The sequence below is a fragment of the Streptomyces sp. NPDC020875 genome, assembly GCF_040641415.1.
In the GTDB taxonomy this organism is placed as follows: Bacteria; Actinomycetota; Actinomycetes; order Streptomycetales; family Streptomycetaceae; genus Streptomyces.
Genome location: NZ_JBFADP010000047.1, coordinates 1 through 57,671, shown reverse-complemented (window position 1 = coordinate 57,671; position 57,671 = coordinate 1). Strand labels below are relative to the sequence as shown.

The following is a 57,671-nucleotide window of genomic DNA, read 5'->3' as shown; positions in this document are numbered from 1 at the left end:
TGAGCATCGCGATCCGGAAGATCTCGCCGAAGCCCAGGGTCACGATGGCGAGGTAGTCGCCGCGCAGCCGCAGGGTCGGGGCGCCGATGATCACGCCGAAGATCAGTGAGACCACACCACCGGTGATGACGGCGGCCCAGAACGGGAAGTGGATGTCGAAGGCGGAGGCCGTGGAACCGGACACCAGGGCCGCGGTGTAGGCGCCGACGCCGAGGAAGGCGACATATCCGAGGTCGAGCAGACCGGCCAGACCGACGACGATGTTCAGACCCAGCGCCACCGTCGCGAAGATCAGGATGTTGACCGCGATCAGGGTGTAGGTGTCGGCGTTCTGGGTGAAGGGGAACGCCGCCGCCGCGGCGAACGCCGAGAGTACGGTGATCTGCCGGTAGCGGGAGGTCAGGGCCGAGAGGCGGGCGGTCAGCCCGGACTTGCCCAGCGCCGCCGCGCCGAAGCCGACGACGGCGAGGTAGCCGACGAACAGCTCCGCGTACTCGGTGTCGATGCCGTACGTGATCACGTACAGACCGAAGCCGAAGACGGCGACGATGATCAGGATCTCCGCCCAGGACGGCAGCTGCTTCGGGCGCGGCGCCTGGCGGGTGTCGTCGGGGAGCGCGAAGGCCGCCAGCGGTACGGCGGCGGCGACCAGCGCCACGAAGCCGCCGGGCTCCAGATGGATCAGCCCTCCGAGCTTCGAGGCGATCGCGACGACGGTGTAGCCGGTGACGCCGAACGCGCCGAGGGCGAGCATCCGCAGGGCCTTCGTGGAGCCCGCGGGCACCAGCCAGCCGAGCCCCTTGACGCCGAGGGACGCGAGGGCGAACAGCACCACCAGCAGGCCGGCGACCAGGCTGAGCACCTGGAGACCGCCGGGGTAGCCGTAGACCGTGAGATCACCGGGGAACTCGTCGGTGTAGGTCCAGGCCAGGAAGGTGCTGACGACGGTGGCGAGACCACCCGCGGCCGTCACCACCCGGAGCAGCCGGGTCCGGGATTCGGTGTCCACGGGCGTTGCGGAGCCGGTGGTGGGAGTGGTTTCCGTGGTCATCGCTCTCACGCCCGATCCGCGACGCGCTCGCCGAGCAGGCCCTGGGGCCGGACGAGGAGCACAAGGATGAGAAGGACGAAGGCCCAGACATTGGCCCAGGCGCCGCCGCCGAGCTGCTGCATGCCGGGGATCTCGGCGACGTACGCGATCGACATCGCCTCGGCCACACCGAGGACGACTCCGCCGACCATGGCGCCGTAGATATTGCCGATACCGCCGAGGACGGCCGCGGTGAAGGCTTTCAGACCGAGGATGAAGCCCATCTCGAACTGGATCTGGCCCTTGTCGAGGCCGTAGGCGACCGCCGCGATCGCCGCGAAGGCGGCGCCGATGGCGAAGGCCATCACGATGATGCGGTCGGTGTTGATGCCCATCAGCTTGGCCGTGTCCGGGTCCTGCGCGGTGGCCTGCATGGCCCGTCCGCTACGGCTCTTGGAGACGAAGAGGCCCAGTGCGAGCATGCAGAGCGGGGCCAGGATCAGCACGAAGGCGTCCGCCCGCTGGAGATGGAGATTGCCGAAGATCTCGAAGGACTTGCCGGAGAACTCGGGGAAGCTCCGGGCCTTCTTGGCGTCCGGGTACCAGGCCCAGACGATCTGCTGGAGGGCGATGGAGAGGCCGATCGCGGTGATCAGCGGGGCCAGCCTGGGGGCACCTCGGAGGGGCCGGTAGGCGAATCGCTCCGCCGCGGTCGCGACGGCGACCGCCGTGAGGGCTCCACCTATGATCATGAGGGGTATCGCCAGGATCAGCGAGCTCCCGTCGGGGAGGATCAAGTAGGTGGTGAGGGCGCCGAAGCCCCCGATCATGAAGATCTCGCCGTGGGCGAAGTTGATGAGCTGGACGATGCCGTAAACCATGGTGTACCCGATGGCGATGAGGCCGTAGAGGGCACCGAGGGCAAGGCCGTTCGCCAGCTGTTGCGGCAGTTCGTTCACCGCAGAGCCTCCGATGAGCGTGTCGGATATGACTCCGCGCGAGGGTGCTGTGGCACCCTCGCGCGGCTGGGATCAGATGCTGCGGGGCCTGGCGGTCCGGCTCAGTCCTCGAAGGTGGCGTTCTTGATGGACTTCCACGCGCCCTTCTCGACGGTGTAGACCGTGAGCTGCTTGTTCGTGGTGTCGCCGAACTCGTCGAAGGAGACCTTGCCGGTCACACCGTCGAAGGACACCTTGGCCATGGCCTCGGTGACCTTGGCCCGGGCGTCGCTCGGGACCTTGCCGCCGTTCGCGTCGACGACCGCCTTCACGGCCTGGATGATGGCCCAGGCGGCGTCGTAGGAGTAGCCGCCGTACGCCGCGTACGGGTCCTTGTAGCCGCCCGCCTTGTAGTTCTCGATGAACTTCTTGGCGGTCGGCAGCATCTCGATCGGGTAGCCGACGGACGTGGCCAGGTCACCGTCGTTGGACTGCCCGGACGCCTTGATGAAGGCGGGGTCGTAGAGCGCGTCGCCACCCATGGTGGGGATATTGGCGCCGGCCTTCTTGATCTGGTCGGAGAGCAGACCGCCCTCCGGGTACTGGCCGCCGAAGAAGACCGAGTCGGCGCCGGACGCCTTGATCTTGTCGGCGGTGGGGGAGAAGTCGGTCTCCTTGACGGTGACCTTGTCGGTGTCGACCACGGTGCCGCCGAGCTTCTTGAACTCGTCCGCGAAGATGGCCGCCAGACCGGCGCCGTAGGTCTGCTTGTCGTCGACGACGAAGACTTTCTTCTTCTTGGCCTCGTTGAAGAGGTACTGCGCCGCGAACTTGCCCTGGATCACATCCGTGGTGGCGGTACGGAAGTACGTGTCGAAGGGCCGCTTCTTCTCGCCCGAGCCCCACTTGTCGCCCTGGGAGAGCGCCGGGTTGGTGTTGGCCGGCGAGACCTGCGTCAGCTTCGCCTTGCCGAAGTCGCCCTGCATCGACTGGGCGACGCCCGAGTTCAGCGGGCCGACGACGCCCAGGACGTCCTTGTTGGCGACCAGCTTGATGGCGTTCTGCTGGCCCGGGCCCGGCAGCGCCTGGTCGTCGTACGCCTCGACCTTGAACTCGATGCCGGGAACGGTGTTCTCCTTGTTCGCGGTCTTGGCCGCGAGGTCCACCGAGTTCTTGATGCCCTGGCCGAGCGCGGAGAGCGAGCCGGTCAGCGGCGCGTCGATGCCGATGACCACGGTGGTCTTGGCGCTGCTGCCCTTGTCGTCGTTCTTCTTGTCGTCGTCGCGCGATCCGCAGGCGGTGAGGGTAAGCGCTCCCGTGGTGACCACGGCGGTAAGTATGAGCAAGGAACGGTTTCGCACGATAAGTCCTTTCCCTGGCACGGCCCTCCCCCTAGAGGTGCCGTTCGTCGCCGGGCCGTTCCGGAATGCGCGGTGCTGATATGCGCCCGGCGGCGCGGTGACTGGCGGTGACTCTAAGCGGAGGTGGTTGGACAGGGCACTAGGGAAGTCAGGATGTGACGCTCTTGTTATCGAGGTCGCATATCGGTACACCCGAATGAGGGCACTTCGGGGCGTCCTTCTCCGACTTCCGGCTGCTCACATGGTGAGAACGCCCTGTTCCGCTCAGGCCCTTGAGGGGATCTTGCTCCTGTCGGACCCCCTATCACGATCTTGGGGTGCTGCCGACCGTCGAGTACGGGAAAACGGGGCGGAGGGACTGCTTCCGCACCCTGTTCATCATTACGGAGAGTAATTTCCGCACCGGGGCGCGATATCTTATATGGCATATGCATTCATCTCTGCGTCACATGATTCCCGGAACGCGCGGGCGGGTGACGGGTGTTCGTCCCGGAGCCGGGTGCGAGAGATGAATGCCGCCCGGGCGGCGGCGGATTGATCCGCGTAGACGCATCACGACTGGTGAGGTGTCCACGCCACCGAAACCGGCCGCCCCGCCCGCGGGCCGCGAGGGGGCGCTTCGAACGCCCTTACACCTCTGCCGGGTTGCCCGCCCCGGAAGATCCCCGGTGACCTGCACATGACGCCTCTATTGCGCCCACCGAAACCGCCCCTCCGCCCTCACCCCGCGAAGATCACACAGAGTGCGTACCCCACCACCGCCATCGCCCCCGCTCACAGAGCGCAGCCCCCGGCGAACCAAAGGAGGCACTACCCCGCCCGGAGGTCGCCCCCTTCCCAGAGGCGGGGAGCTTTTAGGGGCGCGGGGAACTGCGCGACCAGCCACGGGCGGTCCGCAGGCCGCCGACAACATCAGGTCGCCGGGCGAGACCCGGGTTGTGGGCCTCACCCGGAGGGCCAAGGCGCTGGGGGTCCCCATCGCCGAAGGCATAGGGGGAGGAACGGCGCGACAAGCCACATGCGGCCCGCAGGCCGCCGACAACATCAGGCCCCCGGGCGATGGGGCGGCGCCCCGGAGCGCCGGAGCAGACGGGGCGCCCCCGGGTCACCCCTCGATGTCCCGCAGCAGACAGGTGAGCCGCGCCGAGCAGACCCGCTTCTCCCGCTCGTCCGTGATCACGATCTCGTACGTCGCCGTGGACCGCCCCAGGTGCACCGGCGTCGCGACCCCCGTCACCAGTCCGGACCGTGCGCCCCGGTGATGGGTGCAGTTGAGGTCCACGCCCACCGCCATCTTGGCGCTGCGCCCGTGCAGCATGGCGCCCACCGACCCCAGGGTCTCGGCCAGGACCGCGGACGCCCCGCCGTGCAGCAGCCCGTACGGCTGGGTGTTGCCCTCGACGGGCATGGTGCCGACGACTCGCTCGGCGGACGCCTCCAGGATGCGTACGCCCATTCGGTCGCCCAGGTTTCCGGCGGAGAAGAGCGCGGGCAGGTCGACCCCCAGTGCCGCGTACTCGTCGACGATGTCCTGCGGGAACTTCACGGTGTGCTGCTCGCCCATGGGCGCGGCTCCGATCTCGGTCGTTCCGGTGCGTCGTTGCGTGCTTGCTGCACCGTCATATCAGATGGCTGAGCGCGTGCTTAGGTCGCCGGTGGGTGCCGTTGCGCACACCCGCGATCACCCCGGCCCCGTAGACCCCCGCCCGCACACGTCTGCCGCGCACCCGGTACGCGCCCTGCTGCGCGCTCCGCCCGGCCGTACCGCCTCAGTCGCGCTCCGGGCCGCACCGCTCCAGCCGGATCACCACCGATTTGCTCGCGGGGGTGTTGCTGGTGTCCGCCGTGGAGTCCAGCGGCACCAGCACATTGGTCTCCGGGTAGTACGCGGCGGCGCACCCCCGCGCGGTCGGATAGTGCACGACCCGGAACCCGGGCGCCCGCCGCTCCACACCGTCCTTCCACTCGCCGACCAGATCCGCGTACGACCCGTCGGGCAGTCCCAGTTCCCCGGCGTCCGCCGGGTGCACCAGTACGACGCGGCGCCCGCCCCGTACTCCCCGGTAACGGTCGTCGAGGCCGTAGATCGTGGTGTTGTACTGGTCGTGGGACCGCAGGGTCTGCAACAGCAGCCGCCCCGGCGGCACCCGGGGGTACTCCACCGGCGCCGCCGTGAAGTTCGCCCGGCCCGTCGCGGTGGGGAACCGCCGTTCGTCCCTGGGCGCGTGCGGCAGGGTGAAGCCGCCCGGGCGGGCCGCCTTCGCGTTGAAGTCCTCGAAGCCGGGGACCACACGGGCGATCCGGTCGCGGATCGCCCCGTAGTCCCGTTCGAACTCCTCCCACGGCGTACGCGACCCGGGGCCGAGGACGGCTCGGGCCAGCCGGGCCACGATCGCCGGTTCGGAGAGCAGTACGGGGCTCGCGGGCGGCAGATTGCCGCGCGACGCGTGCACCATCCCCATCGAGTCCTCGACGGTCACGAACTGCCGTCCGCCCGCCTGGACGTCGCGGTCCGTACGCCCGAGGGTCGGCAGGATCAGGGCCCGCCGCCCGGTCACCGTGTGGGAGCGGTTGAGTTTGGTGGAGACGTGGACCGTCAGCCGGGCCCGGCGCACGGCGTCCTCGGTCACCGCGGTGTCCGGCGAGGCGGCCACGAAATTGCCGCCCATCGCGAAGAAGACCTTCGCGTCGCCGTCGCGCAGGGCCCGGATCGACCGGACCACGTCATAGCCGTGTTCGCGCGGCGGCGTGAAGCCGAACTCCTTCTCCAGGGCGTCCAGGAACGCGGGCGCGGGCCGCTCGAAGATCCCCATGGTCCGGTCGCCCTGCACATTGGAGTGGCCCCGGACGGGGCAGACCCCGGCCCCCGGGCGGCCCACGGCCCCGCGCAGCAGCAGCAGATTGACCACTTCGCGGATGGTGGCCACGGCGTGCTTGTGCTGGGTGAGGCCCATCGCCCAGCACACCACGGTCCGCTCCGACGCCAGCAGCATCGCCGCGGCGCGTTCGATGTCGGCCCGCTCCAGGCCGGTCGCCGTGAGGGTCTCCGCCCAGTCGGCGGCCCGGGCCGCCGCCGCGAACTCCTCGAACCCGTGGGTGTGCGTACGGACGAACTCCTCGTCGACCCCGCCGTCGGCTTCGAGGACCAGCCGGTTCCACATCCGGAACAGCGCCTGGTCGCCGCCGATCCGGATCCGCAGGAAGAGATCCGCCAGCTCGGTGCCGCGCAGCAGACCGCGTGCCGTCTGCGGATTCCTGAACCGTTCGAGACCGGCCTCCGGCAGCGGGTTGACGGAGATGATCCGCGCCCCGGCCTTCTTGGCCTTCTCCAGCGCGCTCAGCATCCGGGGGTGGTTGGTCCCGGGGTTCTGCCCGGCGACCACGATCAGATCGGCCCGGTGCAGATCCTCCAGGGACACACTGCCCTTGCCGACGCCGAGGGTCTCGGTCAGCGCGGAGCCCGACGACTCGTGGCACATGTTGGAGCAGTCGGGCAGATTGTTCGTGCCGAACTCCCGGACGAACAGCTGGAAGAGGAACGCGGCCTCGTTACTGGTCCGCCCCGAGGTGTAGAACACCGCCTCGTCGGGCGATTCGAGGGCCCGCAGCTCCTCGGCGACGATCGAGAACGCCCGCTCCCAGCTCACCGGCTCGTACCGGTCGCCGCCCTCCGGCAGATAGACCGGCTCGGTGATCCGGCCCTGCTGCCCCAGCCAGTAACCGCTGCGCTCCGCCAGCTCCGACACCGGATGCCCGGCGAAGAACTCCGGGGTGACCCGGCGCAGCGTCGCCTCCTCGGCGACCGCCTTCGCCCCGTTCTCGCAGAACTCCGCGAGATGCCGCTTCTCGGCGTCCTCGGGCCAGGCGCACCCCGGACAGTCGAAGCCGTCCTTCTGGTTGACCTTGAGCAGCGTCCGGACCGAACGGGCCACGCCCATCTGCTCCCGCGCGGTCCTCAGGGTGTGCGCGACCCCGGGGAGTCCCGCGGCCGAGTGCCCGGGCGGGCCGATCTCGGGGGCGTCCTGCACCGGGTCGCCCACGGGCGGTTTCGTGGCCATCGTGCTCCCCTTTCGCCGGACCGGGCGGCCTCGGACGGCCGGGTCCGCGCCGGGTCGGCCGCGCGCGGCGGGCTGACACGGACCATCCTGTCACGCCCCACCGACAACCCCCGGGTCACCGGCCCCGCCCGGCTGTGACCCGCCCGGCCGTGGCCGGTCGCGGAACGTGACGGCGGTCCGTAAGCGGGCCCGTACGAGGCCCGCCGGGTACGGGCCCGCGGCACCGCCCCCCGTACGAGCGAACCCGTCGTGGACGTCATTGTCAGTGGGGCGTGGCAGGATCGTCCCGTGGCTGAGACAGCATCGAAGAAGACCTCTGACGACACCCGCGGCGGCCGTGCGGAGCGACCGCGTCTGCTCCTCATGGACGGGCACTCCCTGGCGTACCGGGCGTTCTTCGCGCTGCCCGCGGAGAACTTCACCACCGCGAGCGGCCAGACGACCAATGCCATCTACGGCTTCGCGTCGATGCTGGCGAACACCCTGCGTGACGAGGCGCCCACGCACTTCGCGGTGGCGTTCGACGTGTCCCGCAAGACCTGGCGGTCGAACGACTATCCGGAGTACAAGGCCAACCGCTCCGCCACCCCCGACGAGTTCAAGGGGCAGGTGGAGCTGATCGGCGAGCTGCTGGACACGATGAACGCGGTCCGCTTCGCCGTCGACGGCTTCGAGGCCGACGACATCATCGCCACCCTCGCGACCCGCGCCGAGGAGGCCGGTTTCGAGGTCCTCATCGTCACCGGCGACCGGGACTCCTTCCAGCTCGTGTCCGAGCACACCACGGTGTTGTACCCGACCAAGGGCGTCTCCGAGCTGACCCGTTTCACCCCCGAGAAGGTCCAGGAGAAGTACGGACTGACCCCCGGGCAGTATCCGGACTTCGCGGCCCTGCGCGGCGACCCGTCCGACAATCTTCCCGGCATCCCCGGCGTCGGCGAGAAGACCGCGACCAAGTGGATCAACCAGTTCGGTTCCTTCGCCGAGCTGGTGGAGCGCGCCGACGAAGTCAAGGGCAAGGTCGGCCAGTCCCTCCGGGACCATCTCGACGCCGTCAAGCTCAACCGCCATCTGACCGAGCTGGTCCGGGACGTCGAGCTGGAGCGCACCGTCGCCGAGCTGGAGCGCGCGCCGTACGACCGGGCGGCCCTCCAGGGCTTCCTGGAAGTTCTGGAGATCCGTAATCCCAGCCTGCGGGATCGTCTGCTGGCCGTCGACCCCGGAGCGGCCGAGGAGGCCGCCCCGGCCCCCGCGGCCGGTGTCGAGCTGGACGGCGCCGTCCTCGGCGCGGGCGAGGTCGCGCCCTGGCTCGCCGCCCACGGCGATCAGCCGCTGGGGATGGCCGCCGTCACCGTATGGAAGCTCGGTGCCGGTGAGATCAGCGAGATCGCGCTCGCCGCCGCCGACGGCAAGGCCGCCTGGTTCGACCCCGCCCGGCTCGACGAGGCCGACGAGCGGGCCTTCGCCGACTGGGCCGCCGACCCGGCCCGCCCCAAGGTGCTGCACGGCGCCAAGGAAGCCCTGCGGGTCTTCCCCGAGCGGGGCTGGCGGCTCGACGGCATCGCCACGGACACCGCCCTCGCCGCCTATCTGGTCAAGCCCGGCCGCCGGTCCTTCGCCCTGGACGCCCTCGCCGTCGAGTACCTGGGCCGTGAGCTGGCCCCGCCCGCCGCCGACGGCCAGCTCGCCTTCGGCGCCGACGAGCACGCCGAGGCCGATGCCCTGATGGCGCAGGCCCGGGCCGTCCTCGACCTCGGGGACGCCCTCGCCACCCGGCTCACGGAGGTCGGCGCCACCGACCTGCTCCACGACATGGAGCTGCCGACGTCACTGCTGCTGGCCCGGATGGAACGCCATGGCATCGCCGCCGACCGGGCCCATCTCGAGGCCATGGAGCAGCTCTTCGCCGGAGCCGTCCAGCAGGCGGTCAAGGAGGCCCACGCCGCCGTCGGGCACGAGTTCAACCTGGGTTCGCCCAAGCAGCTCCAGGAGGTCTTCTTCGGGGAGCTGAACCTCCCCAAGACCAAGAAGACCAAGACGGGGTACACCACCGACGCGGACGCCCTGGCCTGGCTCGCCGGACAGACCGACCACGAACTCCCGGTGATCATGCTCCGGCACCGGGAGCAGGCCAGGCTGCGCTCCACCGTCGAGGGCCTGATCAAGACCATCGCCACCGACGGCCGGATCCACACCACCTTCAGCCAGACCGTCGCGGCCACCGGACGGCTCTCCTCCACCGACCCCAATCTGCAGAACGTGCCGGTGCGCACCGACGAGGGCCGGGCCATCCGCCGCGGCTTCGTCGTCGGCGAGGGCTTCGAGTCCCTGATGACCGCCGACTACAGCCAGATCGAACTGCGGGTGATGGCCCATCTCTCCCAGGACGAGGGCCTCATCAGGGCGTTCACCTCGGGCGAGGATCTGCACAACACGGTGGCCTCCCAGGTCTTCGGCGTCGAGACCTCCGCCGTCGACGCCGAGATGCGCCGCAAGATCAAGGCCATGTCGTACGGACTGGCGTACGGCCTCTCCGCCTTCGGCCTCTCCCAGCAACTGAACATCGAGGCGGGCGAGGCCCGGGCCCTGATGGACACCTACTTCGAGCGGTTCGGCGGCGTCCGGGACTATCTCCACCACGTGGTCGAGGAGGCCCGGGCCACGGGCTACACCGCCACCATGTTCGGCCGCCGCCGCTATCTGCCCGACCTCACCAGCGACAACCGGCAGCGCCGCGAGGCCGCCGAGCGGATGGCGCTCAACGCCCCGATCCAGGGCACCGCCGCGGATATCGTCAAGATCGCCATGCTGCGGGTGGACGACGCCCTGCGGGACGCCGGGCTCGGCTCCCGGCTGCTGCTCCAGGTCCACGACGAAATCGTGCTGGAGATCTCGCCCGGCGAGCGGGCCGATGTGGAGGCCCTGGTCCGCCGGGAGATGTCCGGCGCCGCCGAACTGAGCGCCCCGCTGGACGTATCGGTCGGTGTCGGCACCGACTGGGAGTCCGCCGCGCACTGACCCGGCCGTGTCCCCCGGCGTACCGCCTTACGCGGCGGTACGCCGGGGGCGCCCGGGCCCCCGGGCGGGCGGCGATATCGTGCCGCCGCCCGGCGCCGCTCCGGTCCGGGCCTGCCCGGTTTCCGGCCCCGTGCAACCGGCACCACCTCGGAGTTCGTCCGTCCTCTTCGACGAACCCGGTCCAACTACCCGGCCGTCATGAGGTGGCGAAGTGGTGAAAACCGGTCAGGCGCCACTGACCCGTCGGCCCCGGTGACGTAGGGTCGGCCGGGTCGAGGCACAGGGGAGCGGGGAGACCGCCACGGGAGGGGACAGCTTCATGGGAGCGCATTTCAGCCGCCGACTGCGCAGGGGAGCGACCACCACGGCGGTGGCGGCGGCGGCCGTCGCCGCGCTCTCCGCGTCCCAGGCGCCGGGCGTCACCCAGGCGATATCGGGGGACAGCCAGTCCACTCCGGACGAGCTGTCCGACGGCGTCAACCCGCCGCCCGGCACCCCGGTCAGCGGCGACTCCCCGTACTACACCGACCTCCCGCCGCTGAAGTCCCCCGCGCCCACCGGCCCGAGCGGCACCATGAGCCCCGCCGGTCACGCCGAGTCCGGCATCCCCGCGACCGTCCTCGCGGCCTACAAGCGCGCCGAGGAGACTATCGCGGCCTCCGACCCGGGCTGCAAGGTCCCCTGGCAACTGCTCGCCGCCATCGGCAAGGTCGAGTCGGGCCAGGCGCGCGGCGGCCGGGTGGACGCCAACGGCACCACCCTCTCCCCGATCCGCGGCCCGGTCCTCAACGGCGTCGGCTTCGCCAATATCCCCGACACCGACGACGGCGCTTACGACGGCGACACGGTCTACGACCGGGCCGTCGGCCCCATGCAGTTCATTCCGTCGACCTGGGCCACCTGGGGCCAGGACGCCAACGGCGACGGGCGCAAGGACCCCAACAACATCTACGACGCGGCCCTCGCGGCCGGGCGCTACCTCTGCGCCAACGACCGCGACCTCACCCAGCCGCAGGACCTCGAACGGGCCATCCTCGGCTACAACCGCTCGCGGGAGTATCTGAACACCGTCCTGTCCTGGTTCGAGTACTACAAGCGGGGCACCCACACCGTGCCCGACGGCAAGGGCGTACCCCCGAACCCGAACGGCCCCGACAGCAACCGGACCAACGGCGGCGGCACCACCACGACCCCGCCCGTCACCACCCCGCCGAAGTCACCGGGGACGGACCGTCCGGAACCGAAGCCGCCGACCACGCCCGGCAACGGCGACCCCAAGCCGCCGAAGCCGCAGCCGAAGCCGCCCGTCGGGCCGAAGCCGCCGCCCGTCGACACCGCGCCCGTCGGCTCCATCGTGAACGCGGGCACCGGCCCGCTGACCGTCATGGCCGGCCGGGACGCCGACGAGCGGGTCACCGTACGGGTCAGGAGCGGCACGGGCCGCCCGGCCGCCGGACAGCAGGTCCGGTTCGACATCTCCGGCTTCACCGGCACCGTGTTCGCCGGGCAGAAGAAGACCGTCGTCCTGCGTACCGGCGCGGACGGCAAGGTCACCGCGCCCGTCATCGAGGCGGGCGACCGTACCGGCTCCTTCGCCGTACGCGCCGCGGTCGTCGGCCACAAGGTCTCGCCCATCACCTTCGCCGGAAAGGTCACCCAGCGCGCCGCCGACAAGGCCGTCTGGACCGACGGCAAGGACATGACGGCCGCGCCGGGCGCGAAGTTCGCCCATGCCGTGGTCGTCAAGGCCACCTACCGCGACACCGTCGCACCCGGTGTCGCGGCCCGGGTCACCGTCGAGGAGACCGACAAGGACGGCACGTGGGTTCCCGCGCGGAAGGGCCCCTACTTCCAGGGCGCCGAGGAGACCCGGCTGCGGACCCTCGACGGACTGACCACCGACACCAAGGGGATCCTCGCCCTCCCCGAACTCCACGCCGACGATCTGACCGGCACTTTCCGCCTCCGGGTGGAGCTGGCGGGCGGCCAGATCGTTTATGTCGAGCTGAAGGTCGAGGTGCCCGCCGAGCCGAACCCCGGCACCTCCGCCTCGCCCGCCGCGACCGCGAACTGACCGGCCGTACGACCGAGGACACTCGCACCGCCCCCCGCCGACACAACGGCGCGGGGGCGGTGCCGTACCCGGGTCGTATCCGGATGCCGTATCCGGGCGCCGCGTCCGGGCGCCGCGTCCGGGGAGACCGGCTTGCCCGCCGAACCTCCCCGGCCCCGCCCGCCACGGCACCCCGGCTCCGGCACGCCATCGGGGCGCCCCCCGAACTCCCTTATCGGGGCGCCCGCGCCCGGGTGTGACGGGTCGGCTGCGCCGTCGAGGGGTCCTCGGGCCACGGATGCCTGGGATATCGCCCGCGCAGCTCCGCCCGGACCGCGCGATACCCGTCCCGCCAGAACGACGCCAGATCGGCGGTGACCGCCGCCGGCCGCCCGGCCGGGGACAGCAGATGGACCAGCACCGGCACCCCCGCCACCTCCGGGGTCTCCCGCAGCCCGAACAACTCCTGCAACTTCACCGCCAGTACCGGCCGCTCCCCGCCGTACTCCACCCTGACCCGCGAACCGCTCGGCACCTCGATCCGCTCCGGGGCCAGCTCGTCCAGCCGGGCCGCCGCACCGCCCGCCCAGGGCAGCAGCCGCCGCAGCCCCGTCCCGGCGTGGATCCGCCCCAGATCCGCCGCCCGCCGGACCCGCGACAGCTCCGGCTCCAGCCACTCCCCGGCCCGCTCCAGCAGCGCCTCGTCCGTGACATCCGGCCAGGGGTCGCCCACCGTCCGGCGCAGAAACGCCAGCCGGTCCCGCAGTCCCTCGGCCTCCCGCGTCCAGTGCAGCAGCCCGAGACCCTCCCGGCGGAGCCCGTCGAGCACCGCCGCCCGCACCCGGTCCGGATCCGGCCGCGTCAACGGCCGCGACGACAGCTCCACGGCCCCCAGCCGCCGTACGGTCCGGGCGATCAGCGCACCGTCCTCCCAGCCGACCTCCTCCGCCTCGGCCAGCAGCCGGTCCGCGGCCGACAGGGCGGTCGCCTCGTCGACCGGGGCCGCCAGCCGGATCCGGGCGGACGCCGCCGACACCGGCCGGTCCGCCACCGCGACCGCCAGCCAGGGAGCACCCCGTACGGCGGAACCCGCCGCCACCTCGCCCCGGGTGCCCGACGCCATCAGGAACATTCCCTCGCCCCGGGCCCGCGCCACCCGCTCCGGATAGGCCAGCGCCGTCACCAGGCCCGTCACCGCGTCGTCCGAGAGCCCGCCGTCCTCCCCGGCGTCCGGCCCGGCCGGCTCCACCGCGCGCAGCGCCGCCGCCAGCCGCCGGGTCTCCGCACGCCAGCGGGCCGGATAGCCGTCCCCGCCCCGGCGGGCGGCCCGCCAGACCGCGGCCAGATCGTCCCCGTACTCCCGCGGCGGCTCCTCGCTCAGCAGCGCCACCACCGCCGCCGCCCGGTCCGCGCCGACCCGCCCGGCGCCGTCCAGCAGGGCCCGGGCGAGCCGGGGATGCACCCCGAGCCGGGCCATCCGCGTGCCGCGCTCCGTCGCCCGGCCCTCCCGGTCCACCGCGCCGACCGACCGCAGTACGGCCCCCGCCGCGGCCATCGCCCCGCCGGGCGGCGCGTCCAGCAGGGCGAGCCCCCGCGCCGACGGATCACCCCAGCACGCCACCCGCAGGGCGAACGAGGTCAGATCGGCGACCCGGATCTCCGGCGCCGGGAACCGCGCCCGCCTGCCGTCGTCCGCCTCCGCCCAGCAGCGGTAGACCGTCCCCGGGGCCTCCCGGCCCGCCCGGCCCGCCCGCTGGGTCGCCCCCGCAGCGGAGACCGGCACCGTCGTCAACGACCCCAGACCCCGCGCGTGATCCGTCCGGGGCTCCCGGGCCAGCCCCGAATCGACCACGATCCGTACGCCCGGCACCGTCAGGCTCGACTCCGCCACCGAGGTCGCCAGCACCACCCGGCGCCGCTCCCCGCCGCCCCGTAGCACCGCGTCCTGGACGGCCGCCGGAGCCCGCCCGTGGAGTTGCAGGACCTCCGCGTCCGCACCGGCCAGCAGGACGGCGGTCCGGGCGATCTCGCCGGTGCCCGGGAGGAAACAGAGCACATCGCCCTCGTGCCGGGCCAGCGCCGTCCGGATGGTCGCCGCGACATGCCGGAGCAGCGCCTGATCCACCCGGGTCCCGTGGGCGGGCCTGATCCCGGCCGGCGGCGGCGCGTAACGCACCGCCGAGTCGAAGCCCCGGCCCCCGCCGCAGACCACCGGCGCGGGCTCCGAGCCGTCCGCCGAGGTCAGCAGTGCGGCCCAGGCGTCCACATCGCTCGTGGCGGACGCGGCGACCAGCCCCAGCTCCGGCCGCAGGGCGGACCGGACGTCGACGAGGAAGGCGAGCGCCGTATCGGCGTCGAGATGCCGCTCATGGCACTCGTCGAGCAGGACGACATCCACGCCCGGAAGCTCCGGATCGCGCTGCAGCCGCTGGAGCAGTACCCCCGTGGTCACCACCTCGACCCGGGTCGCGGGACCGGCCCTGCGATCGCCCCGGACCGTATAGCCGACCTGGTCGCCGACCTCTTGGCCCAGGAGCCAGGCCATCCGGCGGGCCGCGGCGCGTACCGCCATCCGCCGGGGCTCGGCCACCAGCACGCTCCGGAGCGGCCCCGCGCCGGTCAGGCCGGCCAGCGCCAGCGGGACCAGCGTCGTCTTGCCGGTGCCCGGCGGGGCGTGGAGCACCGCCGTACCGCGGGAGTCGAGCGCCGCCAGCAGATCGGGCACGCGGTCGCGGACCGGGAGCCGGTCGAGCGCTTCGGTTCGGATCATGCGCCCAGTGTCACCCGCCCCCGCGAACCGGGGCGCCGGGCCGTCCGCGCGGTCGTTTCCGTACGGGCGGCGCCCCGGTCCCGGATCAGTCCCGGACGCAGACGAAGATCGCCGTGCCGGGGATCAGATTGCCTCGCAGCGGGGACCAGCCGCCCCACTCCTGGGCGTTCCACGCGGGCCACTCCGGCTCCACCAGGTCCACGAGCCGGAAACCGCCCGCCACCACGTCCCGCACCCGGTCGCCGACGGTCCGGTGGTGCTCCACATAGACCGCGCGCCCCTCTTCGTCCTGCTCCACATAGGGAGTGCGGTCGAAGTACGACGCCGCGACGCTGAGGCCCTCCGGGCCCGGCTCGTCGGGGAACGCCCAGCGCAGCGGATGGGTGACCGAGAAGACCCAGCGCCCGCCCGGCCGCAGCACCCGGTGGATCTCGGCGAAGACCGCGACCGGGTCCGCCACGAACGGGATCGCCCCGTAGGCGGAGCACGCCAGATCGAAGGAGCCGTCACGGAAGGGCAGCGCGCCCGCGTCCGCCTGCACCAGCTCCAGCCCGCCGCCGATCCGCAGCGCGTGCTGCAACTGGCGGTGGGAGAGGTCGAGCGCCACCGGTCGCGCGCCCCGCGCCGCCAGCCAGCGGGAGCACTGCGCCGCCCCCGCCCCGATCTCCAGGACGTCGAGCCCCTTCAGCGACTCGGGCGGTCCCAGCAGCGCGGCGTCCTCCTCGTCCAGCCCCTCGGGCCCCCAGACGAAGCGGTCGTCGCCGAGGAAGGCGCCGTGGTCGCGCTGGTACTCGTCGGCGTTCCGGTCCCACCAGCCCCGGCTGGCCCGGCTGCTCTCGGTGGTCCCGGCGGCACGGCGGGTGGCCTCCGCCTCGGTCTCGGCCGGGTCCGTGCTGTCCGTCGTCTCTGTCATGCCTGCCATGTCTGTCATGCCTGTCGCGTATACGGGTTCCGCTCGGTCCGCCGGGCCGCCCGTGCCGGGCGCGTTTCGCGCGGACGGTCCGGAGGAATCCCGGGGACCTCGGACGTCTTGGCTCATCTTCACCGTGGTTGTAGTTTGCGTTCAGCGTGACCACCGGCGGCCATGGTGGCCTCAGCAAACCTCAGTTGTGCCGGTTATAGGGCGTTCCGCCCCGGGTGTGCGCCTTCGCGCATTGACCGTCTCCGGCTGCCCCCGTATGCTACAAGTTGCGCTGCGGGCCTGCGCGCCTCAGACGGAGCAGGCCGCGCTCGCATCTGTGATGTATGTCCCCTCGGTTCACGAGGCGTCTCCGGATGGAGTCGTTCTCCCGGGGCCCCAACGGGCTCCGGGTGATCGTCCGGGTCGGTGCCTCCAAGGCTGTCCGGCTTCTTGCAGCTGCGATACGGGCTCTCGGCGTAGCAGTACCTACGACTTCAATGTCCGTACCGGAGCCCTTTCCCACATGACGAGCAGCACCGAGACCACCGCCACCACCCCGCAGGTAGCGGTCAACGACATCGGTAACGAGGAAGCCTTCCTCGCCGCGATCGACGAGACGATCAAGTACTTCAACGACGGCGACATCGTCGACGGCGTCATCGTGAAGGTCGACCGGGACGAGGTCCTGCTCGACATCGGTTACAAGACCGAAGGTGTCATCCCGAGCCGCGAGCTCTCGATCAAGCACGACGTCGACCCCAACGAGGTCGTCAAGGTCGGCGACGAGATCGAGGCCCTGGTCCTTCAGAAGGAGGACAAGGAAGGCCGCCTGATCCTCTCGAAGAAGCGCGCCCAGTACGAGCGTGCCTGGGGCACCATCGAGAAGATCAAGGAAGAGGACGGCATCGTCACCGGTACCGTCATCGAGGTCGTCAAGGGTGGTCTCATCCTCGACATCGGCCTCCGCGGCTTCCTCCCGGCCTCCCTGGTCGAGATGCGCCGTGTCCGCGACCTCCAGCCGTACGTCGGCAAGGAGCTCGAGGCGAAGATCATCGAGCTGGACAAGAACCGCAACAACGTGGTCCTGTCCCGCCGTGCCTGGCTGGAGCAGACCCAGTCCGAGGTCCGCCAGACCTTCCTCACCACCCTCCAGAAGGGCCAGGTGCGGTCCGGTGTGGTGTCCTCGATCGTCAACTTCGGTGCCTTCGTGGACCTGGGTGGCGTCGACGGTCTGGTCCACGTCTCCGAGCTGTCCTGGAAGCACATCGACCACCCGTCCGAGGTCGTCGAGGTCGGCCAGGAGGTCACGGTCGAGGTCCTGGACGTCGACATGGACCGCGAGCGCGTCTCCCTGTCGCTGAAGGCGACCCAGGAAGACCCGTGGCAGCAGTTCGCCCGGACGCACCAGATCGGCCAGGTCGTCCCCGGCAAGGTCACCAAGCTGGTTCCGTTCGGTGCGTTCGTCCGCGTGGACGAGGGCATCGAGGGTCTGGTCCACATCTCCGAGCTGGCCGAGCGCCACGTGGAGATCCCGGAGCAGGTCGTCCAGGTCAACGACGAGATCTTCGTCAAGGTCATCGACATCGACCTCGAGCGTCGCCGGATCTCGCTGTCGCTGAAGCAGGCCAACGAGTCCTTCGGTGCCGACCCGGCGTCGGTCGAGTTCGACCCGACCCTGTACGGCATGGCCGCGTCCTACGACGACCAGGGCAACTACATCTACCCCGAGGGCTTCGACCCGGAGACCAACGACTGGCTGCCGGGCTTCGAGACCCAGCGCGAGGCGTGGGAGACCCAGTACGCCGAGGCGCAGCAGCGCTTCGAGCAGCACCAGGCTCAGGTCATCAAGTCCCGCGAGGCCGACGAGGCCGCCGCTGCCGAGGGTGGCACCGCCGCTCCGGCCGCCGCGCCGACCGGTGGTTCGTACTCCTCGGAGTCGGACGACAACTCCGGCGCCCTGGCGTCGGACGAGGCCCTCGCCGCCCTGCGCGAGAAGCTGGCCGGTGGCCAGAGCTGACGCTCTGATCCACTGATCCACGGCTGAACCAGCGGGCCCGTCCCTTCGGGGGCGGGCCCGTCGGCGTTCCCTGGCACCGTCGTGGAGCGGCCGTTCCGCCGGACCCCGTAACCCGGAACGGGGGCGCCGTCCGATGTCCCCCGTCCGGGTGGCGCCGACCATGCTTCGGCGCGAGAGGGAATGCCGGGCCGTCACTCCGCGTTCTTGAGTGAGAACACGAGGAGGAGCGGTAATCGTGGCTGATCCCCAGGATTTGTACACATGGGACCCCCAGGGTCTCGCCGTTGTCGACATGGCGCTCGCCCAGGAGTCGGCCGGTCTGGTCATGCTGTACCACTTCGACGGCTACATCGACGCCGGCGAGACCGGTGAGCAGATCGTCGACCATCTCCTGGCCACCCTCCCGCACCAGCCGGTGGCCGTCTTCGACCACGACCGGCTGGTGGACTACCGGGCCCGGCGGCCCCTGCTGACGTTCCGGCGCGACCGCTGGACGGCCTACGAGACGCCCGCCATCGAGGTCCGCCTCGTCCAGGACGCCACCGGCGCGCCGTTCCTGCTGCTCTCCGGGCCCGAGCCGGATGTCGAGTGGGAACTCTTCGCCGCCGCCGTCGCCCAGATCGTGAAGCGGCTCGGCGTCCGGCTCTCGGTCAACTTCCACGGCATCCCCATGGGCGTACCGCACACCCGCCCGGTGGGACTGACCCCGCACGGCAACCGGACCGATCTGATGCCGGGTCATCGCAGCCCCTTCGACGAGGCCCAGGTGCCGGGCAGCGCCGAGTCCCTGGTCGAGTACCGGCTGATGAAGGCCGGCCGGGACGTTCTCGGGGTCGCCGCCCATGTGCCGCACTATGTGGCCCGCTCCGCCTATCCGGACGCGGCGCTGACCGCCCTGGAGGCCATCACGGCCGCCACCGGTCTGGTGCTCCCGGGGGTCGCCCACGCCCTGCGGACCGCGGCCCATCGCACCCAGAACGAGATCGAGCGCCAGATCGGCGAGGGCGACGAGGAACTGACCGCCCTCGTCCAGGGTCTTGAGCACCAGTACGACGCGGTGGCGGGCGCCGAGACCCGGGGCAATCTCGTCGCCGAGCCGGTGGATCTGCCGTCCGCCGACGAGATCGGGCTGGAGTTCGAGCGCTTTCTCGCCGAGCGGGAGGGCGACGCCTGACCGGGGCAGGGGCCCCGGGACGCCCCGCCCGCCCGGGGCATAAGCTGCCTCCCATGCTGTCTGTGGGCCTGACCGGCGGTATCGGCGCCGGCAAGAGTGCGGTCGCCCGGTTGCTGGAGTCGTACGGAGCGGTGCTGATCGACTCCGACCGGATCGCCCGGGAGGTCGTCGAGCCCGGTACCGACGGCCTGGCCGCCGTCGTGGCCGAGTTCGGCGACGACGTTCTCCGGCCCGACGGCACCCTCGACCGGCCGAGGCTGGGTTCCCTCGTCTTCGCCGACTCCGAACGGCTCGCGGCGCTCAACGCCATCGTCCATCCCCTGGTGCGGGCCCGGTCCGCCGAGCTGGCCGCGGCGGCCGACCCGGACGCCGTGGTCGTCCACGACGTCCCCCTGCTCACCGAGAACGGACTCGCGTCCCTGTACGACCTCGTCGTCGTGGTCGACGCCGACCCGGCGACCCAGGTGGACCGGCTGGTCCGGGACCGGGGTATGACCGAGGCCGAGGCGAGGGCCCGGATGGCCGCCCAGGCCACCCGGGAGCAGCGGCGCGCCGTCGCCGATCTGATCATCGACAACGACGGCCCGCTGGCGGAGCTGGAACCCCGGGTCCGCGCCGTCTGGGCCGAGCTGACCCGCCGGGCCGCACCGACGTCTCCCTGACCCGGCCCGGGACACTCCGCGTCAGGGTCCCGTCAAACGGGCCACGCCACCGGAGGCCCGCCTCTAGCATCGGGGCGATGCCGACCGTCTTCGCCGCTTTCACCGTCCTCGGCGGGCTCGTCGCCGTGCTCGCGGGCGCTCATGGACTGCGCCGGACCCGTTGGATCCGGCAGTGCGGCCGGACCGCCGAAGCCCTGGTGAAGCCCCCGCCGCCGGGAGCCGACCGGGAACTCCTGGAGTACACCACCGAGGACGGCCGGGTGGTGGAGATCCCGGCCCCCGTACCCCTCGGTACCGTGACGGCCGGAAGCACCGTCCCGATCTCCTACGATCCCGCCGACCCGCGCGACGTCGTCGTCCCGGGCCGTGAGCGGACCGCTCTGGACCGGGCCTTCGTCGTCGCCGGACTGCTGGTCATGGCCGCGGGCCCGGTGGTGGCCGGGCTTCCGTCACCGGCGGGCTGAACCCCGGTCGCCCCGCCCCGCCCGGCCCGGACCCGCCCCGCCTCACCCGCCGGATCGGCCCGTCCGGCCCGACGGTTCCGCCCGGTGGATCTGCCGCCGACGGAAGAGGCCCGGCGGCAACGGTGTTGGAACCAGGTATCGAGGGGAAGGATGCGACCGTGCCCACAAGTGATCCGCACACCCATGTCATCGACTACCGAGCGGCGGAGCAACTGCTCGCCGCGAGGGATCCGCGCGGCGCCGTGAAGCTGCTGGACTCGGTGATCGCGGCCCATCCCGAGAACACGGCGGCCCGGCTGCTGCGCGCCCGGGCGTTCTTCGCCGCCGCCCAACTGCGCCCGGCGGAACTCGAATTCGAACTGGTCCTGGAGCGCGAACCCGACAACGCCTTCGCCCACTTCGCCCTCGCCCGTACCTTTGAACGCTCCGGCCGCCCCGAGCAGGCGAAACGACACTTCCGGCTGGCCGCCGCCCTCGACCCCAAGCCCGAGTATCTGCGGGCGGCCCGGTTCGACACCCCGCCCGGCTCCGACCGGCGGGAGACCGGGCAGGACCAGCGGGAACAGCGGGATCAGCCCCCGGAGGACGGCGGGGCCTGATCCCTCCGGCCGTTCACCCGGCGGGAGGACCGGTGCCCGGCGGCGCCCGGCCCGCCGAACCCGGACCAGTCCGGTGGTGCTCCTCGCGCACCGGCTCGTACGGCGGTATGTCCCGGCCCGGCTGGAAGTGCGGACCCTGGCGGATATGCCGCACCACCACGACGAGATCGACCAGAACGATCAGCAGCAGGACCCCGCAGAGGGCCGCCCAGCCGGGGTGCGACGTCAGCAGGAAGACCGCCGTACCGCCACCCGCCCAGATCAGTCCCCACACACTCAGCCAGAACCGCATCCGCAGCGGACTGCGTGCGGTCACCGGCTCACTGCCCGTGCGCATCGTGATCGCTCCTTCCCCTCCAGCATGCACCTTCGTCCGGATGAGAGGACGATCCCCGGCCGGCCCCGGGCCAAAAGCCGGTGGCGACAAGTCGCCACCCGGGAACGACCCCGGCGACACCGCTCGTTGGGCGGGTATGACCGTACGGATGCGTAAGGGATACGAAGGAACCGGCCCCGGACCGATCACCCCCGACGGCTGCGCCGTCGATATGTACGCCAGACTGCCCGCCGGGAACGAGCCCGATGTGATCGAGGCGGCCGTGCCACCGGGCGCCTCGATACTCGAACTCGGCTCGGGGGCGGGCAGGGTGACCCATCCGCTGATCGCCCGGGGGTTCGCCGTCACGGCGGTGGACGAATCACCGGACATGCTCGCCAGGATCAGCGGTGCCCGCCGTACCGTCCACGCCTCCATCGAGGAACTCGACCTCGACGAGCGGTTCGACGTCGTCATGCTGGCGTCGTTCCTCGTCCATACCGGAGATCCCGCCGTGCGCCGGGGCATGCTTCGAACCTGTCGCAAACACCTCAAGGAAGGCGGCCGGATCCTCATCCAGCGCGAGGGCGCGGACTGGCACACCAATGTGCCCCGCGAGCGGGTCGACCCGTCGGGCTATCGGGTCCGGATCGTCTCCTCGGAGCCGGTCGGCGACGGTGTGCACTCCGTCCACGGGGAGTACGCCTTCGCGGACGCGACCTGGACCCAGACCTTCCGCTCCCGGCCCATGACCCCCGCCCAGCTGGAGGAGTGTCTGGCCGAGGCGGATCTGGAGACGGAAGCCGTGCTGACGGACGACGGCACCTGGATCAAGGTCAGGCCGCTGGCTTCCTGACCCCCGGCCCTCCCGGCGACCTCCCGGCCGGAAAGGCCCGAGGTCCGGCCTCGGCCGGACCTCGCCCGGGGACCACCGCGGGCATACCGTGGAGTGTGGAATGGGGTGTCCGGCCCGGACGGAAGGGGTGCCCCCATGATTGAGGAGCTGGTGGTCGCGAGTCTGGCTGCGGCGTCCGGGATAGCGGTCTACACGGCCGCCGCGGCCAAGGTCGTCAAGCAGTTCGAACGCGGAGTGGTGTTCCGGCTCGGACGGCTGCACGGCGGCGTCAGAACCCCCGGCTTCACCATGATCGTTCCGGTGGTGGACCGGCTGCACAAGGTCAATATGCAGATCGTGACCATGCCCGTGCCCGCCCAGGAGGGCATCACCCGCGACAACGTCACCGTCCGGGTGGACGCGGTCGTCTACTTCCGGGTGGTGGAGGCGGCCAACGCCCTGATCGAGGTCGAGGACTACCGCTTCGCCGTCTCCCAGATGGCGCAGACCTCCCTCCGCTCCATCATCGGCAAGAGCGATCTGGACGATCTGCTCTCCAACCGCGAACAGCTCAACCAGGGGCTGGAGCTGATGATCGACAGCCCGGCCATGGGCTGGGGCGTCCAGATCGACCGGGTGGAGATCAAGGACGTCTCCCTGCCCGAGGCGATGAAGCGTTCCATGGCGCGACAGGCGGAGGCCGACCGTGAGCGTCGGGCCCGGGTGATCAACGCGGACGCCGAACTCCAGGCGTCCAAGAAGCTGGCCCAGGCCGCCGGGGCGATGTCCGAGGAACCGGCGGCCCTCCAGCTCCGCCTCCTCCAGACCGTTGTCGCCGTCGCAGCCGAGAAGAACTCCACCCTGGTCCTCCCGTTCCCCGTGGAGCTGCTGCGCTTCCTGGAACGGGCTGCGACACCGGCCGAGCCCCGGGCCGAAGCCGCCCCGCAGCCGCCTCCGGCCGCACCTCCGCACCCGTCTCCGCCGCCGGCCGTCGGCCCGGCCCCCGCCCCGGCCGAGGAGCAGGCACCGCCCGAGCAGCCGGAGGAACGCCGCTCCGCCCGGGGACCGGGTTCTCCCGGCCCGGACCGCGAGCCGCTCGAAGGCGCGCCCCCGGAACGGTACCGGCCGCCGCACGCCGCCTGAACGGCGACGCCGGACCCGCCCGCGCGGCGGTGGGGCGGCACCGCCCGGGAGCCGTGGCGCCCCCGTTGTCAGACCCCGCCCGTATCGTCGGGGAGACAGTGTCCGACAGACCCGGCGGGAGGTGACCCATGACGACCGCGACGACCCCGGCCACCCCGGTGCGGCCGCCCGGGCGGCTCATGGCGCCCTCCGCCGCGTGGGCCGCGGTCTTCCTGCCCGCCGCACTGCCCCGCGAGGGCCGGATGGCGTTCTGGGCCCCCGACGGCGACCTGCCGTACGAGACCGGGGACACCCTCACCGTCGTCGAGCCCGTACCTCCATCCGAGCCCGGCGGGCGGCCCGGAGCCGCCGTCCGGACCGTCCCCGCGGTGCTGCTCCCTGTCGCCGACGCCCTGCCCGCCCTCGTCCGGGCCCGGGGCCTCACCGCCGCCCACCCCGCCACCGCCTGCTGGGGCGCCGCCGCGCTGCACGCCCTGCATCTGGTGGCCCGCGGCAGGCTGCTGCCCGGGCTGACCGCGACCGACCACGACACCTGGCGGGCGGGTCCGCTCGACGCCGCCGACATCGCCCAGCTCCGGGCCATTGCCGCCGCCATGCCGTACGAGGCGTACGCCACGGCCGTGCCCGGTCCCGGCCCCCTGGCGGTGCCCGAGCCCGAAGCCCTCGTCCGGGCCTTCTTCGACGCCGTCGCCGACACCCTCCCCAGGACGCCCGCCGCCGCGCACGCGGCGGGCGGACCCTTCGCCGCCGCCGAGGCCCACCATCTGCCCCGGGCCAGGGCCTGGGCCCGCCGGGCGACAGCGGGCCCCGAGGCGGGGGTACGGATCTCCCTCCGCCTCGATCTCTCGGCGCTGACCCTCTTCGACACCCCGGCCCGGGACGACGCCCCACCCGGCGAACAGCGGGACCGCCGGGCCGCGGCCGCCGTCGTCCAGGTCCACAGCGTCGCCGACCCGACGCTCGTCATCGACGCGGCCCGGCTCTGGGCCGGTGAGGGGGGATCCGACTTCGGCCCCCGCGCCCGGATCGACGCGCTGCTCGCCCTGCGGCGCGCCGCCCGGATCTGGCCGCCCCTCGCCGAACTGCTCGACCGGCCCGTCCCCGACGTCCTCGCGCTCACCGAGGAGGAGCTGTACGACCTGCTGGGCCCCGCCGCGGCCCGGCTCGACACGGCGGGCGTCACCGTCCACTGGCCCAGGGAGCTGGCCCGCGGACTGACGGCGACCGCCGTGGTCCGGCCCGCGCCCGGCTCGGCGACCGACGGGACACCGTTCTTCGACAGCACCGAACTCCTCCGCTTCGGCTGGCGGATCGCCCTCGGCGACGACCCGCTGACGGAGCGGGAGCTGGACACCCTGGCCGAGGCGCACCGCCCCGTCGTCCGGCTGCGCGACCAGTGGGTGGTCGTCGATCCGGACCTGGTCCGCAAGGCCCGCAAGCGGGAACTGGGCCTGCTCACCCCCGCCGACGCGCTGAGCGCGGCGCTCACCGGCACCGCCGAGGTCGACGGCGAGACCGTCGAAGCCGTGCCCGTGGAGGCCCTGGCCGCCCTCCGCGACCGGATCACCCGGGGTCCCGAACCCGTCCCGGTGCCCCCGGGCCTGACCGCCACCCTCCGCGACTACCAGCGCCACGGCCTGGCCTGGCTCGATCTGATGACCGGGCTCGGTCTCGGCGGCTGTCTCGCCGACGACATGGGCCTCGGCAAGACCGTCACGGTGATCGCCCTCCATCTCCACCGCGCCCGGACCCGGCCCACCCTCGTCGTCTGCCCCGCCTCACTCCTCGGCAACTGGCAGCGGGAGATCGACCGCTTCGCCCCCGGCACCCCCGTCCACCGTTTCCACGGTACGGAGAAGGATTTGCCGGACGGCGGAGGCGGCTTCGTCCTCACCACCTACGGCACGATGCGCACCGGCGCCGAACGGCTCGCCGCGCACCGCTGGGGCCTGGTCGTCGCCGACGAGGCCCAGCACGTCAAGAACCCGTACTCGGCCACCGCCAAGGCCCTGCGGACCATTCCGGCACCCGCCCGGGTCGCCCTCACCGGCACCCCCGTCGAGAACAACCTCTCCGAACTGTGGGCCCTGCTGGACTGGACGACACCCGGACTCCTCGGCCCCCTCAAGGCGTTCCGCGCCCGGCACGCCCGCCCGGTCGAACTCGGCGAGGACGACGCCGCCGCGGAGCGGCTGGCCCGGCTCGTCCGGCCGTTCCTGCTGCGCCGCCGCAAGTCCGATCCGGGTATCGTGCCCGAACTGCCGCCCAAGACGGAGTCGGACCACGTCGTCACTCTCACCCGGGAACAGACCTCCCTCTACGAGGCCGTGGTGCGGGAGGCGATGGCGGCCATCGGCGGGGCCGAGGGAATCTCCCGCCGGGGCCTGGTGATGAAGCTGCTCACCGACCTCAAGCAGATCTGCAACCACCCCGCGCAGTTCCTGAAGGAGTACGCCGGTCCCGACCCCGTCCGGCTCGCGGGCCGCTCCGGGAAACTGGCCCTCCTCGACGAACTGCTGGACACGATCGTCGCCGAGGACGGCTCGGTCCTCGTCTTCACCCAGTACGTGTCCATGGCCCGGCTGCTGACCCGCCATCTGGCCGCCCGCGGCATTCCCTCCCGGCTGCTGCACGGCGGGACCCCGGTCGCCGAGCGCCAGCGTATGGTCGACCGCTTCCAGTCCGGTGAGACACCCGTCTTCGTCCTCTCCCTCAAGGCCGCGGGCACCGGCCTCAATCTGACCCGGGCCGGCCATGTCGTCCACTTCGACCGCTGGTGGAACCCGGCGGTCGAGGAGCAGGCCACGGACCGGGCCTACCGCATCGGGCAGACCCGCCCCGTCCAGGTCCACCGGCTGATCACGGAGGGCACGGTCGAGGACCGGATCGCCGAGATGCTCACCGCCAAGCGAGCCCTCGCGGACGCCGTCCTGGGCTCCGGCGAAGCCGCCCTCACCGAACTCACCGACCGTGAACTGGCCGATCTCGTCTCCCTGCGGAGCAGTACGTGACCCCGCCGCCCGACCGCCTCCGGTCCGCTCCCGCCCGGGTGCGGCGCTCCCGCCCGTCCGCCGCCGCGCACGAGGACCGGCGGCGGACCTTTCCCGCCGTCGCGCCCTGGACCGGCGAGGAGACCGCGACGACCTGGTGGGGGCGGGAATGGACCCGGGCCCTGGAGGAGAGCGCCCTGGACCCGGCCCGGCTGGCCCGGGGACGGGCGTACGCGCGGCGGGGGCTGGTCGACGCGGTCACGATCACCCCCGGCCGGATCACCGCCTACGTCCACGGCAGCCGCCCCCGCCCCTACCGCACCCGGATCGGGCTGCGGGTCCTCGGCGACGCTGAGTGGGACGAGCTGCTGGCCGCGGCGGCCGGGCCCGAGCACTTCTCGGCGCTCCTCGACAAGGACGTCCCCCGGGCCCTCGCCGCCACCGCCGATCTGCTGCCCGGCCCCGGCGATCTGATCCCGGACTGCTCCTGCCCCGACGACGGCTTCCCCTGCAAGCACGCGGCGGCCCTCTGCTACCAGACCGCCCGGCTGCTGGACGAGGACCCGTTCGCCCTGTTCCTGCTGCGCGGCCGGGGCGAGCGGGAGATCCTGGCGGCCCTCATCCGGCACGACTCCACCGGCGGCCCGGGCCCGGCCGGGGGAGCGGGCACCGGCGGCCCGCGGCTGCCGACCGTACCGGCGGACACGGCGGAGGCGCTGCACCGGCCGGTGGGCGTCCTGCCTCCGCCGTTCCCCGTACCGGCCCGGCCCGGCAGACCCCCCGCGGGCTCCGACGAGCCGGGTGCCCCCGATCCGCTCGCCCTCGACCTGCTGGCGACCGAGGCGGCCCACCGTGCCCACACCCTGCTGACCACCGGGGCCGACCCGGTCGCCGGGCTGACGGTCTGGGAGGACACCGTCCGGCTGGCCGCCGCCCACCCCGGCGCCGGTCTCACCGCGTCCACCCGGACGCTCTACCGCGATCTCGCCGGGGCCGTGGGCCGGACCGCCACCGAACTCGCCCGCGCCGTCGCCGCCTGGCATCAGGGCGGACGCGCCGCCCTGGCCGTACTGGAGGAGCCGTGGGACCCGCCCGCGGGGCCCTTCGACCGGGCCGGTCCGGCGCTCGCCGCCGCCGGGCTCCCCGGCTTCCGCCCGCTGCGCAACCGGCTGTCCACCCCGGCCGTCCAGCTCAGACTCGGCCGGGACGGGCTGTGGTACGGCTACGAGTCGGATCCGGGACGCGAGGAGTGGTGGCCCCGGGGGACACCGGACACCGACCCCGTGGGCGCCGCCACCGCCCTCCTCGGGCCCTGAACCGCGAACCGGCGCACCACGGTCCCGCCTGTCACCGTCCGGCGTCGTTCACAGGGTTCCCGCCCAGGAGCGCAACTCGGCGAAGTCCTCGTCCCGCAGCCCCCACCGGGGCGAGATCCGCATCAACAGCGCCGGGGCGTCGTGGTGTTCCGCGACATGGGCGGCGTCCCTGGAGGTGATCATGTCGTCCACCCAGGCGAACGGCCGCCCGGCCGCCCAGTCCAGCAGGGTACGGGTCTTCCAGCACAGTCCGTCCGGGTCGGCGCCGGGCGCCGCGGGCCACTCCACCACCGGGAGGTCGCCCGGCAGCCCGATCCGCGGCGAGACCAGCGCGTTGGCGTCGTGCGCCCAGGCGGACGCCCAGGCCAGGGCGAACGGCAGCTCCGTGAGCCGTTCACCGTGCGAGGGGTTCAACCGGACCCGCAGCCCCCGCCGGTGGCGGCGCGACCCGGGCACCTGACGCGACAGCCACACCTCGGGACGGAGCCGGTGGGCCGTATAGCCGCGCAACCGGGGACAGCGCGCCGCGAACGGGTTGAGCGGGCCGTCGATGTCGAGGAGCAGCAGCGGGCGGTCTGTCATGAGGGTGAACTCTCCCATCCCGGGACCGTTTCGGCAGCCCACGGCCCGGCTCCCTCGTCACCGGACCTGCCCGGACCCGCCCCGACCGCCCCGGGCGGGCGCGCGAGACGGTTGGCGAGTCGTCGCCACCGGGGTCGACGGCCGGGCCGGGCGATGATGAACTGATGAGAGTCGAACCGATCACCTGGGAGCGGCTGACCGAAGCCGTCACGGACCGCGCCCTGGCGGCGGGGCCCCCGACCGGTGCGGCGGAGGCCGGGGGTTCCCGGCTGCGGATCGGGATCGACGGGGCGCCGGCCGCGGGGGCCGGGGAGTTCGCCACCCGGGTCGAGCAGGCCCTGCGGCTGCGGGGGCGGCCCGGACTCGCCGTCGGCACCGGCGGATTCCTGCGCCCCGCGTCGCTGCGGTACGAGTACGGGCGCGAGGACCCCGACGCGTACTACGACGACTGGTTCGATGCGGGTGCCCTGTGGCGGGAGGTCTTCGGGCCCCTGGAGGAGGGCGGCACGGGCCGGGTCCTGCCCGATCTGTGGGATCCGGTGACCGACCGGGCGACCCGCAGCCCGGCGGTGCGAGTGCCGGGCGACGGAGTGCTGTTGCTGTACGGGCCGTTTCTGCTGGGGCACGGGTTCCCCTTCGACCTGACCGTACATCTGCGGCTCTCCCCGGCCGCGCTGCGACGGCGGACGCCCCGGGCCGAGCAGTGGACACTGCCCGCGTTCGGGAGATACGAGGAGGAGGTGGGGCCGGAGCGGACAGCCGACATCGTGGTACGGGCCGACGACCCCCGGCACCCCGCGTGGGGTGTTCCGGGCTGAGCCGGTCCGCCGGTTCCGCAGCTCCGGCGGGGACCGGACGGCCGACGGCCTGCCCGCTTCATCCGTCGGATCGCCGGGCCCCGGACCTCGGGCCGCGCGCCGGGTGCTTGGTGCCCGGTGCGTCGGGGCGCGGCGGCCGAACCGGTCGGGAGCGGACCGCCGTTCCCGACCGGACCGGTCAGCCGACGACCCCGGGAGGGGCGCCGGGCTCGTACGGCCCGTCGGGGAGGAGGGGACGGCCGCCGGTCAGGGTGACCGCCTCGGCGCCCGCCCGGCAGCCCTCGACGGCCGCTTCGGCGGGGTCCGCCCCCGTCATCCAGGCGGCGAGAAAGGCACCGGTGAAGGCGTCCCCCGCGCCCGTGGTGTCCACGGCCTCGGCCCGGGGAGCCGGGACCCGGGCCGTGATCCCGCCGGGCCCGGCGACCACGGCGCCCTCGGCCCCGAGGGTGACCACGGCCAGCCCGAAACGGCGGCCCAGCACCTCGGCGGCGGATACCGGGTCGGCGACCCCGGTCAGCAGCCGGGCCTCGTCGGCGTTGGGGAGGACGAGGTCGACTCCCCGGAGCGCGGCCAGCACCGGCTCGGTTCCCCGGCGGGCGATGAAGCCCGCCGACGCCGGGTCGACGCTCACGGTCACACCCCGGTCCCGGGCCGACTCCCGGGCCAGCCGGACGAGTCGGGCGGCGGCATCGGCGAAGAGGAGGTAGCCGGAGAGATGGAGGTGCCCGACGCCGTCCAGCAGCTCCGGTGACCAGTCGGCGGGGCCGATCCGCAGTACGGCCCCGCTGTCGGTGAGGAAGGTCCGCTCGCCCCCCGTACCGGCGTCGACGAGTGCGACCACGGTCGCCGTCGGGGCGGAGCCGTCCGCTATCAGCAGTGGTCTGACCCCTGCCGCCCGCAACCGCCCGGCGTGCCAGTCGGCCTCGGCCCGGCCCACCCGGCCCAGCAGCCGGACCTCGGGGCCGCCGTCGCCGCGGCCCCGGGAACGGGCCGCCCAGCAGGCCGCGTTGGCCCCGGCGCCGCCGGGCAGGATCCGGATCCGGGCGACGGTATCGGTACCGGGCGTCAGGGGAGTGGTGTGCCGGGCCACGACATCCGTCACGACATCACCGACCACGAGCAGCGCGCCCGGGGTGCCGGGCGGTCCGCCGACACCCCGGCGGACCGTGCCGGGGCCGGTTCCCTCCCGCGGCCCGCCGCACACCGAGGGCGTGTCCCGCCCGGGGAGACCGCTGCCGACCCCGCCGCCGCCCCGGACGCTCCGGCCGCTCTTCGGGCCGGTCACCCCCGGCACCGGGTGCCGGAACCGGGGTCCGGAGGCGTGAGTTCCGTACGGGGCGTCCGCCGGCTCCCCGGGCGTACCCGGCGCGTCCCCGGCGACACCGGGCGCGGTCCGACGGGTGGGCGGACGACGCCCGTCGGGAGACCGGGGTCGCTCGGGGCCCGCCGTGCCGGGCCGCCTCCCGGGGCGCCGACCGCGACGACCGGGGCGGCGAGCCCGGTCACAGGGCCGCCGCGATCAGGGACGCGAGCCGGACATTGCCTCGTACGGCCGCCACATTCGCCTCCAGGGACGCGCCGCCGGTATGCCGGGAGAGGTAGTCCAGCAGAAACGGCGTCACCCCCTGGCCGGCGATCCCGTGCTCCGCGCAGGCGTCGAGCGCCGCGCCCAGGACCCGGTCGTGGAGTTCCGGGTCGAGCTGGGCGGACTCCGGGACCGGATTGGCCACGATCAGCGCCGAATCCGGGCCGCCGAGGCGTTCCCGGGCCCGGATCACCGCCGCCGCCTCCTCGGGGGATTCGACGGTCCAGTCCACCGGCTCGCCGGACGAGGTGAGATAGAAGCCGGGGAAGCGGTCCGTTCCGTAGCCGACGACACCCACCCCGAGGGTCTCCAGCCGCTGAAGGGTCGCAGGGACGTCCAGTACGGACTTCACCCCGGCGCAGACCACCGCGATACCGGTCCTGGCCAGCTCCGGCAGGTCCGCCGACTCGTCCTGGGAGCGGACCCAGTCCCGGTGCACCCCGCCGAGCCCGCCGGTGGCGAAGACCCGGATCCCGGCCCGCGCGGCCAGGAACGCGGTCGCGGACACGGTCGTCGCCCCGTCGGCGCCGGTCGCGAGTGCGGGTGCCAGATCCCGGCGGCCCAGCTTGCGGATGCCCTCGCCACCGGCGATCCGGGCCAGCTGGGCGGTGTCGAGACCGATCCTGGCCCGGCCGCCGAGTACGGCGATCGTGGCGGGTACGGCGCCCAGCGACCGTACGACCGCCTCCAGTTCGACGGCGATGTCGAGATTGCGCGGCCGGGGCAGACCATGGGCGATGATCGTGGACTCCAGGGCGACGACCGGCCGCCGGGCGGCGAGGGCGTCGCGTACTTCCTCGGAAATCTCCGTGAGCGCCATGTCCCCATCCCTGGCACCCGGGACGGCCGCGCAAACCCCGGTGCCGGGCCGGGGACGGGGCCGGACCCGGTCAGGCGCGGCCGGGCGGGCGGCGGAGCGCCAGCGCGGCCAGCGGGAGCAGCATCAGGGCGCCGATCAGGTTGAGGACGCCGTAGCCCAGCTGCGACACCACCAGTCCGGCGAGGGCGCCGCCGATTCCCGCCGCGGCGTTCATGGCCAGATCGGACAGCCCCTGGACGGGGGCCCGCGCGGCCTGCGGTACCGAGTCCGTCAGCAGGGCCGAACCGGCGACCAGCCCCGCCGACCAGCCGAGACCCAGGACGAACAGTCCGGCGGCGACCAGGGCGTGGCTGCCGTCCGCCGTTCCGGCGAGCAGGGCGGCCAGTGCCAGCAGCCCCACCGCCAGCCCGATCACACTCACCCTGCCGTAACGATCCGCCAGCCAGCCCATCACCGGGGAGAACGCGTACATCCCCGCGATATGGCCGCTGATCACCAGGCCGATCAGCTCGATCCCGGCGCCGTGGTGCTTCAGCGCCACCGGGGTCATCGACATGATCGACACCATCACGGTGTGCGAGACGGTGATGGCCACCAGGCCCAGCAGCGCCGCCGGGGACTCCCGTACCGCCCGGACGCCTGCCCGCAGCGACCCGTCCGCCTTGTCCTCGGGCTCCGGCGCCAGGGCCCGGGCCGTCAACAGCGGATCGGGCCGCAGCATCAGCTGGAGCACGGCCGCCGCCAGCAGGAACACCCCGCCCGCCCAGATGAACGGGCCCGCCTCGGCCGGTACCCCGAGTCCGGAGACGCTGTCCCCGGCGGGCGCCGCGATATTCGGGCCGAGTACGGCACCGATGGTGGTCGCCCACACCACGAGGGAGATCGCCCGCCCCCGCCGCTCCGGCGGCGCGAGATCGGCCGCGGCGAACCGGGCCTGGAGATTCGCCAGACTTCCGGCGCCGAACGCCGCCAGGCCCGCCAGCAGGACGGGGAAGTTGTCGGCGACCGCGCCCAGCACCACCACACCCGCGCCGACGGCCCCGATGACATAGGCCAGCACCAGACCGGCCCGTCGGCCGCGCGCCGTCATCAGCGCCGCCAGCGGTACGGACAGCAGGGCCGTACCCACCACGGACGCCGTGGACGCCAGCCCGGAGAGCGCGTCCGTTCCGCTGACCTCCTGGGCCAGGACCGCCGCCAGCGCGACACCGGTCGCGATCCCCAGCCCGCCCAGGATCTGGCTGATCACCAGGGCGATGGTGATCCGCCGTTGCAGGGCGGGCAGTTCGGCCGCCGAGACGGTTCCACCGGGCGAGTCACCCACGTGCCGGGGCGCGGGGACAGCTACGGGGCCGGGGCCCGGAACCGGTTCGGTCCCGGATATCGCGGGGGTATCGGAGGGCTCAGGGCTCGGGTTCACCGACGCAGTGTCCCAGCTCGACCGGGCCGGGGACACCGCTTTCCCCCCTCCCACCTGCGGTTCCGATCACATGAGGAGGGGGACCCGGCGGGCCGTACCCACTGGGCGGGTCTTACGGCGCCGGACGCCCCAGGGGTGCCGTCCTAGAACAGCGGCTCCGGCAGGACTCCCTCCAGCGCCAGCAGCAGACGCTTGGTCTCCAGACCGCCGCCGAAGCCGCCGAGCCCGCCGTCCGTCTCCACCACACGGTGGCACGCCACCACGATCGGCAGCGGATTGGAGCCCATGGCGGCGCCCACGGCCTGCGCGGCGCCCGGCTGGCCCACCCGGGCCGCCAGATCGCCGTAGCCGACGACCGCGCCGTACGGGACGTCCTCGTCGAGCCGCTTCAGCACCTCGCGGTTGAAGCCGCCGGAGAGCGACCAGTCCAACGGCAGCGAGAACGCCGTGAGCCCGCCCGTGAAATACGCCCTGAACTGCCGTATCGGCTCGGCGAGGCGGCCCGGCTCACCGGCGGAGACCTCGACGGGTGTCGCCCCGAGGCGTCCGGCGAGCCGCCGCAGCGCCGTGGCCCGTATCCGCTCGTCGGCGTGGAAGACGACATTCACCAGGCCGCGTTCGGTCGCGGCCAGCAGCAGTGGTCCGATCGCGGTCTCCAGGACGGTCCACTCGACGGTGCCCGCGCCACCCGGCGCGTTCGTACGGTCGGCGGCGGCGCTCGGGGCCCCGCCCGGGGCGGCGCCGGGCTCGGTGACGGCGTTCGTACGGCTCATACGGACCACCGTACGACCGCCCACTGACAACGGACCTCCGCCACCGTCCCCCGGCCCGGAACGACTCCTTCACGGCCGAATTCCCACCCCTTGGCGGAAACGCTCAGGAATCAACGTCTACACGTGGTTTCCCGGCCCGAAAAGGCACTGGAACGCACAGAATGCGGCATGCGAGGGCCTCCGGGCCGATAATTCGACCCCTCGTGTTCTCCCCCGGTCCACCGGGTCATACCCTCGGCTGCTGAACATGTACAGACGTTCCACCGGGGGATCGCGGATCACACCAGGGGATCGCGCGAAATCCGGGAGCAAGGACGCACGCCATGCAAGGAACCATCGACGGATTCAGTTATGGGATCGTCACACCGCTGGCCGCCTATGTGATGGCCTGCCTCGGCGGTGCCCTCGGCCTGCGCTGCACCACCCGGTCGGTCCGCAACAACCGGTCGTTCAAGGCGGGCTGGCTCGCCATGGGCGCGACGGCGATCGGCTCCGGCATCTGGACCATGCACTTCATCGCCATGATCGGCTTCTCGGTCGACGGCGCCCCGATCACCTACGACCCGCCGATCACCTTCGCCAGCCTCGCGGTGGCGATCGTCATGGTCGGTATCGGGATCTTCATCGTCGGCTACCGGGGCGCCACCGCCATGGCCCTGGTCACCGGCGGAACCATCACCGGACTCGGCGTCGCGTCCATGCACTATCTCGGTATGGCCGGGATGCGGCTGCGCGGCACCCTCCAGTACGACACCGTGACCGTCGCCCTCTCCGTGATCATCGCCGTGGTGGCCGCCACCGCCGCCCTGTGGGCCGCCGTCTCCATCCACGGCTTCCTCGCCAGCCTCGGCGCCAGCCTGGTGATGGGCATCGCGGTGACCGGAATGCACTACACGGGCATGGCCGCCGTCAGCGTCCATCTGCACGGCGCGTCCGGCGCCGCGCGGGGCGGCGAATCGGCCGTGGCCCTGCTGCTGCCCATGCTGATCGGACCGCTGGCCTTCCTGCTGATCGCCGGAGTGGTCGTGATGTTCGATCCCCTGCTGGTGATGGGCCAGCCGGAGTGGGAGCGCTCCGGGCCCGGTACGGAACCCGCGCCGGGAATCCCCGCCGAGAGCGCCCGGCGCGCGGGCATGGTGACCGCCGACCCCGGCCGCTCGTACGCCCACGGCTACGCGCACGCGCACGACCACGGACATCACCACGGCCACGGGAGCGGCACCGGCTACGGCTACGGCGTCGGCGTAGGTGTCGGCGTTGACGGGGCGGCGACCGCCGCCCCGGACCCGGTCGCCGACGAGGGCGCCCTGCGCCGCCGTTCCCAGCAGTACGACGGCTGGTGATCCCGGCGGGGCGGCCGGACGCACCGTGACCGGCCGCCCACGGGCCGCCCGCGCGAGCCGGTCCGCGGCCCCCCGGAGCGGTCCGCGACCCCGATTGTCAGTGGGGGGTCGTACGGTGGATCCATGCGGCCCGTTTCCGATATCGAACGCACGGTGGCGCCTTTCGAGGTCGTCAGCCCCTATCGCCCCAGTGGCGACCAGCCCACGGCCATCGCCGACCTGGAGCGGCGTGTCCGCGCGGGGGAGAAGGACATCGTCCTGCTCGGTGCCACCGGCACCGGCAAGTCGGCCACCACCGCGTGGATGATCGAAAAGCTCCAGCGCCCGACCCTGGTCATGGCGCCGAACAAGACTTTGGCCGCCCAGCTCGCCAACGAGTTCCGCGAGCTGCTGCCCAACAACGCCGTCGAATACTTCGTCTCGTACTACGACTACTACCAGCCCGAGGCGTACGTCCCGCAGTCCGACACCTATATCGAGAAGGACTCCTCGATCAACGAGGAGGTCGAGCGGCTGCGCCACTCCGCGACGAATTCGCTGCTCACCCGGCGCGATGTGATCGTCGTCGCCTCCGTCTCCTGTATCTACGGCCTGGGCACCCCCCAGGAGTACGTCGACCGGATGGTCCCCCTCCGGGTCGGCGAGGAGACCGACCGCGACCAGCTGCTCCGCCGCTTCGTCGACATCCAGTACACCCGGAACGACACGGCGTTCACCCGCGGCACCTTCCGGGTCCGCGGCGACACCATCGAGATCTTCCCGGTCTACGAGGAGCTGGCCGTCCGGATCGAGATGTTCGGCGACGAGATCGAGGCCCTCTCCACCCTCCACCCCCTCACCGGCGAGATCATCGACGACCACCAGTCGCTCTTCGTCTTCCCCGCCAGCCACTACGTCGCCGGACCCGAGCGGCTGGAGAAGGCGGTCACCGGTATCGAGGCCGAGCTGGAGTCCCGCCTCGCGGAGCTGGACAAGCAGGGCAAGCTGCTGGAGGCCCAGCGGCTCCGGATGCGGACGACCTACGACATCGAGATGATGCGCCAGATCGGTTCCTGCTCCGGCATCGAGAACTACTCCATGCACTTCGACGGCCGTGACCCCGGCTCGCCGCCCAATACCCTCCTCGACTACTTCCCCGAGGACTTCCTGCTGGTCATCGACGAGTCCCATGTCACCGTCCCGCAGATCGGCGCGATGTACGAGGGCGACGCCTCCCGCAAGCGGACCCTGGTCGACCACGGCTTCCGGCTGCCGTCCGCCCTCGACAACCGGCCGCTGAAGTGGGAGGAGTTCACCGAGCGGATCGGCCAGACCGTCTATCTGTCGGCCACCCCCGGCAACTACGAGCTGGCCCGCTCCGACGGCTTCGTGGAGCAGATCATCCGCCCCACCGGCCTGATCGACCCGGAGGTCGTGGTCAAGCCCACCGAAGGCCAGATCGACGACCTGGTCCACGAGATCCGGCTGCGCACCGAACGCGACGAGCGGGTGCTGGTGACGACCCTCACCAAGAAGATGGCCGAGGACCTCACCGACTACTTCCTGGAGATGGGCATCCAGGTCCGCTATCTCCACAGCGACGTCGACACCCTGCGCCGGGTCGAGCTGCTGCGCGAACTGCGGGCCGGTGAGTACGACGTCCTGGTCGGTATCAACCTGCTGCGGGAGGGCCTCGACCTGCCCGAGGTCTCCCTGGTGGCGATCCTCGACGCCGACAAGGAGGGCTTCCTGCGCTCCGGGACGTCCCTGATCCAGACCATCGGCCGGGCGGCCCGCAATGTCTCCGGCCAGGTCCATATGTACGCGGACAAGATCACCCCGGCGATGGAGAAGGCCATCGAGGAGACCAACCGCCGCCGGGAGAAGCAGATCGCCTACAACACCGAGAAGGGCATCGACCCCCAGCCGCTGCGCAAGAAGATCAACGACATTGTCGCCAAGATCGCGCGCGAGGAGATCGACACCGAGGAGCTGCTCGGTACGGGGTACCGCTCGGGCAAGGACGGAAAGGGCGGCAAGGCGCCCGTGCCGTCCCTGCGGACCACCGGACCCGGCGGGACCGGTGCCGCGGCCGGGGGCGGCAAGGGCCGGGGAAAGGCACCCGCTCCGGTCACGGACCGCCCGGCCGCCGAACTGTCCGCGATCATCGAGGAGATGACCGCCCGGATGCGCGCCGCCGCCGCCGACCTCCAGTTCGAGGTGGCGGCCCGGCTCCGGGACGAGGTCGGGGAGCTGAAGAAGGAGCTGCGCCAGATGAAGGAGGCGGGGCTGGCCTGAGCCGGATCAAGGAGGACGCGGCCCGGGAAACACCCGGGTCGCGGGGCCGGTCGGGCGTCCGGGAGACCGGAACCGGACCGTGCGACGGCGCACGCCGCAGGGCTGTGTTGCAAGACCGACACAATAATCGGCCAATTGTGCCACGCGGTTGACGAGACTGCGTAGGGTGCAGGGCAGCCGCTCATGGGGGCGGCGGCACTTCAGTGAGAAGGGGACAGCGCGTGACGGTCAATATGACCAAGGGTCAGGCCATCAGCCTGCAGAAGAGCGACGGGGGCACCCTCACGGCTGTGCGGATGGGACTGGGCTGGCAGGCGGCGGCCCGCCGCGGCCTGTTCGGCACCCGGACCAAGGAGATCGACCTGGACGCGTCGGCGGTGCTCTTCGCCGACAAGCAGCCCGTGGATGTGGTCTTCTTCCGCCACCTCGTCAGCGACGACGGCTCGGTCCGGCATACCGGGGACAACCTGGTCGGCGGCGCCGGCTCGGGCGGCGACGACGAGGCCGTCCTGGTCGACCTGGCGCGGGTGCCGGTCCACATCGACCAGATCGTCTTCACGGTGAACTCCTTCACCGGCCAGACGTTCCAGGAGGTGAAGAACGCCTTCTGCCGGATCGTCGACGAGACCAACGGCCAGGAGATGGCCCGCTACACCCTGGACGGCGGCGGCAACTACACCGCGCAGATCATGGCGAAGGTGCACCGCGTCGGCGACGGCTGGAAGATGACGGCCCTGGGCAACCCCGCCAACGGCCGGACGTTCCAGGACCTGATGCCCGCGATCCTCCCGCACCTGTAAGGCGTCCGGCACCGGACGGACGACGGACACCACAGCTCCCGGCAGCGGACGGCCGGGAGCTGTACCGCTTGCCATCCGCGGGCACCGCGCGGCGCGTACCGCCGCCGCACGGCACCCGCCCGACGACAACAGCAGAAGAACCGAGGGGACGAGGCGATGACGGCCGAGCTGGTCCGAGGGCAGAACCATCCGCTGCCCGAGACCGTCCTGGAGGTACGGGTCTCCGCCCATCACCCCGTGATGGTCTGCGCCGCGGGCGCCGACGAGGCCGGTACCGTACGCGACGCCTGGCTCGCGCACCCCGGCGCGCCGCGCCCGCTGCCCGGGATCGAGGTCTCCACCGGGACCACCCCGGCTCCCCGCTTCCAGGTCGACCTCGGCGCCGTACCGGACGACGTGCACCGGGTCCATCTGCTGATCGTCCTGCCCGAGGGGGCCGGGGGACCGACCCACTTCGGCGCCACCGCCGCGCCCTTCCTCTCCGTGGCCGGCCGCCGGGACGGTACCGAGATCGCCGGTTTCACCATCACCGGCCTCGACGCCGAGAACGCGGTGATCGCCTTGGAGCTGTACCGCCGCCAGGGCGCGTGGAAGGTCCGGGCCGTCGGCCAGGGATATCCGGGCGGCCTCGCCCAGCTCCTCGCCGACCACGGCCTCGAAACGGCCCGGGAACGGGCCGCCGAGATCGCCTCGGCCGTCGCCCGCCCGGCGCCGCGTACCGAACCCGCCCGGCTCCGCACCCGCCCCGGTGACGACGGTGCCCGCTCCGCGGCCGGCGGTATGTCTCCCGCCGGTGCCCCGCCCGCCCAGGGAACCGGCTCCCCGGGCGGCGGCCCGGACACCGTCCCGACCGGCCCGGGCCCCGCCACCGGCCCCGGCCCGCGCCCGGGACAGCCCCCGCTGACCCCGGTGGCCGCGAGCGGCGACCCGACGCTTCCCGGAGGACCGGCCCCGGCCAGTTCCGCCGAAGGGGCGCCGGACACCGGCTCGGGCGCCCCCACGGTCCCCGGCGGCCGGATCGACTACTCGCACCCCCGCCGCCGCCCCTCCCCGCCGTCCCCGCCGCCCGCGGCACCGGCCCCCGCCGCCTCCGGGGAGCCCGCCGGGCCCGTCGCCGGTGACGCCACGGGCTGGTCCATGGAGGAACGGCTCTACAACCAGATCTGGGGCATGTTCGAGGATCTGGCCCGTACCGTCGCCGCCTATCGCAGCGCCGTCGAGTTCGCCGAATCCCGGCTCGACCAGGAGCTGGACCAGGCGCTGGCCGACCCGCGCGCCCGGATCGGCGGCGCCGGTGACGCGGCCCGCGAAGCAGCCCGGGCCAAGTGCGAGCAGCTGACGGCCCGGGCCCGGCAGTCCCTCGACCGGGACCTGGCCCAGCTCTCCGCCGAGTCCGATGTGGTCGAGCCCGCCCTGCCGCCCGCCTACGCCCGCTGGGACAACCCCGTCTGGCACGCCTACCGGGTTCCGATGGAGACCCCGATGGCGATCCGGCTGGGCGACCTCCAGCTCCCCGAGACGCCGGAGCTGCGCATTCCGTTCCTGCTCCGGCTGCCGCTGGAGCGGGGGCTGTGGGTGGACAGCGGACGGTCGGGCTCCGATACGGCCCTGATGCTCGACGAGGCCCAGCTGCGGAAGCTGGCCCTGGACTGCGCGGTCGCCCACGCGGCCCGGCTGGTGGCGGTCCATCCGCCCGGCGACTTCGCCGTCCAGGTGATCGACCCGGCGGGTACGGGCGCTCCGTCGCTGGCTCCCCTGGTGGACTCCGGGGTGCTGGCGGTGTCGCCCGCGACCGGGTCCCAGGGGGTCGCGGCCACCCTCACCCGGCTGACCCAGCGGGTGGACCTGGTCACGATGGCGGTCCGCGGCGGCGCGCCCGACGCCCTCCCGCCGGACCTCGACACCTCAGAGCAACTGCTGATCGTCAATGACTTCCCGCACGGCTTCGACGACCGCGCCGTCACCCAGCTGCGCTATCTCGCCGACGAGGGTCCCCAGGTCGGGGTCCATCTGCTGATGGTGGCCGACCGTGAGGACGCGCGGGCCTACGGTCCCGTACTCGATCCGCTCTGGCGGTCGCTGCTGCGGATCACTCCGGTCCCGGACGACCATTTGGCGGATCCCTGGGTACGGCATTCCTGGACGTACCAGCCGCCCATGATCCCGCAGGGGAGTGCGATTCTCGGCCAGGTGCTCGGTCGAGTGGCTGAAGCTCGACGCTCATGGGAGCGCTGACCAGCCACTTTGAACTTTCTTTACCAACTGCTTTACCGGTGCTTTGGTACTCCTGTACGCTCATTCTGAAGCGGAGGGGAGTACTCCCGGATGCGGCGTGCCCGTCAGTACGGACCCTCAGGTCCCGGGGCGCCGGCCCGAGTGTGGCGAGGCCACCCGGGTGGAGGAGACCTCCGGCAGCGACGACGCTGATCAAGTAGCCGTACGACGCCGGAGGCGCAGTGGACATCTCGTTTACCGTGTGGTTGTTGACCATCCTCGGTCTCTCAGCCCTCATCGCGGTCGACTTCTTCATCGGGCGGAAGCCCCATGACGTGTCGATCAAGGAAGCCGGAATCTGGACCATCGTCTGGATCGCGCTGGCGGTGCTCTTCGGCATCGGCCTGGCGATCTGGGGCAGCGGCCAGGCGTCCGGCGAGTTCTTCGCCGGATTCATCACCGAGAAGTCGCTCAGCGTCGACAACCTGTTCGTCTTCGTCCTGATCATGGCGAAGTTCGCGGTTCCCTCGCACCTCCAGCAGCGAGTGCTGCTGATCGGTGTGCTGATCGCCCTGGTCCTGCGAGCGATCTTCATCGCCGCGGGCGCCGCGATCATCGCCAGCTTCTCCTGGGTCTTCTACATCTTCGGCGCGTTCCTGATCTACACCGCCTGGAAGCTCATCCAGGAGGCGCGGGCCGACGAGGACGACGAGGACTGGGAGGAGAACAAGCTCCTCAAGGCCGCCGAGAAGCGGTTCGGGGTCGCCGACCAGTACCACGGCACCAAGCTGTTCATCCAGAAGAACGGCAAGCGCATCATGACCCCGCTGATGGTGGTCATGCTCGCCATCGGTACCACGGACATCCTGTTCGCCCTGGACTCGATCCCCGCGATCTTCGGTCTGACCCAGGACCCGTACATCGTCTTCACCGCCAACGCCTTCGCCCTGATGGGTCTGCGGCAGCTGTACTTCCTGATCGGCGGACTGCTGAAGAAGCTGGTCCACCTCAGCTACGGCCTGTCGGTGATCCTCGGCTTCATCGGTGTGAAGCTGGTGCTGCACGCACTGCACGAGAACGGTGTGAGCGTTCCGGAGATCTCCATCCCGTTCTCGCTCTCCGTCATCGGTGGTGTGCTGGTCATCACCACGATCACCAGCCTCATCGCCTCCAAGAAGCAGGCCCGGCTGGAGGCCGAGAAGGCCGCGGCCGACGGCGGCGACTCCGGAGCCGACGGGGCCGATGGGGCCGACGGCTCCGGCTCCGCGAAGGACAGCGTGGACGCCTGACGCCCGTAGGGCATACGGCTCAAGGGGTGGGTGCGACGACCGTCGCACCCACCCCTTCCGCATGACCCGGCATCCGGGCCCGGCCGCCCCGCCGCCTGACGCGATTGGTCCGCGCCGGGCGGCTCACGGCGTGGCCAGCGCCTCCGTGGGCGACAGCCCGGAGGCCCGTACGGCCGGATAGAGCCCGGCCAGCGCGCCGATGGCGAGTGTGGCGCCGATCCCCCCGGAGACCGCCCACAGCGGTACCACCGAGGGCCAGCCCTGATAGACCGCGTATCCGGCGGTCACCCCGGAGCCCAGGACCGCCCCGCCGAGCCCGCCGAGGGCCGACAGCAGCAGCGACTCCGCCAGGAACTGGATCCGGACCTGGCCCCGGGTCGCCCCGAGGGAGCGGCGGAGCCCGATCTCGGATCTGCGCTCCAGTACCGAGATCACCATGGTGTTGGCCACCCCGACCCCGCCGACCAGCAGGGCGACCGCCCCCAGGCCCAGCAGCAGGGCGGTGAACGCCTGGTCCGCCGCCTGCCGCGCGGCCAGTGCGTCCGAGGGGCGGGAGACGTCGACCTCGCTCGGCGCCTCCGGGTTGGCGGTCGACCCGAGGACGTCCCGGACGCTCTCCACCTCGGAGTCGGCGGACCGCGCGTAGACGGTGGTCGGACGGCCGTCGAAGGTCAGCGCCGACTTCGCCACCGGCCAGCCGATCAGGGCCGCCTCGTCCAGTTCGGGGGCGAGCGCCGCGGGGGCGAGGACCCCGACGACGGTGAACATCCGGTCGCCGACCAGGATCTGCACATCGGGTCCGGGGCGGCCGATGCCGAGCCGCTCGGCGGCGGCGGACCCGAGGACGACCGCCGGATAGCGGCCGGTCGCCGCGTTCAGCCAGGTACCGGTACGCAGCTCGGCCGCCACGGTCTCCAGCAGGTTCGTCCGGACCGCGTAGGCGGTCAGCCCGTTCGTCCGCGCCTTGGGGATCTTCCCGGTCCGGAAGATCTTCGTCTCCGGCACCTCCCCGATCGCCGACACCTCGTTCACGGGGGCGATCCGGCCGACCATGGCCTCGGCCTCCACCGGCAGCCGGGCCTCGTCGCCGGTGAGCGTCTTGCCGGGCGCGACGGTGAGCAGATTGGTGCCGAGGGCGCTCAGCCGCCGGTCCAGCTCCGCCCGGGACGACGAGGAGATGCCCACCACCGCGACCATCGCGGCGATACCGATGGCGATGCCCAGGGCCGACAGGAAGGCGCGCAGGGGGCGGGTCCGCAGGCCGACCGCCCCGACCCGCAGCACATCGCCGGGGCCCAGCCGCGCGGGCCGCAGTTCCCGGGTGTCGCTCCGCCGTGCGCGGCGGGCGCGGCGGGTGCCGCCGGGGGCCGGGTCCCGGGGGAGCGATCCGTCCCCGGCCGGTGCCGGGGGCCGGAGGCCGGTCCTGGGGTTCGTCCGCGGGCTCACCGGTACGCCCCTGTGGTGTCGCCCCGGCCGTCCGGTCCGAGCCGCCCGACCGGGTCGTACGGGCCGTCCGGCTCCGCACCGCCCGGCCCCCGGCCGCGCCGCTCCGGACCGCCGGGGAGCGGCGCGCCCTGAGCCGGGTTCTCCGTACGGGTGTCCGCGACCATCAGCCCGTCCCGCAGCAGCACCTGCCGGGGCAGCGACGCCGCGATCTCCCGGTCGTGGGTGATCACCAGAACGGTGGTACCCGCCCGGTTCAGCTCCCGCAGCAGCCGCATCACCCCGGCGCCGGAGACCGAGTCCAGCGCGCCCGTCGGCTCGTCGGCGAGGAGCAGCGGGGGATCCCCCGCCACGGCGCGGGCGATGGCCACCCGCTGTTTTTCGCCACCCGACAGCTCGTGGGGCTCGTGGTCCGTACGGTGTCCCAGGCCGACCCGCCCCAGCGCGCTCGCGGCCCGCCGCCGGCGCTCCGCCGGACGCAGCCCGCTGTACAGCAGCCCGTCCGCGACGTTCTCCAGCGCCGTGGTCCCGGCCGCCAGATGGAAGTGCTGGAAGACGAAGCCGATCCGGCCCGCCCGCAGGGCGGAGAGCCTGCGGTCGCTCAGCGCCCCGACGTCGTACCCGTCGATCCGTACCCGCCCCGTCGACGGCCGGTCCAGTGTGCCGAGGACGTGCAGCATCGTGGACTTCCCCGAGCCGGACGGGCCGACGATCCCGACCAGTTCGCCCCGGCCTATCCGGAGCGACACCCCGGCGAGCGCCGTCACCCCGCCCGGGTACATCTTGGTCACCTCCGTCAGTTCGATCACTTGGGCATCCCCACGATCGCCCCCTCCGTGACCCCGTCCCCGGAGATCTCCACCCGGCCCTCCGCGAACAGGCCCGTGGTCACCGGCAGATAGGTCGACGTGGTGCCGGAGACGACCTCCAGCCCGAAACCGCCGCCGGTGAAGGCCAGCAGGGCCGCGACGGGAACGCTGAGGACGTTCTTCCGGGTGCCCGCGACGAACTCGACGTCCACCGAGGCCGAGCTGAACCCCTCGGCGGCCCGCTGGGCCTTGGCCCCGCTCAGCGCGATGACGGCCTCGATCTTCGTGCTCGCCTCCTCCTGCCCGGTGGCGGGTTCCAGTACGGTGGCGACGCTCGCGACCCGGCCCGGGACCCGCCGGTCGTTCGGCAGTACGACGGTGACCTCGCGGCCCTTCTTCACCAGCCGCAGATGTTCGGGCTCCAGCTCGACCGTGACGGCCTGCGCGGTCCCCGTGTACGTGAGGACCTGGGCCCCCGGCTGGACGGCGCCGCCCTTCGCGGCGTTGACCCCGTCGACCCGGATCGCGGCCGGGGTGAATACCACCCGCCCCAGGTCGACCGCACCGGTCTCCGTCAGACCGAGGTCCTCCTGCCACTCCCTCACGGCGTCGGCGGTGGCGTCGGTGAACTCGTCGTCCACGGTGAAGCCGGTGTACCCCAGCTCCCGCAGATTCCGTTCGAACTGGCGGACGTCCTCGCCCTCGACGCCCTCCTTCAGGGCGCGGTAGGCGGGCAGGGAGCCGTACAGCAGGGTGACCGGCTGGTCGTCCACCGTGTAGAGGGGCTGCCCCCGGGTGATCCGCTTGCCGCTCTCCGGTACGGCGGTGACCGTGCCGGAGACCCGGCTGGTGACGGTGGCCGAGGTGCCGTAGCCGAGAGCACCGTCCGCCGTCTGGATGTCGCGCAGGGTCTGCCGGGTCACCTTCGCCGTATTCGGCGGCAGCCCGGCCGACTCCCCGTCACCGGCGTCCGCGTCGTCGCCGATACCGAGCCCGGCGACGGCGAGCGCGCCCCCCGCGGCGAGCACCGTGAGTACGGCGGCGATCCGGCGGCCGTGCTTCCGGCGGCGCCGTCCGGCCCGCCCGGACGGCGCCGGGACGCCGCCCGGTTCGCCGTCCGGGCCGGATCCGGCCGTTCCGCCGGGCCCGGTCCCACCGGTCCGCCCGGCCGGACTGCCCGGTTCGTCCCGCCCGACGTCCTCGGTGTGGGCGGTGTTCCGGCTCCCACCGGGCCCATCAGCCCTATCGGCCCCACCCGTTCGGCCGGCCGGTCCGTCGCGGCGGTCCCCGCCCGGCGCGGATTCCGCGACTCCGTACGGCAGGCGGAGCCGGGCGGTCGTAGCGGCCGGACCGTCGGCGGACCCGCCGGGCTCCGTACCGTACGCGCCGGAACGGCCCGGCTCGGCTCCGCCGTGTCCGCCCGGCGACTCAGCCATTGAGTTCCTGCTTCCCCGCGCCCTTCGGCATCTCGCCCCGGCATTTCTCCTCGGCACCCTTGAAATCGGGGTCCTCGGTGATCCGGCCGTCGATCTGGATCCCGCCGCCCGACCGCGGGTCGGGGAACTCCTCGACCCCGTTGGTCCGCATGCACTGGGCGAACTTCCGCATGGACTCGGCCATCTTCGGATCCGGCTTCTTGCCGTCGGCCATGCCCTGGGGCTGGTACTTGCGGCATGCCTTCATCGCCTTCTCGGCCTTCTCCTTGGAAACCCCCTCCGCGCCGATCCGGATCCCGCCGTCCTCGGGGTCCGGGGCGTCGAGACCGTTCTCCCGCAGGCACTCCGCGAACTTCCGGGCCTTCTCCTCGTTGTCCGCGGGCACCGCGCCGTCCCCTTTTCCGTCAGCGCCCCCGTCCTTTCCGGCCGCGCCCTTCGCCGACGGGGCCGAGGCCACCTTCTCCTTGCCGCCGTCCGTTCCACAGCCGGTCAGCGCCAGTGCGAGAGCGGCCAGAACGGCCACCGTCCCGGTCGCCGGACCCCGGCGGGTGAGTGATCGCATCGTCGTGACTCCTCGTCCCGGAGCCGGTCGGTCCCGGCCCCTACGCCGACCGATGGAACGCCCCGGGAGGTTTCCGCCCCGTTTCCGGTCGGTCCGGCCCGACCGGGTCCGGTGGGGATCCGGCGCAAGGCCCGCGAACCCGGCAGGATCTCCAAGGGGCGGCCTAACGCGGTGGAAACGCGGCGGCGTCCACCATGACGATGAGTCCGACGACCACGGGGGTGTCGTCGGGACACACTGACCGGGGGAGGACGACCATGCGCGTACTGGTGGTGGAGGACGAGCCGAGGCTCGCGGACGCGATCGCCGAATGGCTGCGCGAGGAGACCCATGCCGTGGACGTCGTCCACGACGGCGCGGCGGCGCTGGAGCGCGTCGGCGTCAACGACTACGACGTCGTCGTCCTCGACCGGGATCTGCCGGTCGTCCACGGCGACGAGGTCTGCCGGGCCGTCGTGGGCACCGGCAGCACCGCCCGGGTGCTGATGCTCACCGCGGCGGCGGAGATCGCCGACCGGGTCGGCGGCCTCGGTATGGGCGCCGACGACTACCTCACCAAACCCTTCGCCTTCCCCGAACTCGCCGCCCGGGTCCTGGCGCTGGGCCGCCGCTCCCGGCCCGCGACGCCACCCGTGCTGCGCCGGGCCGGGATCACCCTCGACCCGGCGCGCCGCGAGGTGTTCCGGGACGGCCGCTACGTACCGCTGTCGCCCAAGGAGTTCGCGGTCCTCACCGAACTGCTGCGCGCCGAGGGGGCCGCGGTCTCCACCGAACAACTGCTGGAGAAGGCGTGGGACGAGCACGCCGACCCGTTCACGGGTGCCGTCCGGCTCGCCGTGCTCAAACTGCGGCGGAAGCTCGGCACGCCGCCGGTGGTGGAGACGGTGACCGGAACGGGGTACCGCATCGCATGACCCACGGTCAGAACACCACCGACGACCGGCATGACAGCCCGGACGCCCCCGACGCCCATGACGTACGGGACCGCGACTGCGGCACCGGCGCGAACGCCACGGGGTACGGGACCGGGGCGCGGTTATCCGGCCACCGGGCCCGGCGCCGAACACGCGGGACCGGCCGCGCACTCGCCCCCGGAACCCCGCCGGGCAACCGCCGGTTCCGGCTGCCGCGATCCGGGAAGCTGCCCCTGCGGGCCCGGCTGACGCTGATCTACGGCGGCCTGTTCATGGCCGCCGGGGTCGTGCTGCTCGGGGTGACGTACGTCCTCTTCGAGAACCAGCTCCCGAGGGGCGCCAAGCTCCTCGACACCGTCCAGAGACCGCCCGCCGGTACCGCGTCGCCCGGCCCGTTGCCGCCCGAGCAGCGGTACGTCGAGATCAACGGCGTACGGACCACGGCCCAGGACGGCGCGGTCGCCCTGAAGCGTCAGCAGGAGGCACTGAACGACGCGGCGGCCAGCAGCCTCCTCGGCCAGGGCGGACTGGTCCTGGTGGTCGTCGGCGGGGTCGCCGCCGGATTCGGCTGGCTGGTCGCCGGACGCGTACTGGCCCCGCTCCGCCAGGTCACCGAGACCGCGCGGCGGATCGCGGCCGCCCCCGCCGCCGGCCGGGGGCTGCATGAACGCATCGCGCTCTCCGGCCCCGAGGACGAGGTCAAGGATCTGGCGGACACCTTCGACACCATGATCGAACGGCTGGACCGCTCCTTCGACGGCCAGCGCCGCTTCGTCGCCAACGCCTCCCACGAGCTGCGTACCCCGCTCACCCTCGGCCGCGCCCTGGTGGAGGTGGCCATGCACCGCAGGGCCGCGTCCGACGACGTCCTGCGGCTCGGCGAGGACCTGCTGGAGATCAATCTCCGGCACGAGCGGCTGATCGGCGGACTGCTGCTGCTCGCCGACTCGGAGAACGAGGTCACCGAACGGCTGCCGGTCGACATGGCGGACATCGTGACCCATGTCGTCGGGCAGACCGCCGCCGAGGCCGGGGCGGCGGGCATCACCGTCAGCGAATCGGCCGCCGAGGCGCCCACCAGCGGCAACGCCCTGCTCCTGGAACGGATGGTGCACAACCTGGTGGAGAACGGGATCCGGCACAACACCGGCCCCGGCGGAACGTTACGCGTCGCCAGCCGGGCCCAGCCCGACGGCGGAGCGGTGGTGGAGGTGGTCAACACCGGTCCGCTCGTCGCCCCGTTCGACGTACCGACGCTCTTCGAACCCTTCCGGCGGCTCGGCCGCGACCGGGTGATCAGCGCCAAGGGCGCCGGGCTCGGTCTCTCCATCGCCCGCGCGGTGGCCCGGGCGCACGACGGCACGGTGACGGCCCGGCCCCGGGACGGCGGCGGCCTCGTGGTGACGGTGACCCTGCCCCCGTGACGCCCGAAGGGCCCGGCGCGCCGCGGTCACGCGCGGTGCGCGCGGGGCCGTCGTGGACCTGGTCACCCCGTCCTCCGGACCCCGTCCCGGCGGGCGGGGTCACCAGCCCCGGGCGCGCCACTCCGGCAGCCGCGGACGCTCCGCGCCCAAGGTGGTGTCCTTGCCGTGCCCCGGATAGACCCAGGTCTCGTCCGGCAGCCGGTCGAACAGCTTGCTCTCCACGTCCCCGATCAGCCGGGTGAACGCCTCCGCGTCCTGCCGGGTGTTGCCGACCCCGCCGGGGAAGAGGCAGTCGCCGGTAAAAACATGGGGGTGGCCGTGCGGATCGTCGTAGACCAGGGCGATCGAGCCCGGGGTGTGGCCCACCAGATGCCGGGCGGTCAGCCCGACCCGGCCGACGGTGATCACATCCCCGTCGTCCACCGGGACGTCGGTGGCCACCGGAATGCCCTCGGCGTCGTACCGGCCCGCGTACGTCCGCGCGCCCGTCGCCGCCACCACCTCCGCCAGCGCCTGCCAGTGGTCGCCGTGGCGGTGGGTCGTCACGACGGACGCGATCGAGTCGTCGCCGATCAGCGAGAGCAGCGTCCCGGCGTCGGCGGCGGCGTCGATCAGCAGCTGCTCCCCGGTGGCGCGGCAGCGCAGCAGATAGCTGTTGTTGTCCATGGGGCCGACCGCGACCTTGGAGATCATCAGATCCGTCAGCTCGTGCACATCCGCGGGCCCGCCGACCTTCACCACTCCGCTGTACGTCATACCCCGCAGCCTAAGGGCTGTCCCGTTACGGGGCCGGGGCGGGACGGACGCCGTCCGCGGGGACGGCGTCCGGAACGGCGCGTGGCCCGGTCGCTACAGCGGCGGCAGGGCGGGCGGGGCGGCCGGGGTGCCGTCCGCCGCCGCGGCCTTCAGCGCCGGGTCGTCCGTACGACGCCCGGCGAGCCAGCCCACCAGGGACGCCGCCGGCCCTTCGACGGTGAGCGCCTCCGGTCCGTCGGAACCGGCGGCCCGGCCCGTCGTCCAGCTCCCGAGGCCGCCGGCGGCGGTGATCAGCGTCGGCGGTACGTCGGGGTGGCCGGTGAAGCGCTCCGCGAGAAAGGCCGTCTCGCGCAGCAGGAACTCCTCGGGAAGGTCTTCGAGCACGACCCCGGCGTCGAGATCGACATGGTGGAGTTCGATCTCCACGAGCCTGCGGAAGGGGATCCGGGCGGCCCGGTCGGTGACCCCGTTGCGCAGGGCGACCGTACGGTTCCAGTCGGCGGGGCGGGCTCCCACGGCGGCCAGCCGGGCCGCGCTGTCGCGGATGTCGGCGAGCTGGACATCGAGCGGGCGGCCCGCGTCCCGCTCGATGTCGCTGTCGCGGGCCTCGGCGCTCGGGTACATGGGGCGTCCTTCGAGGACATTGACGAGCGCGTCGGCGTTTCTGGCGATATGGGCCAGTACGTGGCCCCGGGTCCAGCCCGGCAGGCGTGACGGCCCGGCGATTGCGGCGTTGTTCCCGGTGGCGCCGCCGGTACCGGCGTCGTCGCCGTCGAGGGTGCGGGCGGTGGCGAGCAGCCGATCGGTGGCCGTCCGCAGCAGGTCGAGGTCGCGCAGGGGATCGATCATGCGGTCGACCCTATTCCCGTCCGGGCCTTCGCCACACGATCGGGTGAAGACGGTTCCGGGCCGCGATAAATCGAATGCACGTGCTATAGCCTGGGGCGAGGCATCCTTGGTTGTCGGGCATCGGTACGGCGCGGGACCGGACGGCCCCGCCCGGCGGGGGAGTCCCCGTGAACCGCCCCGTCTCCCCGGTGGCCCCCGTAGGCTGGAAAGGTCCGGTCGGCGGCCGGTGCCGCCGTGCAGGACCAGATCACTCAAGAAAGGTGCGGACCCGGCGTGGCCGACCGTCTCATCGTTCGTGGCGCTCGCGAGCACAATCTCAAGAACGTCTCGCTCGACCTCCCCCGTGACTCGCTCATCGTGTTCACGGGGCTCTCGGGGTCGGGCAAGTCATCGCTCGCCTTCGACACGATCTTCGCCGAGGGCCAGCGCCGCTATGTGGAGTCCCTGTCGTCCTATGCCCGTCAGTTCCTGGGGCAGATGGACAAGCCGGACGTCGACTTCATCGAGGGCCTCTCCCCGGCGGTCTCGATCGACCAGAAGTCGACCTCGCGCAATCCGCGCTCCACGGTCGGCACCATCACCGAGGTCTACGACTACCTCCGGCTGCTCTTCGCCCGGATCGGCAAGCCCCACTGTCCCGAGTGCCGCCGCCCCATCTCCCGGCAGTCGCCGCAGGCGATCGTGGACCGGGTGCTGGAGCTGCCCGAGGGCAGCCGGTTCCAGGTGCTGTCGCCGCTGGTGCGCGAGCGCAAGGGCGAGTTCGTCGATCTCTTCGCCGATCTCCAGACCAAGGGCTACAGCCGGGCCCGGGTCGACGGGGCCACGATCCAGCTGGCCGAGCCGCCGAAGCTGAAGAAGCAGGAGAAGCACACCATCGAGGTGGTCGTCGACCGCCTGACGGTGAAGGGCAGCGCCAAGCGGCGGCTGACGGACTCGGTGGAGACCGCCCTCGGTCTCTCCGGCGGCATGGTCGTCCTCGACTTCGTCGATCTCCCGGAGGACGACCCCGAGCGCGAGCGGATGTTCTCGGAGCATCTGTACTGCCCCTACGACGACCTCTCCTTCGAGGAGCTGGAGCCCCGCTCCTTCTCCTTCAACTCGCCCTTCGGCGCCTGCCCGGACTGCACCGGTATCGGTACCCGGATGGAGGTCGACGCCGAGCTGATCGTCCCGGACCCGGACAAGTCCCTCGACGAGGGGGCGATCCACCCCTGGTCCCACGGGCACACCAAGGAGTACTTCGGGCGGCTGATCGGCGGGCTCGCGGACGCCCTGGGCTTCGCCACCGACATGCCGTGGGGCGGGCTGCCGCAGCGGGCCAAGAAGGCGCTGCTGTACGGCCACAAGACCCAGGTCGAGGTCCGCTACCGCAATCGGTACGGGCGCGAACGCGCCTACACCACGCCCGCCTTCGAAGGCGCCGTGCAGTTCGTCCGGCGGCGGCACCAGGAGGCGGAGAGCGACTCCAGCCGTGAGCGCTTCGAGGGCTATATGCGCGAGGTGCCCTGCCCCACCTGCGAGGGGACCCGGCTGAAGCCCGTCGTCCTGGCGGTGACGGTGATGGAGCGCTCCATCGCCGAGGTCTCGGGGATGTCGATCAGTGAGTGCGCCGAGTTCCTGGGGCGGCTGAAGCTGACCGCCCGTGACAAGAAGATCGCCGAGCGGGTGCTCAAGGAGGTCAACGAGCGGCTGCGGTTCCTGGTCGACGTCGGTCTCGACTATCTCTCCCTCAACCGGGCCGCGGGCACCCTGTCCGGCGGCGAGGCCCAGCGGATCCGGCTGGCCACCCAGATCGGGTCGGGTCTGGTCGGGGTGCTCTACGTCCTGGACGAGCCCTCCATCGGCCTCCACCAGCGGGACAACCACCGGCTGATCGAGACCCTGGTCCGGCTCCGGGACATGGGCAACACCCTGATCGTCGTGGAGCACGACGAGGACACCATCAAGGTGGCCGACTGGGTGGTCGACATCGGCCCCGGCGCCGGAGAGCACGGCGGCAAGGTGGTCCACTCGGGCCCGCTGGCCGAGCTGCTGGCCAACGACGCCTCGGCGACCGGCCAGTACCTCGCGGGCAAGAAGGCGATCCCCACGCCCGATCTGCGCCGCCCGGCCGACCCGGCCCGGCGGATCACGGTCCGCGGCGCCCGGGAGAACAACCTCAGGGACATCGACGTCTCGTTCCCGCTCGGGGTCTTCACCGCCGTCACCGGAGTCTCGGGCTCGGGTAAGTCCACCCTGGTCAACGACATCCTCTACACCCATCTGGCGCGTGAGCTGAACGGCGCCAAGTCGGTCCCGGGGCGGCACACCCGGGTCGACGGCGACGACCTCGTGGACAAGGTCGTCCATGTCGACCAGTCGCCCATCGGCCGTACGCCCCGCTCCAACCCGGCGACGTACACGGGCGTCTTCGACCATGTCCGCAGGCTCTTCGCCGAGACGATGGAGGCGAAGGTCCGGGGTTATCAGCCCGGCCGGTTCTCCTTCAACGTCAAGGGCGGCCGCTGCGAGAACTGCTCCGGCGACGGCACGATCAAGATCGAGATGAACTTCCTGCCGGACGTCTACGTCCCGTGCGAGGTCTGCCACGGCGCGCGGTACAACCGCGAGACGCTGGAGGTCCACTACAAGGGCAAGTCGATCGCCGAGGTGCTCGACATGCCGATCGAGGAGGCCCTCGGCTTCTTCGAGGCGGTGCCGACGATCGCCCGTCACCTCAAGACGCTCAACGAGGTCGGGCTGGGCTACGTCCGGCTCGGCCAGCCCGCGACGACGCTCTCCGGCGGCGAGGCCCAGCGCGTCAAGCTCGCCTCCGAGCTGCAGAAGCGGTCCACCGGGCGGACGGTCTACGTCCTCGACGAGCCGACCACCGGTCTCCACTTCGAGGACATCAGCAAGCTGATCACGGTCCTCTCGGGCCTGGTCGACAAGGGCAATACGGTCATCGTCATCGAGCACAACCTCGATGTGATCAAGACCGCCGACTGGGTCGTCGACATGGGCCCCGAGGGCGGCAGCGGCGGCGGTCTGGTGGTCGCCGAGGGCACCCCCGAGGAGGTCGCGGGCGTCCCCGCCAGCCATACCGGCAAGTTCCTGCGGGACATCCTCGACCCCGAGCGGGTCAGCGACGCGGCCGTGCCCCGGGCCCGGACGGCGCCCAGGAAGCGCGCCGCGAAGAAGGCGACGCCCCGCGCCCGCAAGGCGTCGTGACCGGGCGGCCGTGAGCCGCCGAAGGGCCCGTACGGACTTTCGTACGGGCCCTTCGGCGTCCACGGAGGCGGTCCGGAGCCGCCTGAAGGCCCCGGACTCGTACGCGGGGAACCCGGCGGCGGGGCCGTCAGCCGAGTTCCGCGGCGTACGGAGGCTCCGCGCCCGGCCTGGAACAGGTCACGGCCGCCGCGCGGGCCGCCAGACCGAGGACCTCGCGCCAGCCGTCCCCGCCCAGCGCGGCCGGGCCCGCCGCCGACAGCGCGTCCCGGGCGGCCAGCCCGTGGAGCAGGGCCGCGTTCACGGTGTCACCGGCGCCGATGGTGTCGGCGACGGCCACCGGCACGGCCGGGACCGAGACCTCCGTACCGCTCCGGGTACGGACCGTGAGCCCGCCCGCGCCCCGGGTCAGCACCACCGCGTCCGGCCCCTCCGGCACCCCGCCCAGCCACTCCGCGTCCTCCTCGGAGAGCTTCAGCACCGAGACGTACGGCAGCCAGGACCGGAACCGCTTCCGATAGGCGTCGGCGTCCGGGATCAGCGGCGGCCGCACATTGGGATCCAGCAGGACGCACCGGCCCAGCCCGGCCTCCCGCAGCAGGAGCGCCTCATAGGCCGAAGCGCCCGGCTCCAGGACGAGGGAGCAGGTCCCGAAGGCGACGGCCCGGGTCCCCTCCGGCAGCGGCGGCGGCAGTTCGAACAGCCGGTCCGCGGTGCCCCGGGCGTAGAACGCGTACCCCGCCGAACCGTCCGCCCCCACCGACGCGACCGCCAGCGTCGTCGGCTCGGGACCCCGGACCACGAGGGACGTGTCCACCCCCGCCGAGACGAGCCCGCCCAGCAGCGCGTCCCCGAAGCCGTCCGAGGAGATCCGGGAGCAGAACGCGGCCGGAGCGCCCAGCCGCCCCAGGGCGATCGCGGTGTTGTACGGTCCGCCGCCCGGTCTCGGCGCCAGCGGCGGAAGCGGTCCGTCCGCCTCCCGGGCTGACACGGGGACCAGGTCGATCAGAGCCTCACCGGCGACGACGATCATGGTCCCGAACGTACTCCATGATCCGTCCGCGCCCCGGAGAGCCCGTTCGCGCCCCGGGGCAGCCCGGACGAGGGCCGCCGGGGACGCGCCGGTATCGTCGGATCCGTCACCGTCGGCCGGACCGGCGGCGGACCCGGGCTGCCCGGGACCGCGCCCGACCGGCCGTCCGTACGCCCGACCCACCCGGTCCGGCCGCCCCGTACGCCCGGCCCTCCCCGAACCGTGGAGCCTCCATGTCCGCCACCCCCTCCGCCCGCCGTACCGTGCTGAAAGGCGCCGCCCTCGCCGGAGCCGCCGGTCTGGGGGTCGCCGCCTGCTCCACCGAGTCCAAGCTGGGCCGCGCCCAGGTCCCCACGCCCACCGCGCCCGTCGACCTCGGCGCGGCCGACGCGGTACCGGTCGGCGGCGCCCGGCTCTACCGCGAGCAGCGGCTGGTGGTGAGCTGTCCGGCGAAGGGGGAGTACAAGGCGTTCAGCGCCCAGTGCACCCACGCGGGCTGCGCCCTCGACAAGGTCGAAGGCGTGGAGGGCAACTGCCCCTGCCACGGCAGCCGGTTCGACGTCACCACCGGCCAGGCCCTGAACGGTCCGGCGACCGTACCGCTGCCGCAGGTCCCGGTCACGGTCCGGGACGGCAGGCTGATCGCGGGCCCGGACGCCTGAGCCGCCGTACCGCCCAGCCCGCCCGCCGTCCGCCCGGCCCCGGACCGTACGGCCGCCGTCACTCCCAGTCCCAGTCGATGCCCAGGATCCCCGGGCGCACCCCCTGCTCCACCAGATGGACCGTACGGTGGCGGCCACTGAGGGTCAGATCCGTCCGGCCGCCGCGCGGAGCACCGGTCGTGGCCTGGGCGAACCGTCTGCAGCGCACCGGCAGCGCGCCCTCGTCGAACCGGACCTGGAGCACGTACTGGCCGCCCGCGTAGGTGAAGCCCCGGACGTACTCGGCGCTGGGACCGCCCGTACCGTCCTCGAAGCCGTAGCCGAAGAAGTACGTGTCACCGGCCCGCAGCCGGGCGTCGAACAGTAATTCGGCGACCACGATGGCGCTCTCGCGGTGCCGGCGGACCCGCCCCGTACGGCAGTTCTCCAGCGCGCTGACCCGGACCCGGGCCGGATCGCAGCCCGGGTCGCCGTGGTGGATCGCCAGACAGCGGTCGACGCCGTCGCGGTGGGCCCGCACCACATGCCGGGAGTCCCGGCCCAGCAACTCCCGGGCGGCCCCGATCCGGACCCGCTCGTGATGGCCGACCGTGTGCAGTCCGGCGTCCGCCGGGGACTCCAGATCCGCCAGCAGCGCCTCCACGGTGTCCGACACCTCCAGCAGGGACCGGTACGAGCGGGACGGCGGGCGCTCCACCTCGGCGGACTCGCTGACCCCCAGCAGCCGGGTCAGGGAGTTGCCCGGCAGATCGAGTACCTCCTCCAGCGCCCGGACGGCCCGCAGCGACTCGGGCCGCTGGGGCCGCCGGGCGCCCTGCTGCCAGTAGCTGAGGCTGGTGACGCCCACCTTGATGCCCCGGTGGGCGAGATGGTGCTGGACGCGCTGGAGCGGCAGCCCGCGCACCGAGAGCGCGGCCCGCAGCGCCAGATGGAACGGGCCGGTGTGCAGTACCTGTTTCAGATCGGCCTCGGTGTGACCCATGGGAACCTCCAGCGGTATCGCGTCGGGCGGACGCGGCGGGGCGCTGCCCGCCGCACCCGTGCGCGGGTCCGTGGACCGTACCGGCGAAGGGGCCCGGCCGGCGGCGGGGCCCGCGCAGGGGCCGCACGGCGACCGGTGAACGTTCACGGCCCCCGCCGCCTCCGCCCGGGTCGGGGCACGGCGGCGCAGGTGGGGCAGGGGTAGCCGTTCACACCGCGGCCGTCACGTTCACAGCGCCGTGTCCCCCGCATTGAAGCGTGTTGACCTGCCCCCGACAAGGTTGGACGCTCGACGGGCAGCGTCCGGACGCGCTCCTCCACTCCCACCCTCTCCCCTCGGGAGGAACGCGAATGAGCAACACAAGGAGACGGCTCGCCGCCACGGCGGCCGTGCTCGCCGCGGTCGTCACCCTTCCGCTGTCGGCCGCGACGGCGGCCCCGGCCGCACCCCCGTCCCCCGCGCCCGCCGCGGCGGCCCCGGCCGATCCCGGCGCCCTCGCCGTGAAGCGGCTCAACATCACCATGCAGGCCCAGGAGAAGACGAACTGGTGCTGGGCCGCCGCGGGCAACACCATCGCCTCCTACTACGGGCGCAACTACTCCCAGAACCAGTTCTGCAACGCCGCCTTCAACCGGCAGCAGAACACCCAGTGCCCCAACAACCAGGCCACCCTCGGCACCGTGCAGACCGGGCTGCGCTGGGCGGGCATCAGCCCCGGCTCGTACATCGGGGACTGGCTGCGCTACACCGCCGTCCAGACCGAGATCAACTCCAACCGGCCGATAGAGACCCGGATCCAGTGGTCCAGCGGCGGCGGCCATATGCATGTGATCTACGGCTACGACACCGCGAACAACTGGGTCTACTGGGCCGACCCCTGGCCCTCCAGCTCGCGCTACAACTGGGCCTCGCACGCCTGGTACGTCAACAACGGGTCCTTCTCCTGGACCCACTCGCTGTACCGGATCGGAGCGTGAGCGCGATGCAGCGGACCCCCCTCACCGGCCACCCCGCCCCCACCGCCGACAGCGTTCCCGGGACCGGGCACCGCAGGGCGGCCCTCGTCGCGGGCGCCGCCGCCTGCCTGGCCTTCGGAGCACTCGGCACCTTCACCGGTACGGCCTCCGCCGCCGGGCCGGTCCCGGCGCCCGCCCCGGCGGCGGCGGGCGATCTGACGGCGGCCAGGGCCGCCGCCACCTCCCCGGCCACCCTCGACACGCTCTCCCGGTTCTTCTCCCAGGACGGCGCGGTGGCCCGGACGGCCGCCGAGCCCCGGCCGGACGGCGCCACCGTGCCCGTCTACGTGCTCTCCCCGGCCTTCGTGGCGGGCAAGGCGGGCGCCCCGGTGGCCGAGACGCAGTTCCTGGCCACCCCTGCCGTCGCGTCCGACGGGCAGAAGGCGTCGGTCTGGGCGGCCAGGACCGGCTCCGGCTGGCAGGTGGTGAACATCGCCACCGGCGACGACGAGTTCCGTTACGCCCGGGCGGGCGCCGCGAAGCTGCCCGGCGGGACGGTCTTCCGCGAGCCCCAGACGGACGCCTGGTACGTCACCGGGAGCGGCCGGGTCCTGCCGCTCGACCAGGACGCCGTCAAGGCCGTCGGGGCGAAGGGGACCACCGTCGCCGCCTACCGGAACCGGGTCACCGCGGCCTACGGGGACAAGCTGCCCGGCTCCCCGTACGCCAAGAAGGGCGCGGCGGGCGGCTACGCGGCCCCCGCGGCGGCTCCGGAGCGGGCGGCCGGCACCGGCCCGGGCGGCGGCTCCGGCGGCGGGGACGACAGCACCACCGCCGTCGCGGCCGGGACCGGCGGTCTGGTCGCCCTCGCCCTCGCCGGGATCGCCGCCCGGCGACTGCGCCGGACCCGGGAGGTCTGACCCCGGTCCGGAGCGCTGTGGCGGGGTGGTGGGGCACCCCGTCACCACGGCGGCCGGCCGCGCGGTCAGGTTCTGTGCTACGGTTCAAAACATGACCGAGCGGTCCGGTTAACCGGCCGGAGCGTACGGGAACCCCTACCCGCTGTATCCGA

Annotated in this window: 44 protein-coding genes (1 of these 44 running past the window's edge); 23 read left to right on the top strand and 21 right to left on the bottom strand. The window is 72.7% G+C overall.

Going from position 1 to position 57,671, the window contains the following annotated elements; genetic code table 11:
* The 5 genes from AB0G74_RS25195 to AB0G74_RS25175 all read right to left on the bottom strand — a co-directional run.
* On the bottom strand, window positions 1-1,051 hold the 5' portion of the coding sequence (locus tag AB0G74_RS25195; protein WP_361150262.1) for a branched-chain amino acid ABC transporter permease. Its footprint begins 686 nt before the window's first position; only the first 1,051 of its 1,737 coding nucleotides appear in the window; its start codon is at window positions 1,049-1,051; the stop codon falls past the left edge of the window.
* 5 nt (window positions 1,052-1,056) lie between these two features.
* Complete coding sequence (locus AB0G74_RS25190) at window positions 1,057-1,989, bottom strand: branched-chain amino acid ABC transporter permease (RefSeq protein WP_358823704.1); 933 nt, start codon at window positions 1,987-1,989, stop codon at window positions 1,057-1,059.
* A gap of 101 nt (window positions 1,990-2,090) precedes the next feature.
* Window positions 2,091-3,329, bottom strand: a complete 1,239-nt coding sequence (locus tag AB0G74_RS25185) for a branched-chain amino acid ABC transporter substrate-binding protein (RefSeq protein ID WP_361150259.1) — start codon at window positions 3,327-3,329, stop codon at window positions 2,091-2,093.
* 1,105 nt (window positions 3,330-4,434) lie between these two features.
* The gene (locus tag AB0G74_RS25180; RefSeq protein ID WP_361150256.1) at window positions 4,435-4,893 is read right to left on the bottom strand and encodes a hotdog fold thioesterase; all 459 of its coding nucleotides are present in this window, start codon (window positions 4,891-4,893) and stop codon (window positions 4,435-4,437) included.
* A gap of 205 nt (window positions 4,894-5,098) precedes the next feature.
* A complete protein-coding gene (locus AB0G74_RS25175) occupies window positions 5,099-7,387 on the bottom strand; it encodes an FdhF/YdeP family oxidoreductase (protein ID WP_361150253.1) in 2,289 nt (762 codons plus the stop codon).
* Window positions 7,388-7,675: 288 nt separating this feature from the next.
* Here AB0G74_RS25175 and polA point away from each other — a divergent pair, with 288 nt between their 5' ends.
* Together polA and AB0G74_RS25165 are read left to right on the top strand one after the other, a co-directional pair.
* A complete protein-coding gene (gene polA, locus AB0G74_RS25170; protein WP_361150251.1) occupies window positions 7,676-10,405 on the top strand; it encodes a DNA polymerase I in 2,730 nt (909 codons plus the stop codon).
* A 319-nt stretch (window positions 10,406-10,724) separates the two neighbouring features.
* Window positions 10,725-12,479, top strand: coding sequence for a lytic murein transglycosylase (locus AB0G74_RS25165; RefSeq protein ID WP_361150248.1), 1,755 nt, complete (start codon window positions 10,725-10,727; stop codon window positions 12,477-12,479).
* Between the two features lie 211 nt (window positions 12,480-12,690).
* Here the strand turns inward: AB0G74_RS25165 and hrpB are convergent, their stop codons facing one another.
* Together hrpB and AB0G74_RS25155 are read right to left on the bottom strand one after the other, a co-directional pair.
* Complete coding sequence (hrpB, locus tag AB0G74_RS25160; protein WP_361150246.1) at window positions 12,691-15,228, bottom strand: ATP-dependent helicase HrpB; 2,538 nt, start codon at window positions 15,226-15,228, stop codon at window positions 12,691-12,693.
* Window positions 15,229-15,313: 85 nt separating this feature from the next.
* Window positions 15,314-16,141, bottom strand: a complete 828-nt coding sequence (locus AB0G74_RS25155; protein ID WP_361150244.1) for a class I SAM-dependent methyltransferase — start codon at window positions 16,139-16,141, stop codon at window positions 15,314-15,316.
* Window positions 16,142-16,652: 511 nt separating this feature from the next.
* Between AB0G74_RS25155 and rpsA the strand changes: the two genes are divergently transcribed.
* From rpsA to AB0G74_RS25130, 5 genes are all read left to right on the top strand, one after another.
* Complete coding sequence (rpsA, locus tag AB0G74_RS25150) at window positions 16,653-18,146, top strand: 30S ribosomal protein S1 (protein ID WP_361150241.1); 1,494 nt, start codon at window positions 16,653-16,655, stop codon at window positions 18,144-18,146.
* Window positions 18,147-18,381: 235 nt separating this feature from the next.
* The gene (locus AB0G74_RS25145) at window positions 18,382-19,320 is read left to right on the top strand and encodes a PAC2 family protein (protein ID WP_361150239.1); all 939 of its coding nucleotides are present in this window, start codon (window positions 18,382-18,384) and stop codon (window positions 19,318-19,320) included.
* A gap of 53 nt (window positions 19,321-19,373) precedes the next feature.
* Window positions 19,374-19,982 carry a dephospho-CoA kinase gene (coaE, locus tag AB0G74_RS25140; protein ID WP_361150237.1) on the top strand — a complete coding sequence of 203 codons (609 nt, stop codon included), beginning with the start codon at window positions 19,374-19,376 and terminating at the stop codon, window positions 19,980-19,982.
* 77 nt (window positions 19,983-20,059) lie between these two features.
* On the top strand, window positions 20,060-20,446 hold the full coding sequence (locus tag AB0G74_RS25135; RefSeq protein WP_361150235.1) for a DUF3592 domain-containing protein: 387 nt from the start codon (window positions 20,060-20,062) through the stop codon (window positions 20,444-20,446).
* 158 nt (window positions 20,447-20,604) lie between these two features.
* Complete coding sequence (locus AB0G74_RS25130) at window positions 20,605-21,045, top strand: tetratricopeptide repeat protein (protein WP_361150234.1); 441 nt, start codon at window positions 20,605-20,607, stop codon at window positions 21,043-21,045.
* A gap of 13 nt (window positions 21,046-21,058) precedes the next feature.
* Here the strand turns inward: AB0G74_RS25130 and AB0G74_RS25125 are convergent, their stop codons facing one another.
* Window positions 21,059-21,382, bottom strand: coding sequence for a DUF6343 family protein (locus AB0G74_RS25125; protein ID WP_361150233.1), 324 nt, complete (start codon window positions 21,380-21,382; stop codon window positions 21,059-21,061).
* 148 nt (window positions 21,383-21,530) lie between these two features.
* Between AB0G74_RS25125 and AB0G74_RS25120 the strand changes: the two genes are divergently transcribed.
* The 4 genes from AB0G74_RS25120 to AB0G74_RS25105 all read left to right on the top strand — a co-directional run bounded on the left by AB0G74_RS25120 (window position 21,531) and on the right by AB0G74_RS25105 (window position 27,645).
* Window positions 21,531-22,217: a class I SAM-dependent methyltransferase gene (locus AB0G74_RS25120; protein ID WP_361150230.1), complete on the top strand. Its 687-nt coding sequence runs from the start codon at window positions 21,531-21,533 to the stop codon at window positions 22,215-22,217.
* A 135-nt stretch (window positions 22,218-22,352) separates the two neighbouring features.
* Window positions 22,353-23,339, top strand: coding sequence for a slipin family protein (locus AB0G74_RS25115; RefSeq protein ID WP_361150228.1), 987 nt, complete (start codon window positions 22,353-22,355; stop codon window positions 23,337-23,339).
* 179 nt (window positions 23,340-23,518) lie between these two features.
* Window positions 23,519-26,350 carry an SNF2-related protein gene (locus tag AB0G74_RS25110; RefSeq protein WP_361150300.1) on the top strand — a complete coding sequence of 944 codons (2,832 nt, stop codon included), beginning with the start codon at window positions 23,519-23,521 and terminating at the stop codon, window positions 26,348-26,350.
* A complete protein-coding gene (locus AB0G74_RS25105) occupies window positions 26,347-27,645 on the top strand; it encodes an SWIM zinc finger family protein (protein WP_361150225.1) in 1,299 nt (432 codons plus the stop codon). Before AB0G74_RS25110 ends, AB0G74_RS25105 begins: the two co-directional genes overlap by 4 nt.
* A 48-nt stretch (window positions 27,646-27,693) precedes the next feature.
* Here the strand turns inward: AB0G74_RS25105 and AB0G74_RS25100 are convergent, their stop codons facing one another.
* On the bottom strand, window positions 27,694-28,227 hold the full coding sequence (locus AB0G74_RS25100; protein ID WP_361150222.1) for a hypothetical protein: 534 nt from the start codon (window positions 28,225-28,227) through the stop codon (window positions 27,694-27,696).
* A 164-nt stretch (window positions 28,228-28,391) separates the two neighbouring features.
* Between AB0G74_RS25100 and AB0G74_RS25095 the strand changes: the two genes are divergently transcribed.
* Window positions 28,392-29,045: a uridine kinase gene (locus AB0G74_RS25095; RefSeq protein WP_361150220.1), complete on the top strand. Its 654-nt coding sequence runs from the start codon at window positions 28,392-28,394 to the stop codon at window positions 29,043-29,045.
* Window positions 29,046-29,223: 178 nt separating this feature from the next.
* Here the strand turns inward: AB0G74_RS25095 and AB0G74_RS25090 are convergent, their stop codons facing one another.
* The 4 genes from AB0G74_RS25090 to AB0G74_RS25075 all read right to left on the bottom strand — a co-directional run bounded on the left by AB0G74_RS25090 (window position 29,224) and on the right by AB0G74_RS25075 (window position 33,643).
* The gene (locus AB0G74_RS25090; RefSeq protein WP_361150298.1) at window positions 29,224-30,168 is read right to left on the bottom strand and encodes a PfkB family carbohydrate kinase; all 945 of its coding nucleotides are present in this window, start codon (window positions 30,166-30,168) and stop codon (window positions 29,224-29,226) included.
* A gap of 379 nt (window positions 30,169-30,547) precedes the next feature.
* Entirely contained in the window at window positions 30,548-31,450 is a 903-nt protein-coding gene (locus tag AB0G74_RS25085; protein ID WP_361150218.1) for a pseudouridine-5'-phosphate glycosidase, read from the bottom strand.
* 70 nt (window positions 31,451-31,520) lie between these two features.
* The gene (locus tag AB0G74_RS25080) at window positions 31,521-32,774 is read right to left on the bottom strand and encodes an MFS transporter (RefSeq protein WP_361150295.1); all 1,254 of its coding nucleotides are present in this window, start codon (window positions 32,772-32,774) and stop codon (window positions 31,521-31,523) included.
* Between the two features lie 239 nt (window positions 32,775-33,013).
* The gene (locus tag AB0G74_RS25075) at window positions 33,014-33,643 is read right to left on the bottom strand and encodes a methylated-DNA--[protein]-cysteine S-methyltransferase (protein ID WP_361150216.1); all 630 of its coding nucleotides are present in this window, start codon (window positions 33,641-33,643) and stop codon (window positions 33,014-33,016) included.
* A 323-nt stretch (window positions 33,644-33,966) separates the two neighbouring features.
* Here AB0G74_RS25075 and AB0G74_RS25070 point away from each other — a divergent pair, with 323 nt between their 5' ends.
* The 5 genes from AB0G74_RS25070 (at window position 33,967) to AB0G74_RS25050 (ending at window position 41,566) form a co-directional block, all read left to right on the top strand.
* Window positions 33,967-34,986, top strand: a complete 1,020-nt coding sequence (locus AB0G74_RS25070; RefSeq protein WP_361150214.1) for an MHYT domain-containing protein — start codon at window positions 33,967-33,969, stop codon at window positions 34,984-34,986.
* A gap of 123 nt (window positions 34,987-35,109) precedes the next feature.
* Window positions 35,110-37,263 (top strand): excinuclease ABC subunit UvrB, encoded by a 2,154-nt coding sequence (gene uvrB, locus AB0G74_RS25065; RefSeq protein WP_361150212.1) that lies wholly within the window; start codon window positions 35,110-35,112, stop codon window positions 37,261-37,263.
* A gap of 221 nt (window positions 37,264-37,484) precedes the next feature.
* Window positions 37,485-38,063 carry a TerD family protein gene (locus tag AB0G74_RS25060; RefSeq protein ID WP_358823681.1) on the top strand — a complete coding sequence of 193 codons (579 nt, stop codon included), beginning with the start codon at window positions 37,485-37,487 and terminating at the stop codon, window positions 38,061-38,063.
* Window positions 38,064-38,219: 156 nt separating this feature from the next.
* Complete coding sequence (locus AB0G74_RS25055) at window positions 38,220-40,298, top strand: TerD family protein (protein ID WP_361150210.1); 2,079 nt, start codon at window positions 38,220-38,222, stop codon at window positions 40,296-40,298.
* Between the two features lie 221 nt (window positions 40,299-40,519).
* The gene (locus AB0G74_RS25050; RefSeq protein ID WP_361150207.1) at window positions 40,520-41,566 is read left to right on the top strand and encodes a TerC family protein; all 1,047 of its coding nucleotides are present in this window, start codon (window positions 40,520-40,522) and stop codon (window positions 41,564-41,566) included.
* Window positions 41,567-41,689: 123 nt separating this feature from the next.
* On the opposite strand, the gene AB0G74_RS25045 is transcribed toward AB0G74_RS25050, so the two are convergent.
* The 4 genes from AB0G74_RS25045 to AB0G74_RS25030 form a co-directional block, all read right to left on the bottom strand.
* Entirely contained in the window at window positions 41,690-42,880 is a 1,191-nt protein-coding gene (locus AB0G74_RS25045; RefSeq protein WP_361150293.1) for an ABC transporter permease, read from the bottom strand.
* A gap of 128 nt (window positions 42,881-43,008) precedes the next feature.
* Window positions 43,009-43,818 carry an ABC transporter ATP-binding protein gene (locus AB0G74_RS25040; protein WP_361150204.1) on the bottom strand — a complete coding sequence of 270 codons (810 nt, stop codon included), beginning with the start codon at window positions 43,816-43,818 and terminating at the stop codon, window positions 43,009-43,011.
* Window positions 43,815-45,254: a peptidoglycan-binding protein gene (locus AB0G74_RS25035; protein ID WP_361150202.1), complete on the bottom strand. Its 1,440-nt coding sequence runs from the start codon at window positions 45,252-45,254 to the stop codon at window positions 43,815-43,817. Before AB0G74_RS25035 ends, AB0G74_RS25040 begins: the two co-directional genes overlap by 4 nt.
* Window positions 45,247-45,816 (bottom strand): hypothetical protein, encoded by a 570-nt coding sequence (locus AB0G74_RS25030; RefSeq protein ID WP_361150199.1) that lies wholly within the window; start codon window positions 45,814-45,816, stop codon window positions 45,247-45,249. The genes AB0G74_RS25035 and AB0G74_RS25030 overlap by 8 nt, the downstream gene beginning before the upstream one ends.
* Before the next feature lie 257 nt (window positions 45,817-46,073).
* On the opposite strand from AB0G74_RS25030, the gene AB0G74_RS25025 reads away from it, so the two are divergent.
* Both AB0G74_RS25025 and AB0G74_RS25020 read left to right on the top strand, forming a co-directional pair.
* Window positions 46,074-46,730: a response regulator transcription factor gene (locus AB0G74_RS25025; protein WP_358823675.1), complete on the top strand. Its 657-nt coding sequence runs from the start codon at window positions 46,074-46,076 to the stop codon at window positions 46,728-46,730.
* On the top strand, window positions 46,727-48,154 hold the full coding sequence (locus tag AB0G74_RS25020) for a HAMP domain-containing sensor histidine kinase (RefSeq protein ID WP_361150196.1): 1,428 nt from the start codon (window positions 46,727-46,729) through the stop codon (window positions 48,152-48,154). The genes AB0G74_RS25025 and AB0G74_RS25020 overlap by 4 nt, the downstream gene beginning before the upstream one ends.
* 99 nt (window positions 48,155-48,253) lie before the next feature.
* On the opposite strand, the gene AB0G74_RS25015 is transcribed toward AB0G74_RS25020, so the two are convergent.
* Together AB0G74_RS25015 and AB0G74_RS25010 are read right to left on the bottom strand one after the other, a co-directional pair.
* Window positions 48,254-48,910 carry an MBL fold metallo-hydrolase gene (locus tag AB0G74_RS25015; RefSeq protein ID WP_361150194.1) on the bottom strand — a complete coding sequence of 219 codons (657 nt, stop codon included), beginning with the start codon at window positions 48,908-48,910 and terminating at the stop codon, window positions 48,254-48,256.
* A 93-nt stretch (window positions 48,911-49,003) separates the two neighbouring features.
* Window positions 49,004-49,759 carry a maleylpyruvate isomerase family mycothiol-dependent enzyme gene (locus AB0G74_RS25010; protein ID WP_361150192.1) on the bottom strand — a complete coding sequence of 252 codons (756 nt, stop codon included), beginning with the start codon at window positions 49,757-49,759 and terminating at the stop codon, window positions 49,004-49,006.
* A 273-nt stretch (window positions 49,760-50,032) separates the two neighbouring features.
* On the opposite strand from AB0G74_RS25010, the gene uvrA reads away from it, so the two are divergent.
* A complete protein-coding gene (uvrA, locus tag AB0G74_RS25005) occupies window positions 50,033-52,969 on the top strand; it encodes an excinuclease ABC subunit UvrA (RefSeq protein WP_361150190.1) in 2,937 nt (978 codons plus the stop codon).
* 127 nt (window positions 52,970-53,096) lie between these two features.
* Here the strand turns inward: uvrA and AB0G74_RS25000 are convergent, their stop codons facing one another.
* Window positions 53,097-53,999: a carbohydrate kinase gene (locus tag AB0G74_RS25000; protein ID WP_361150188.1), complete on the bottom strand. Its 903-nt coding sequence runs from the start codon at window positions 53,997-53,999 to the stop codon at window positions 53,097-53,099.
* A 233-nt stretch (window positions 54,000-54,232) separates the two neighbouring features.
* Between AB0G74_RS25000 and AB0G74_RS24995 the strand changes: the two genes are divergently transcribed.
* Window positions 54,233-54,661: a Rieske (2Fe-2S) protein gene (locus AB0G74_RS24995; protein ID WP_361150186.1), complete on the top strand. Its 429-nt coding sequence runs from the start codon at window positions 54,233-54,235 to the stop codon at window positions 54,659-54,661.
* A gap of 58 nt (window positions 54,662-54,719) precedes the next feature.
* On the opposite strand, the gene AB0G74_RS24990 is transcribed toward AB0G74_RS24995, so the two are convergent.
* Window positions 54,720-55,643, bottom strand: coding sequence for a hypothetical protein (locus AB0G74_RS24990; protein ID WP_361150184.1), 924 nt, complete (start codon window positions 55,641-55,643; stop codon window positions 54,720-54,722).
* Window positions 55,644-55,993: 350 nt separating this feature from the next.
* Here AB0G74_RS24990 and AB0G74_RS24985 point away from each other — a divergent pair, with 350 nt between their 5' ends.
* Window positions 55,994-56,620: a papain-like cysteine protease family protein gene (locus AB0G74_RS24985; RefSeq protein WP_361150182.1), complete on the top strand. Its 627-nt coding sequence runs from the start codon at window positions 55,994-55,996 to the stop codon at window positions 56,618-56,620.
* 5 nt (window positions 56,621-56,625) lie between these two features.
* Window positions 56,626-57,519 (top strand): hypothetical protein, encoded by an 894-nt coding sequence (locus AB0G74_RS24980; RefSeq protein WP_361150180.1) that lies wholly within the window; start codon window positions 56,626-56,628, stop codon window positions 57,517-57,519.
* The last annotated feature ends 152 nt before the right edge of the window (window positions 57,520-57,671 follow it).

What these genes read in the sequence shown, in the direction of transcription:
- AB0G74_RS25180 (WP_361150256.1), bottom strand. Translation starts at nt 4,893, where the DNA reads ATGGGCGAGCAGCACACCGTGAAGTTCCCGCAGGACATCGTCGACGAG.
- AB0G74_RS25175 (WP_361150253.1), bottom strand. Translation starts at nt 7,387, where the DNA reads ATGGCCACGAAACCGCCCGTGGGCGACCCGGTGCAGGACGCCCCCGAG.
- AB0G74_RS25165 (WP_361150248.1), top strand. Translation starts at nt 10,725, where the DNA reads ATGGGAGCGCATTTCAGCCGCCGACTGCGCAGGGGAGCGACCACCACG.
- hrpB (WP_361150246.1), bottom strand. Translation starts at nt 15,228, where the DNA reads ATGATCCGAACCGAAGCGCTCGACCGGCTCCCGGTCCGCGACCGCGTG.
- AB0G74_RS25155 (WP_361150244.1), bottom strand. Translation starts at nt 16,141, where the DNA reads ATGACAGAGACGACGGACAGCACGGACCCGGCCGAGACCGAGGCGGAG.
- rpsA (WP_361150241.1), top strand. Translation starts at nt 16,653, where the DNA reads ATGACGAGCAGCACCGAGACCACCGCCACCACCCCGCAGGTAGCGGTC.
- coaE (WP_361150237.1), top strand. Translation starts at nt 19,374, where the DNA reads ATGCTGTCTGTGGGCCTGACCGGCGGTATCGGCGCCGGCAAGAGTGCG.
- AB0G74_RS25135 (WP_361150235.1), top strand. Translation starts at nt 20,060, where the DNA reads ATGCCGACCGTCTTCGCCGCTTTCACCGTCCTCGGCGGGCTCGTCGCC.
- AB0G74_RS25125 (WP_361150233.1), bottom strand. Translation starts at nt 21,382, where the DNA reads ATGCGCACGGGCAGTGAGCCGGTGACCGCACGCAGTCCGCTGCGGATG.
- AB0G74_RS25120 (WP_361150230.1), top strand. Translation starts at nt 21,531, where the DNA reads ATGCGTAAGGGATACGAAGGAACCGGCCCCGGACCGATCACCCCCGAC.
- AB0G74_RS25115 (WP_361150228.1), top strand. Translation starts at nt 22,353, where the DNA reads ATGATTGAGGAGCTGGTGGTCGCGAGTCTGGCTGCGGCGTCCGGGATA.
- AB0G74_RS25110 (WP_361150300.1), top strand. Translation starts at nt 23,519, where the DNA reads ATGGCGCCCTCCGCCGCGTGGGCCGCGGTCTTCCTGCCCGCCGCACTG.
- AB0G74_RS25100 (WP_361150222.1), bottom strand. Translation starts at nt 28,227, where the DNA reads ATGACAGACCGCCCGCTGCTGCTCCTCGACATCGACGGCCCGCTCAAC.
- AB0G74_RS25095 (WP_361150220.1), top strand. Translation starts at nt 28,392, where the DNA reads ATGAGAGTCGAACCGATCACCTGGGAGCGGCTGACCGAAGCCGTCACG.
- AB0G74_RS25085 (WP_361150218.1), bottom strand. Translation starts at nt 31,450, where the DNA reads ATGGCGCTCACGGAGATTTCCGAGGAAGTACGCGACGCCCTCGCCGCC.
- AB0G74_RS25075 (WP_361150216.1), bottom strand. Translation starts at nt 33,643, where the DNA reads ATGAGCCGTACGAACGCCGTCACCGAGCCCGGCGCCGCCCCGGGCGGG.
- AB0G74_RS25070 (WP_361150214.1), top strand. Translation starts at nt 33,967, where the DNA reads ATGCAAGGAACCATCGACGGATTCAGTTATGGGATCGTCACACCGCTG.
- uvrB (WP_361150212.1), top strand. Translation starts at nt 35,110, where the DNA reads ATGCGGCCCGTTTCCGATATCGAACGCACGGTGGCGCCTTTCGAGGTC.
- AB0G74_RS25055 (WP_361150210.1), top strand. Translation starts at nt 38,220, where the DNA reads ATGACGGCCGAGCTGGTCCGAGGGCAGAACCATCCGCTGCCCGAGACC.
- AB0G74_RS25035 (WP_361150202.1), bottom strand. Translation starts at nt 45,254, where the DNA reads ATGGCTGAGTCGCCGGGCGGACACGGCGGAGCCGAGCCGGGCCGTTCC.
- AB0G74_RS25030 (WP_361150199.1), bottom strand. Translation starts at nt 45,816, where the DNA reads ATGCGATCACTCACCCGCCGGGGTCCGGCGACCGGGACGGTGGCCGTT.
- AB0G74_RS25025 (WP_358823675.1), top strand. Translation starts at nt 46,074, where the DNA reads ATGCGCGTACTGGTGGTGGAGGACGAGCCGAGGCTCGCGGACGCGATC.
- AB0G74_RS25020 (WP_361150196.1), top strand. Translation starts at nt 46,727, where the DNA reads ATGACCCACGGTCAGAACACCACCGACGACCGGCATGACAGCCCGGAC.
- AB0G74_RS25015 (WP_361150194.1), bottom strand. Translation starts at nt 48,910, where the DNA reads ATGACGTACAGCGGAGTGGTGAAGGTCGGCGGGCCCGCGGATGTGCAC.
- AB0G74_RS25010 (WP_361150192.1), bottom strand. Translation starts at nt 49,759, where the DNA reads ATGATCGATCCCCTGCGCGACCTCGACCTGCTGCGGACGGCCACCGAT.
- AB0G74_RS25000 (WP_361150188.1), bottom strand. Translation starts at nt 53,999, where the DNA reads ATGATCGTCGTCGCCGGTGAGGCTCTGATCGACCTGGTCCCCGTGTCA.
- AB0G74_RS24995 (WP_361150186.1), top strand. Translation starts at nt 54,233, where the DNA reads ATGTCCGCCACCCCCTCCGCCCGCCGTACCGTGCTGAAAGGCGCCGCC.
- AB0G74_RS24990 (WP_361150184.1), bottom strand. Translation starts at nt 55,643, where the DNA reads ATGGGTCACACCGAGGCCGATCTGAAACAGGTACTGCACACCGGCCCG.
- AB0G74_RS24985 (WP_361150182.1), top strand. Translation starts at nt 55,994, where the DNA reads ATGAGCAACACAAGGAGACGGCTCGCCGCCACGGCGGCCGTGCTCGCC.
- AB0G74_RS24980 (WP_361150180.1), top strand. Translation starts at nt 56,626, where the DNA reads ATGCAGCGGACCCCCCTCACCGGCCACCCCGCCCCCACCGCCGACAGC.